This is a genomic window from Antarcticimicrobium luteum (assembly GCF_004358185.1).
Lineage (GTDB): Bacteria > Pseudomonadota > Alphaproteobacteria > Rhodobacterales > Rhodobacteraceae > Antarcticimicrobium > Antarcticimicrobium luteum.
In genome coordinates this window covers 54,403-109,161 of sequence record NZ_SMUV01000073.1, presented here as the reverse complement: position 1 = coordinate 109,161, position 54,759 = coordinate 54,403, and the positions used below count along the sequence as shown (strand labels likewise).

Genomic DNA, 54,759 nt, shown 5'->3' with positions numbered 1-54,759 from the left:
TATCCACGACCATGTTGCCGGTGGGATCGGTGATCGGCATGCCGGCGCCGATCGCCGCGGCGATCGGTTCGGCGATCAGGCCCGCGCGGCGGGCGCCGGCCGACAATACCGACTGGCGGATCGCGCGCTTTTCAACCGGGGTGGCGCCATGGGGCACGCAGACGATGATCTTGGGTTTCGAGAAGGTCGAGCGTTTGTGCACCTTGCGGATGAAATGCTTGATCATCTCCTCGGCGGTGTCGAAATCGGCGATCACGCCTTCGCGCATCGGCCGGATCGCCTGGATCGAGCCGGGCGTGCGGCCCAGCATCAGCTTGGCGTCCTCGCCGACCGCCAGCACCTTCTTGACGCCATCCTTGATGTGATAGGCGACCACAGACGGCTCTGACAGGATGATGCCGCGTCCCTTGACGTAGACAAGGGTGTTCGCCGTACCGAGGTCGATCGCCATGTCCGAGGTGAACAAGCCGCCGAAATTTCCAAACACCGACATTTATGTGCGATCCTGTAGAGTACTGCGCGTTGGTCCACGACTCCCGGAGGAGCCGGACCCTTGCCTTATAGGCGGCTGCGGACATGCGCGAAAGGGCGGATTCAGGCGTCGGGGATGGATTCGGCGACAGCAGCGCGTTTCCGCCTGCGCCGCAGGCTGGACAAAGGGGAAACTCCGGTTCCCCGTCACCCCCGTCATCCCCGCGCAGAGGGGAACGGGGGCCGTGAATCGAACCGGCGCGATCCTCGGTTTGATTCGCGCCGGCACGGGGCGGTTAACTCACGTCCTTGTAGGACACTTCGCGCGCATCGGTGCCCGGGCCGGTCTTTTCCCGGCGCACCAGAAGCCGGTTCAGCGCATTCACATAGGCGCGGGCCGAGGCCACCACGGTGTCGGTATCGGCCGACTGTCCGGTGGCGATCACGCCGTCCTCTTCCAGCCGCACGCTGACGGTGGCCTGGGCATCGGTGCCCTCGGTCACGGCGTGCACCTGATAGAGTTGCAGCCGCGCCTCGTTGGGATAGAGCGCGCGCACCGCCTTGAAGGTGGCGTCGACAGGGCCGTCGCCATGCTCGGTGGCGATCGCCTCCTTGCCGTCGATCTCCATCTCCAGCGTCGCCTCGGCCGGCCCGCCGGTGCCGCAGAGCACCTTGAGCGACACGATCTGCAGCCGGTCGTCGGTCTGGTCCGCCGTGGTGCCGACCAGCGCGATGATGTCCTCGTCATAGACCTCCTTCTTGCGGTCGGCCAATTCCTTGAACCGCACGAAGATGTCCTTGAGTTGGTTGTCACCGACCTCATGGCCGAGTTGCTTGAGCTTGTCGCGCAGCGCGGCGCGCCCGGAATGCTTGCCCATCACCAGGTTGGACGCGGTCAGGCCGACATCCTCGGGGCGCATGATCTCGAAGGTTTCGGCGTTCTTCAGCATGCCGTCCTGGTGGATGCCGCTCTCATGGGCAAAGGCGTTCTTGCCGACGATCGCCTTGTTGTACTGCACCGGAAAGCCGGAAACGGTCGAGACCCGGCGCGAGATGTGCATGATCTTGGTGGTGTCGACGCCGGTGGTCCAGGGCAGGATGTCGTGGCGCACCTTCAGCGCCATCACCACCTCTTCCAGCGCGGTGTTGCCGGCGCGTTCGCCCAGCCCGTTGACGGTGCATTCGATCTGCCGCGCGCCGCCTGCGACGGCGGCCAGCGCGTTGGCGGTCGCCATGCCCAGATCGTTGTGGCAATGGGTGGCAAAGATCACGTCATCGGCGCCGGGCACCGTCTCGATCAGACGCCGGATCAGCGAGGCGCTTTCCTCCGGGGCGGTGTAACCCACGGTATCGGGGATGTTGATGGTGGTCGCACCGGCCTTGATGGCGATCTCGACCACGCGGCAGAGATACTCCCATTCGGTCCGGGTGGCGTCCATCGGCGACCATTGCACGTTGTCGCAGAGGTTGCGGGCGTGGCTGACCGTTTCGTGGATCTTCCCGGCCATCTCGTCCATGGTCAGGTTCGGGATGGCGCGGTGCAGCGGCGAAGTGCCGATAAAGGTGTGGATACGCGGCTGGGCGGCGTGTTTCACCGCCTCCCAGCAGCGGTCGATATCGGTCAGGTTGGCGCGGGCCAGCCCGCAGATCACCGAATTGCGCGAATTGGCCGCGATCTCGCTGACCGCCTTGAAATCGCCCTCAGAGGCGATCGGAAAGCCGGCCTCGATGATGTCCACGCCCATCTCGTCGAGCAGGCCGGCGATCTCCAGCTTCTCGTCATGGGTCATGGTGGCGCCGGGGCTCTGTTCGCCATCACGCAAAGTGGTATCGAAGATCAAGACGCGGTCTTGTTCGGGTACGTTCGTCATTCTGGTATCTTTCGTATCTGTCCTAAAGCCTATGGCGCGCAGGCATCCTCCTCTGAGCGGGCGCGCCGAATGGCACGCTCAGAGGCGGATTAGGATCAGTAGGCCACGCAGCGACGCGCCGCAAAACGCGGGAGCGGTCGGGATATGTGCCTGGCTGGTCATGCGGCGCAATCTATACCCGGATGCCGGCGATTGAAAACCCAAAATGACCGTCCGCGCGGATTTCCTGCACGCGCCCATGCGGCAGGGGCAGGCACCGGTGCCGTTCGAAAATAGTTAGCCATTGATGTAACTATTGAGGAGTGTTTATACTTAGTCGTATGGATAACAATATTGCCGCCCTCGATTCCGTCTTTCATGCACTTGCCGATCCGACCCGCCGGGCCGTCGTCCAGCAGCTCGCGCGCGGACCCGCATCGGTGAGCGAGCTGGCCAGGCCGTTCGACATGGCCCTGCCGTCCTTCCTGAAGCACATCGGCGTGCTCGAGGCGTCGGGCCTGATCGGGTCGGAGAAATCGGGCCGGGTGCGCACCTGCAGGCTCAAGCGCCGGAGGCTGGCGGCGGCGGAGCGATGGTTCGAAGAGCAGCGGGCGCTCTGGGCGGGCCGCTACGACAATCTGGACAACCTGCTCGAGACTTTGAACGGAGGAGAAAATGAAAGCTGATCTGCAATTTGATTTCCTTGTGGACGAGGAAAACCACACCATGACCATTACCCGGGAATTTGCCGCGAAACGGCAATTGGTCTGGGACTGCTATACGAAAAGCGAACTGCTCGACCGGTGGTTCGCGCCCAAACCCTTCACCACGAAAACCAAATACATGGAGTTCCGCGAGGGCGGACACTGGCACTATGCCATGGTCGATCCGGAAGGGCTGGAATACTGGGCGCGGCTGGACTATCGGACGATCGTTCCAATCGACAGCTATTCCGCGCTCGACGGGTTCAGCGACGAAACCGGCGCGCTGAACCCGGATCTGCCGAGGTCGCGGTGGGATGTATGCTTCACCGATGCGTCAGGGCATTCCATCGTGCGGACAGTGGTCACCTATGCCTCGGCCGAAGATCTCGAAACGGTCGTCGCCATGGGCATGGAGGCGGGGCTGACCTCCACGCTGGAGCGGCTTGATGAGCTGCTTGCCGTCCTGAACGGGTAGGCATTGGTCACCCGGATTGTCCGTTGGGGGGCGGGTTTTGGTCCCGATTGGCCGAATTGCCCTTTTTGATCCAAGTCAGATTGCACGTCATTCGATTATGTTAATCCCTAAGGCATCTTTCCCGTGTGCGGTCGTTCCGGTCCTGACCGGGCGGCCCGCATGGGGAGAGGCGCGCTCCGATCCGCAGGGCGTGACATGCAGGCTGCGGTGGGGGAGCCGGGGCCACCACTCAGGAGGAAAGACAGATATGGCGCATGTGGTTGTTCTGGGTGCCGGTTTGGGCGGCACGATCCAGGCCTATGAACTCAAGGAGACTCTGGGCCGGGATGACAAGGTCACGGTGATCTCGAACAAGCCCTACTTCCAGTTCACGCCATCCAACCCCTGGGCCGGGGTCGGCTGGCGCAAGAAGGACGATATCACCATCGACCTCGCCCCGGTGATGGAGCGGCGGGGGATCGAGTTCATCTGCGATGGGGCGGTCAGGCTGGACCCCAAGGCCAATACCATCCAGCTCGAAAGCGGCCGCGCGGTCAGTTACGACTATCTGGTCATCGCCACCGGCCCCGATCTGGCCTTTGACGAGATCGAGGGGTTCGGCCCCGACCACCACACCCATTCGGTCTGCCATATCGAACATGCGGCGGCGTCGGGCGACAAGTGGGAGGCGTTCTGCGCCAATCCCGGCCCCATTGTGGTGGGCGCGGTGCAGGGCGCGTCCTGTTTCGGGCCGGCCTATGAATACGCCATGACCATCGACACCGACCTGCGCCGGCGCAAGATCCGCGACAAGGTGCCGATGACCTTCGTTACCCCGGAACCCTACATCGGCCATCTCGGCCTCGGCGGGGTGGGCGACACCAAGGGGATGCTGGAAAGCATCATGCGCGAGCGGTCGATCCGCTGGATCACCAACGCCAAGACCGACAGGTTCGAGGCCGACAAGGTGCATGTCACGGAATGTGACGAGGACGGAAACCCGAAGAAGCAACACGAGATCCCCTTCACCTATTCGATGCTGCTGCCCGCCTTCCGCGGCATCCCGGCGCTGATGGGGATCGAGGGGCTGGTCAATCCGCGCGGCTTCGTCATCGTCGACGAGCATCAGCGCAACCCGGCCTATCCCAATATCTTCGGTATCGGCGTCTGCATCGCCATCGCGCCGAAGGAGCCGACCCCGGTGCCCACCGGCGTGCCGAAGACCGGCTTCATGATCGAATCCATGGTCACCGCCACGGCGCACAACATTCCGCTGATCCTCAAGGGCGAGGAGCCGCGCGAGGTGGCCACCTGGAACGCGCTGTGCCTGGCCGATTTCGGCGACGGCGGCGCCGCCTTCCTGGCAATGCCGCAGAACCCGCCGCGCAACGTCAACTGGGCCGCCAAGGGGCGCTGGGTCCACTGGGCCAAGCTGGCCTTTGAGTGGTATTTCATGCGCAAGGTGCGCCGCGGCGTGAGCGAGCCGTTCTACGAGAAGTTCATCATGCGGTTCATGAAGATCACCAAGCTGAAGGAAGGCAAGGGCTGAGGCCCGGCCCGCTCGCGGCGGTGTAAGGCGGCGGAAAAGCGAATTCCGGCATGCCGCGTTGCGCGTGTGCCGGGAGCTGGTCCGCTTTGCAATCACTCCCTTTTGGTCATGGTCAGCTTCGAGCCCAAAGTTCCTGATGCCGCATGGCGTGCGGATGTCGGCGTTAAGAAAGGCGGAAAATCCTTGGTGGGCGGAGTTGGGAGGCGCTCACCTGCTCACCCGGAAGCCAACCACCGAATGTCGGGTCATGCCATGTTTCGTGTATCGGCATCTCGCAAGGGCAAAACTTCGTGAAACTTTCCGCTCGAAGTGAATTCCAGCGCCTCCTGGCTTTCTCGCACCACGACGTGTTCCAAACCGTTATCGCGAAACACCCGTTTCACCGACGCGATGACCTCCTCAAAGACAAGCCCTGCCGCAGCCTCGTTGGCAACTTGCGCGCGCACTTCGAAATCTCTCTCGCTGGTCTGGACCAGCTGGACACGCTGGGCATGGTCGTGCTCCAGATCGAAGACGAGCGGCGACAGCGTCACCTCACCCACACGAATGAGAGTCGCCTGGCGTCCCTCCACCTCAAAACTGCGAAACGGCGAGCCACAGGCGCAGGGGTCTTCGTAGTATCGCACACAGTCGCCGAGAACATATCGGATGAAGGGTTGAACCTCGTTGGCAAGCACCGTCAGGAGCGCGTTCGCTGACAACGTGCCATCTGGAACGGGCTGCATCGCCTCGTCGACCGCTTCGAGGATGACCCAGTCTTCGTTTACGTGCTTCCGCCCGTGGCTGCACTCAAACGACAGCGCCAGGCACTCGGTGCACCCATAGGGATCGGCAATGCCGTATTTCAGCGAGGGGAAGGCCCGCACGACCCGCTCGCGGAGATCATCCGTGAGCGTCTCGCCTCCCGTCGTGAAGAGCGCAGGCGCGATCCGCAGCCGTCCGGCCTCCTTTTCCCGGACAAGGATGGTCAGCATGCTGGGGTAGGTCACGATCCAGGCGACGTTCGGGATCGCATTGAGCCTGTCGACGAGCCGGTCGATCGGCTGCTCGGCCTCGATGAAGGTCAACCCCAGTCCCCTTGCCAAGGCCGGGTTGAGCCGTTGCACCAGCTTGTTGAACCCGTTACCGGCGAAGTGACCGTTCCCGCCGGTGATCGTCACCCGCACGCCGAGCTTGCGGACGTCTCGGATGAGCTTCCAATGGTACCATTCGAAGCGTGCCATCATAATTCCATAGGCATATTCGACGAACGATGAGGGCAAGACGATGACCGCGGGCTCGCCGGATGTCCCGGAGGTCTGGAATACGGCGACATCGTCGATCGGCACACCCGCATTCCCGATGTCCCGGAGATGCTCGCGGACCCTTTCGAGGGGAAGAGAACGGATCGTCAGCCATTCATCGAATTCCCTCATGAGATCGGGTTTGCGCGTCACCGGCAAGTCGCGGAGCTCGATCTCGCTTGATGGTCGCAGATCTGCGTAGAGCCTGCGGAACAAGGGAGAGTCGCGCCGCGCCTTTTCCACAAGGCGCCTTAGTTTGCGAAGTTGCCTCGCTTCAATACGCTTCCGTCCGTCCCAGCCTGTCCAAAGCCCGCCGGCGAAGTATCCCATTGCTCTAAGAAGGCTGAAACGCATATCTGCTGCCGATGCTCTTCGCTGTCCGTCGTGGCAATACCCGTTGATTGGAGGCTATGCGATGGAGATCAACGCAAACTGGCCTTTGTCAAACCGCGCAGGCACGCTGGTTCATAGTCACGCATCATACCGCGAAACCAGACATTTGGGCAGTGACGCCGTGCGACCTCTTCGTCCGCATTGCGGGCGTTGGTTCAGAAAGCCGCATTGGAAGCCCCCCAGCGTCCCTGCTTGTGCCTCGGGGTGCGCGCCGGGCCTCACCCGCCGTCCTTCAGCGCGCCATTGTCCCAGGTGCCGCTGGCCTCCTGCCCGGTGGCATAGCGCATGGTGCCCTGACCCTGCCGCTTGCCGTTCTTGAAGGTGCCCTCGTAGACATCGCCGTTGGCATAGGTGGCCACGCCCTGGCCGCTGATCTCGCCGCCGGACCAGGCGCCCTTGTAGCGGAAGCCGTCGGCCATCACGATTTCGCCCTCGCCGTGGCGCTGGCCATCGACGAATTGCCCGGTATAAACCGAGCCGTCGGCATAGGTGGCGGTGCCCTGCCCATGGCGCTGGCCGTCCCGCCATTCGCCCTCGTAGCGGTAGCCGTCGGCATAGGTCATCACGCCGAACCCATGGTTCCTGGCGTTCCTGAACCCGCCCTTGTAGACGATGCCGTTGGCATAGGTGGCGGTGCCCTCGCCGTCGATCACGCCGGCCTTCCAGTCGCCCTCGTAGGTGGATCCGTCGGGATAGGTGATCTTGCCGGTGCCGTCGGCCAGATCGGCGCGGAACTGCCCCTCATAGACCGAGCCGTCGGGATAGGTGACGCGGCCCTCGCCCTCGATCTGTCCGGCCACCCAGGAGCCGGTGTAGACATAGCCGTCGGCGCCGGTGAAACTGCCCTGGCCATGGCGGCGGTCATCGGCAAACTCGCCCTGATAGACATCGCCATTGGCATAGGTCACCTTGCCGCTGCCCTCGCGCCGCCCGGCCACCAGCGTGCCCTCGTAGACGTCGCCGTTGGGCTGGGTCAGCGTGCCGGTGCCGCTGATCTGCCCATCGGCCCAGGTGCCGACATAGGTCAGCCCGTCGGGCATCGTCAGCGTACCCTCGCCGTGGCGCTGGCCGTCGACGATCTCGCCGTCGTAGACGGCGCCGTCGGGATAGGTGATCACGCCCTTGCCCTGTTTCTCGCCGTTCACCCAGTCGCCGCGATACTCATATCCGCCCGGGCTGGTCATCACGCCAAAGCCGTGGTGCTGGGCGTTCTGAAATCCGCCCTCGTAGCGCACGCCGTTGGCATAGGTCGCCACGCCCTGGCCGTCGATCACCCCGTCGACCCAGTCGCCCTCATAGGTGCCGCCGTCGGAAAAGGTGATCTTGCCCAGCCCGTTCGGCTTGCCCTTGGCGAACTCGCCCTCGTAGACCGAGCCATTGGGAAACCGCGCCACGCCCTGACCCTTGATCTCGCCATCGACCCAGTCGCCGGTATACTCATAGCCGTTGGGCAGCCGGTAGGTTCCGGTGCCGTGCTGAAGCCCGCCGCGAAAGGTGCCCTCGTAGACGCCGCCGATGTCGTCCTCGGTGGTCAGAACCTGACCGTCCTGCGCCTGTACCGGGGCCGGTCCGACCAGCGCCAGAGCGGTTGCGATCGCCAATACGGTTCCAAGATGTCTCATCGGATGTCCTGCCTGCCCCATGTGCCTGCCCCATGTGCCTTGCCCCATGTGCCTCATGCGCTCGCCTCATGTGCCTCATGTGCCGCGGCGCCCCCGCGAAGCCATTAGAAACTAGGCGAGGGGGCGGGTTCAAGCAACGTCTTTTGCGCCTGATGGCTTTCCCTCGGCACCCGATCTGATAAATGGCTGGAAAGAGGATTTGCACCGAGGGCAGGATGACCGACCGTTTCCGCGTGACGCTGGCGCAGCTGAACCCCGTCATGGGCGACCTGGAGGGCAATGCGGCCAAGGCGCGCGCGGCCTGGGAGCAGGGCCGCGCGGCCGGCGCCGATCTGGTGGCGCTGCCCGAGATGTTCATCGTCGGCTACAATCCGCAGGATCTGCTGTTGAAGCCCGCCTTTCAGACCGCCGCGGTCGAGGCGGTGCGCCAGCTGGCGGCGGACTGCGCCGACGGCCCGGCGCTGGCCATTGGCGGACCCTGGATCGAGGGGGCACAGCTGTTCAACGCCTATTTCATCCTCAGGGACGGCCGGATCGCCAACACCGTTCTCAAGCACAACCTGCCCAACGAACTGGTCTTTGACGAGGTGCGGATCTTTGACGCCGGACCGTTGGGCGGACCCTATTCGGTGGGCAATACCCGCATCGGCAGCCCGATCTGCGAGGATGCCTGGCACGAGGAGGTCGCCGAGACCCTGGCCGAGACCGGGGCCGAGTTCCTGATCGTGCCCAACGGCTCGCCCTATTACCGCGGCAAGCACGACACGCGGCTCAACCACATGGTCGCGCGGGTGGTCGATACCGGCCTGCCTGTTATCTATCTCAACATGGTGGGCGGGCAGGACGATCAGGTCTTCGACGGCGCCAGCTTCGGCCTCAATCCGGGGGGGCAACTGGCCTTTCAGATGCCGCAGTTCGACGAGGCGATCGCCCATGTGGACCTTGAACGCACCCCCGAGGGCTGGCGCATCCTGCCCGGCGAGGAGCATGTCCATGCCTCCGAATGGGAGCAGGACTATCAGGTGATGGTGATCGCCCTGCGCGATTACCTGGCCAAGAGCGGTTTCAAAAAGGTGCTGCTGGGCCTGTCGGGCGGCATCGACTCGGCCATCGTCGCCGCCATTGCCGCCGATGCGCTGGGACCGGAAAACGTCCGCTGCGTCATGCTGCCCTCGGAATACACCAGCCGCGAGAGCCTTGAGGATGCCGAGGCGGTGGCCAAGGCGCTGGGCTGCCATTACGACTATGTCCCGATCTCCGAGGGGCGGGCGGCGATCACCAACACGCTGGCGCCGCTGTTCGAAGGGCGCGCGGCGGATACCACCGAGGAAAACATCCAGTCGCGCCTGCGCGGCCTGCTGCTGATGGCGATGTCCAACAAGTTCGGCGAGATGCTGCTGACCACCGGCAACAAATCCGAGGTCGCGGTCGGCTATGCCACCATCTACGGCGACATGGCCGGGGGGTACAATCCGATCAAGGATCTGTACAAGACCCGGGTGTTCGAGACCTGCCGCTGGCGCAACGAGAACCACCGCGACTGGATGAAGGGCCCGGCGGGCGAGGTGATCCCGCAGCGGATCATCACCAAACCGCCCAGCGCCGAGCTGCGCCCGGACCAGAAGGACAGCAATAGCCTGCCCGAGTATGACGAGCTGGACGCGATCCTCGATATCCTTGTCGACCGTGACGGCTCCATCGCCGATTGCGTCGCTGCCGGGTTCGACCGGGCCACGGCGAAGAAGGTCGAGCATCTGCTTTATATCAGCGAATACAAACGCTTCCAGTCGGCGCCGGGCGCGCGGCTGACCAGGCGGGCATTCTGGCTCGACCGCCGCTATCCCATCGTCAACCGCTGGCGCGATCCGTCCTGAGCCACCACGGAACCGGCCGCCGCGCTTGACAGGGCGGCCGCCGGAGGGGCATCCAGAGGCGACCGCCGTGACGGGTCGAGCGGCACCGGTCAAGGGGCGCCCATCGACGGCAGAGGAGTGTTCGTGCGTGGCGCATCCCCCCGCATTGCAGATCGCGCCGCCCACCGTGCTGCGGCTCTGGCTTGTCGTGCTTGGCGTCGGGTTGAGCTGGGGGGCGACCGGGCCGCTGTCGAAACTGGCGGTCTCCACCGGGCACAGCGCGATCGGCATCGCCTTCTGGAACACCCTGCTGGCGGCGCTGGCCGCCACCCTGATCCAGACCCTGCGCGGGCGGCGGCTGCCGCTCGGCGCGCGGCATGTCCGCTTCTACCTGATCTGCGGCCTGCTCGGCACCGCGCTGCCCAGCGGCCTGTCCTATACCGCCTATGCGCATTTGCCGATCGGCATCACCGTGATGCTGCTGTCGCTGATCCCGATGGTCACCCTGCTGGTCGCCTGGCCGCTGGGGCTGGAGAGCCCGTCGGGCCGCCGCATTCTGGGCCTTCTGCTGGGGGCGATGGGGGTGGCGCTGATCGTGCTGCCGGGCAGCAGCCTGCCCGACCCTGCTCAGGCGATCTGGATCCTCGCGCCGCTGGCGGTGGCGTTCTCCTATTCCGGCGAGAATATCGTCATCGCCAGATCGCAGATGCGCGATCTGGGCCCCTTCACCACGCTGTGCGGGCTGAGCTGGGGCGCGCTGGTGCTGCTGACCCCGGTGATGCTGGTGACGGACAGCTGGGTCGACATCGCCCGGTTCGGCCCGCCGGAGCAGGCGGTGCTCGCCATCACCGTGCTGAACATGGTGGCCTATGCGGGCTATATCTGGCTGATCGGCCATGCCGGGCCGGTGTTCGCGGCGCAGGTGGGCTATGTGGTCACCGGCACCGGGGTGCTGCTGGGCGTGGCGCTGTTCGGCGAACGCCATTCGATCTGGGTCTGGGCGGCGCTGGGGGTGCTGGTCCTGGGTCTGGCGCTGGTCCAGCCCAAGCGACCGAAAGGCGCTGCCGTCGCGGCACCGGCGCCGGTGCCGCAGGGACCGGCAAAAATGTGATGCGGGCGGCACCGGCCTGAGTATAGTCGCGCCATGCCCGGCCCTCAGCTCACCCCCGTCGTCTCCGACAGCCAGCTTCCCGATCGCGCCGATGTGGTGGTGATCGGCGGCGGCATCGTCGGCGCCTCCACCGCGCTGGAGCTGGCCGAGCGCGGCCTCTCCGTCCTGCTGTGCGAAAAGGGCGTGATTGGCGGCGAGCAGTCCAGCCGCAACTGGGGCTGGGTGCGCCTGTCGATGCGAGATCCGCGCGAGATCCCGCTGATGATCGAGGCGCTGAAGATCTGGGAGGGGCTGGACGCGCGCACCGGGCGCGCCACCGGTTATCGCCGCGCCGGCATCCTGTTTACCGCCGACAGCGCGAAATCCTATGACGAACACGCCCGCTGGGCCGAGAACCTGACCCCCTATCAGATCGAGGCGCGGATGATCTCCGGTGCCGACCTCGGCGCGCTGCTGCCGGGCCATCGGATGGACCTGAAGGGCGCGCTCCACACGCCTTTGGACGGACGGGCGGAGCCGCAGTGGGCCGCCCCCGCCGTCGCCGCCGCCGCCCGCGATGCCGGCGCCACGGTGATGACCGGCTGCGCGGTGCGCACGCTGGACGTGGCGGCGGGTCGTGTGGCGGGCGTGGTGACCGAACTGGGCCGGGTGGCCTGCGATGCGGTGGTGCTGGCGGGCGGCGCCTGGTCGCGGCTCTTCGCCGGCAACGCGGGCATTTCGCTGCCGCAGCTCAAGGTGCTGAACACGGTGATGCGCACCTCGCCGGTCGAGGGCGGGCCGGAGGCCTCGGTCTGGGCCGACCGCTTCGCGCTGCGCAAGCGGGCCGATGGCGGCTATACCGTCGCGTCCGGCACCGAGAACACCGTCGATCTGGTCCCCGATTCCTTCCGCCTCGCGCGGGCCTTCCTGCCCGCGCTGGTCCACGAATGGTCGAGCCTGAAATTCCGCCTCTCATCCCGCTGGGGCGAGGAGGCGCGCCAGCCGCGTCGCTGGGGCCCCGGCGATGTCACCCCGTTCGAGACCTGCCGCATCCTCGATCCGGCGCCCTCGGCGCGGGCGCTGCGGCAATGCTGGGCGGATGCGCAGCGGGCCTTTCCGATCCTGCAAGGGGCCGAGATGCTGCAAAGCTGGGGCGGGATGATCGATGTGACGCCGGATGCGATTCCGGTGATCTCCGGCGTCGACGACCTGCCCGGGCTGCATGTCGCCACCGGCTTCTCCGGCCACGGTTTCGGCATCGGGCCGGGGGCGGGGCGGCTGATGGCCGACATCGTGACGGGGGCGGCGCCGGTGGTGGACCCGAAGGAGTTCCGGCTGTCGCGGTTCAGCGACGGCAGCAAGATCCATCTCGACAAGGGCTTCTGAGAGCGGCGCTGAAAAAAGGTCCCGCCCGGCGTTTCAAACCCGCCGATTTTGCCACATCTGACCATCAGAACACCCCGCGCAAGCGCCGGACCGTGGGGACGGTCCGGCGCTTGCCCTGCGGCCTGCGGCCTTGGTCCGCGCAGGGGGCGTTGCTCAAAGGATCGGCGCGGGGGTGTTCGGAAAACGCCTGAGCCGGGCAGGCTCCGCCTCACATCATCTGATAGCTCACCGGCACGAAGCGGAACCCATCGCCCCGCGTCTCCACGAACCCGGCGGCGGGGAAGGGCATGTGATAGCCGATCATCGGCACCCGGTCAGCCGCCAGCATCCCCAGCACCTGCCGGCGCGCCGCGGTGGCCGCCGCTTTGTCCATATCGAAGCGCACCTCCCATTCGGGATGGGCGAAGGACCAGACATAGTGGTTGGCCAGATCGCCGGCCAGCACCAGCCGCTCGCCGGCGCTGTCCAGATGATACGACATGTGCCCCGGCGTATGGCCGAAGCTGGCCAGCGCGGTGATGCCCGGCGCCACCTCGGCCCCGTCCTCGACGAACGTCAGCTTCTCTGCCAGCGGCGTCACGTTGGCGGCCACCAGATCGCCGACCCGGTTGCCCGGCTCCATCTTGGACCAGAAATCGTATTCCACCCGGCCGGTGACATAGCGCGCGTTGGGAAAGGTCGGCGCGCCATCCGTCATCAGGCCGCCGATGTGGTCGGGGTGCATATGGGTCAGAACCACCAGGTCGATCTGATCGGGGGAAACCCCGGCCTCGGCCAGCGCCCGCGCGATCCCGCCCTGTCCCAGCCCGGTGTCGAACAGGATCCTCTGCCCGCCGCTGTTCACCAGGGTCGGGGTGAAATAGAACTGCGCGGTGTCGGCGGGGATGAAGTTCTCCGCCGAGACGCGGGCGAACTCCGCGTCACTGGCGCCGCCGCCAAAGATCGCCTGAGCGCCCTCGCGCGGCAGGCTGCCGTCCAGCAGGGTGGTCACCGACATCTCGCCCAGCGAAAAGGCGTGGGCGTGGGGCAGCGCGGGCTTGCCGCCGTGGGAGGCGGCCGCGGCCGGGATTGCGGTGGCGGCGGCCAGGGGCAGGGCTGCGGCCCCGGTCAGGGCGGCGCGGCGGGTCAGGGAAATCGTCATGATTATGCTCCTCGTTGAACGACTGACCGGAAACCTAGTGCAGCGGCGGTTTGCGAACAGTGCTTTTCGCGCAGGTTCGGATGAGGTCTTGCGGCCGCCGCGCGCCCGGGCTCAGACGATGCGCGGACCCAGCTCCGCGGGGGCGGCATCGACCGACCAGAAATCCGCCGCCTGCGGCGGGCATTGCCCCAGCGCGCGCTCGAAATCGGCCGGCAGCACCGCCCGTCGCACCGCCCAGGCGGTGGCCTCGATGGCGTTTTGCGGTGTCAGGTTGTGATGCGGGCGCAGCGCCTGCGCCTCCCGCGTCATCTCTTCGCGGGTGCCAAAGGCGCGGATCGGCTCGGAAATGTCCCAGTCGGCCACGAAGATCGCCCGCGGCACGCAGGGCAGCATCGAGGCAAAGATCAGCCCCTGCTGCACACTCACCCGGCGGCGGAACACCAGAAAGACGCCCTGAATGGCGGTATAGGTGTTGTTGTCGGACATCAGCTCCATCCGCTCGCGCGCATCCGTTAGAAAGGCGCGCCACTCGCGGGTGGCGTGGCGATAGCTGTGCGGCATCGGCATGGGCGGTCTCCGTTTAGGCCGAGCTTGCCATGGTGCTGGCAACTGGACAATTCCCGGGCTGTGTGACAAACGGCGCGGCAACAGGAGTGCCCCCATGACCACCACCCGTTTCGCCCCCTCGCCCACCGGTTACATCCATGTCGGAAACCTGCGCACGGCGCTGATGAACTACCTGATCGCCCGCAAGGCCGGCGGCACCTTCATCCTGCGCATCGACGACACCGATCAGGAACGCTCGAAACAGGAGTACATCGACGGAATCCAGGAGGATCTGGAATGGCTGGGGATCACCTGGGACCGGATCGAATACCAGTCCAAACGGCTTGACCGCTATGCCGAGGCCGCTGATCGCCTGCGCGAGATGGGCCGCTTCTACGAGGCGTTCGAGACGCCGACCGAGCTGGATCTCAAGCGCAAGAAACAGCTCAACATGGGCAAGCCGCCGGTCTATGACCGCGCCGCCCTCACGCTTTCCGAGGCGGAGAAGGACGCACTGCGCGCCGAGCGCGGCAGCGGCGTGTGGCGATTCAAGCTGGACCAGCAGCGGATCGAATGGGCCGACGGCATCCTGGGCAATATCTCGATCGACGCCGCCAGCGTCAGCGACCCGGTGCTGATCCGCGGCGACGGCCAGGTTCTGTACACTCTGGCCTCCGTTGTGGACGATACCGAGATGGGGGTGACCGACGTCGTGCGCGGCGCCGACCACGTGACCAACACCGCCACCCAGATCCAGATCATCGAGGCGCTGGGCGGCACCGCGCCGCGCTTTGCGCACCATTCGCTGCTGACCGGCCCGCAGGGCGAGGCGCTGTCGAAACGGCTCGGCACGCTGTCGCTGCGCGACCTGCGTGCACAGGGGGTGCAGCCGATGGCGCTGCTGTCGCTGATGGCGCGGCTGGGGTCCTCCGATCCGGTGGAACTGCGCGCCGGGATCGACGAGCTGATCGAGGGCTTCGACATTTCCCGCTTCGGCGCGGCGCCAACCAAGTTCGACGTGAACGACCTCTTTCCGCTGACCGCGCGGTATCTGCAATCGCTGCCGCTCTCGGCGGTGAAGGAGCGGATTGATGCGCTGGGCGTACCGGCGGATCTGGCCGAGCCGTTCTGGCTGATGGCGCGGGAGAATATCACCACGCTGGACGATCTGGGCGGCTGGTGGACCCTGTGCCGCGACGGCGCCGAACCGCTGATCGCGGAGGAAGACAAGGAATTCATCGCCGAGGCGATGACGCTGCTGCCCGAGGGGCCGTTCGACAGCACGACCTGGGGCGCATGGACCGCCGCCGTCAAAGAGGCGACCGGGCGCAAGGGCAAGGGCCTTTTCATGCCGCTGCGCAAGGCGCTGACGGGCATGGAGCGCGGGCCGGAAATGGCGGCGCTGATGCCGCTGCTGCAACAGGTGCGGGCGCGGGGATAACCGCGCCCGGGTTTCGGGCGATGGCGACGCCGGCGGCAGCCTCCGGCGCGGATATTTGCAGTGAAAGGAAGCGGGCGGGGGCGGGTCAGTCCCCCTCGATCACCCGCGCGCCGATCGCCCTGAGCCGGTTGTCGACAAAGGCGGTTTCCCCGGGTTTCAGGGGCTGGTGACGCGGATACCGCGGCGCGGCGCGGTCGTCGAGGATCGGCGCGTCCCAACCGTCGGTGGTGGCAAAGAAACGCTCGGCGCCCTCGGTGCCGAATTCGCGCAGATACCCCTGCACCACCACGTCAAGATAACTCATCAGGATCGGATAGGCGCGGGTCGGGCTGTGATGGCGATGCTCGGGCACGGCATAGACCGCGATCTCGATCTCGTGGCGCAGGAAATGGGTGACATCCGCCGTCGCGGGCACCCGGTCATAGGCCCATTCGCGCTGGTCCAGCTTGTCCCAGTCGCCGCCGGGCACATGGGCGATCATGCCGTCGATCTCGCTCGCCGGATCGGGGATCGCGGTCAGAAAGGCGACCTCGCGCAGATCGGTATGCCGCCAGGCCCGCCGCCAGCCCGACAGCCGCGCCGGGCGCGGGTCCGAGAAATCATGGGTGGCGGCGTTCACCAGGCTGCCGTAGCCAAAGAAATAGGGGTCTGCCATCTGGGTGCGGTCCGGGTTGCTGTGATTTGACAATTGATATATGTCAAACCGCTTTTTTCGCAGAAGTGCAATAAGCGAGCCAGGGAGCATGAGAGGGGAAAGCACGTGCGAATCACGAAACGGACCAATATCGCCATTCGCCTGCTGATGTATTGTGCCACGCACAAGGACAGGCTGGTCACGAAAGCCGAGATTGCCGAAACCTGCAACGTGTCCGAGAACCATCTGGCGCAGGTGATCAACCAGCTCAGCCAACTCAGCTATCTGCGCACCCAGCGTGGGCGCAATGGCGGCATGAGCCTGGCGATACCAGCCCGGAAGATCCGGATCGGTGAGGTGTTCCGCCTGATCGAGGGAGGTCTGCCGCTTGCTGAATGTTTCGCGGATGCCGACAACACCTGCCCGCTGGTCTCGGCCTGCCGGCTGCGGGTGGCGCTGTCGGACGCGGCGCAGGCCTTTTACGCCTCGCTGGACGAGGTCACGCTCGACGCGCTGATCTGCGACAATCTCGATCTCGAGAAACTGTTGCAGCCGGTCACCTGCGGGCGCTGAGCGCTTACTCCCGGCCGCGCAGCACCTGCGCGGGGCGCGCCGCCAGCGGGCGCCAGGCAAACAGCAGACCGGCGAGAAGCGTGGCCAGAACGCCGCCCAGAACGATGGCGATGGCCGCGGGCCAGATCACCACGAAATCGGTGTCCAGAACGCCGCGGCTGACCGCCCAGGCCCCGGCGATGCCGGCCCCGAGCGCGACCGATCCGGCCGCCGCGCCCATCAGCGCGCTGCGCAGGGCAAAGCTCAGCAGGATGCGCCGCCGCGCGGCGCCCAGCGTCTTCAGCACCGCGGCCTCATAGGTGCGCGCGCCGACCCCGGCCGCCGCCGCACCGATCAGCACCAGGAACCCGGTCACAAGCGAGATCCCCGCGCCCCAGGAGGTGGCGGCGGCGATCCCCGCCAGAACCTCGGACACCCGGTCGATGGCGTCGCGCACGCGGATCGCGGTGATATTTGGAAACAGCTCCGCCAGATCGCGCAGGATCGCCGCCTCGGCCTGCGGTGCGGCGTAGACGGTGGCGATGAAGGTATGCGGCGCCGCGGCGAGGGCGGCGGGGTTCAGGGTCAGGATGAAACCCATCCCGGCGGTCGAGAAATCCACCTCGCGGAAGCTGGTGATGGTGGCGGTGATGTCGCGGCCCAGCACGTTGACCGTCATCGTGTCGCCCAGCTTCAGCCCCATCTCAGCGGCCTCCTCGGCGGCAAAGCTGATCTGCGGCGGGCCGGAATATGCCTCGGGCCACCATGTGCCGGCGGTAATCCGGGTCCGGTCGCCGGGACTTTGGGCATAGGTCACGCCGCGGTCGCCGCGCAGCACCCAGTGTTCGCCCGCCACCTCGCGCGCGGGCTGCCCGTTGATCCGGGTGATCACGCCGCGCAGCATCGGCGCGCTTTCGATCCGCGAGACCGCCGGGTCGCCCTCCAGCCGGTCCAGGAAACCGGGCATCTGATCCTTCTGGATGTCGACAAAGAAATAGGACGGCGCCACATCGGGCAGATTGCCCGAGATGGCGTTGCGCAGGTTGCCGTCGATCTGCCCCACGGCGGAGAGCACCGAGAGCCCGAGACCCAGCGACAGCACAACCGAGGCCGCACCCTCCTGCCGCGCGCCGATGGCCGCCAGCGCCCAGCGCAGCGCCGGGCGGCCGCGCGCCGCCGGTCCGGCCCGCCGGGCCAGATACCGCATCAGCTGCGCCGCCAGCGCCAGCAGCGCCAGCGCCCCGGCGATCCCGCCCGCGGTCCACAGCGTCAGACGCAGCGTACCGCTGAACCAGGCGGCAAGCCCGATCAGCAGCGCCAGCGCGGCGGCGATCACCGCCAGATAGCGCGGCGCCGGCAGCAGCCGCGCCCCCGAGAGCGCCTCGCGGAACAGGGTGGCAGCGCGGACGTCTTCGGTGCGGGCCAGCGGCCAGAGGGTAAAGACCAGCGCGGTGAGCACCCCGTAGAGCGCCGCCTCGCCCAGCGGCCGCGGATAGAGGGTAAAGATCGCCGGCACCGGCAATTGCGCCCCGATCAGCGGCCCCATCAGCACCGGCAGCCCGCCGCCCAGCGCCAGCCCCAGCGCGATGCCAAGCAGCGCCAGCGCGCCGATCTGCAGGAAATAGGTCTGAAAGATGGTGGCGCGATCCGCCCCCAGCGTGCGCAGGGTGGCGATCACCTGCGTCTTGCCGGCCAGATAGGCGCGCACCGCCGCCGAGACGCCGACGCCCCCAACGGCCAGCCCCGAGAGACCCACCAGGACCAGAAAGGCGCCCAGCCGCTCGACGAAGCGCGCCACGCCCGGGGCGCCGTTGCGGGCATCACGCCAACGCAGGCCCGAAGTTTCCAGCTGCGCCCTGGCGGCGGCCTCCAGCGCCGGCAGATCGGCCCCTTCGGGCAGGTCCAGCCGGTATTTGCTGGTATAGATCGTTCCGGGCGCCAGCAGGCCGGACCCGGCCAGCGCCGGGGTGGCGACCAGGGTGCGCGGCCCCAGCGAAAACCCCGCCGCCGCGCTGTCCGGCTCGCGCTCCAGCGCGGCCATCAGCACGAAGGCCTGCGTGCCGAGGTTGAAGCGGTCGCCGGGGGCCAGCCCCAGCCGGTCGATCAGCACCCGCTCCATCACCGCGCCGGGCAGGCCGTCCTGGCCCGCAAGCGCCGCCTCCAGCGGTATTCCGGGCGACAGCGCCACGGCCCCGATCAGCGGATAGGCATCGTCCACCGCCTTCACCTGGGTCAGGGCGCGATCGGTCTGAGCGCCGCGCTCCACCACCGCCATCGAGCGGAAATCGACGATCTCCGAGACCCGCAGCGCGCTCTGCTCCATCCAGGCGCGTTCCGCCTCACTGGCGAAACGATAGGTGAAATCCAACTCGGCATCGCCGCCGAGCAGCGCCGCGCCCTCCCGCGTCAGCCCGGCCTCGATTGCGGCACGGACCGAGCCGACAGCGGCGATCGCCGCCACCCCCAGCGTCAGGCAGGCCAGAAAGATGCCGAACCCGCGCAGGCCGCCGCGCAGCTCGCGCCGGGCAAAGCGGGCGGCCAGACGCAGGCTCATTCCGCGGCGTCCCGGGCGGCATCCGTGGCAATGCGCCCGTCGCGCAGACCGATCACCCGGTCGCAGCGGGCGGCCAGATCCGGCGCGTGGGTGACCAGCACCAGCGTCGCGCCGTGGCGGTCGCGCAGATCGAACAGCATGTCCATGATCGCCCGCCCGTTGGTCTCGTCGAGATTGCCGGTCGGCTCGTCCGCCAGCAGGATCTGCGGCCGCGGCGCGGCGGCGCGGGCCAGCGCCACGCGCTGCTGTTCGCCGCCCGACAGCTCCGAGGGATAGTGCCCGGCGCGCGGCCCCAGCCCCACCGCCTGGAGCTCGGCCTCGGCGCGGGCAAAGGCGTCGCGGTGACCGGCCAGCTCCAGCGGGGTGGCCACGTTCTCCAGTGCGGTCATGGTCGGGATCAGGTGAAACGACTGGAACACCACCCCCATGTGGTCGCGCCGGAACCGGGCCAGCGCATCCTCGTCCATCGCGGTCAGGTCATGGCCCAGCGCCATGACGCTGCCGCCGGTGGCGCGCTCCAGCCCGCCCATCAGCATCAGCAGCGAGGATTTGCCCGACCCCGAGGGGCCAACCAGCCCCAGCGTCTCGCCCCTGCGCACCTCCAGCGTGATGCCATGCAGGATATCGACCCGCCCGGCATTGCCATTCAGCGACAAAGCAGCATCTTTGAGCGTGAGTACGGGGTCGGTCATGGGCCATCCTGTCGAAACTGTCCTAACGGATATGGAGCGCCGGACGACATGCGCAAGTTCTTCGTCGGATTGATGTTTTGTCTCTGTGCCCCCTGGGCCGCGGCGGCGCAGGTGACCATCGCCGCGCTGGGTGACAGCCTGACGCAGGGCTACGGGCTGCCGGCCGAACAGGGCTTCGTGCCGCAATTGCAGGACTGGCTGCGCGCGCAGGGCGCCGATGTGGCGCTGCTCAATGCCGGGGTTTCGGGCGACACCACCGCCGGCGGCGCCGCGCGGGTGGGCTGGACGCTGACGCCCGAGGTGGACGCGATGATCGTGACGCTGGGCGGCAATGACCTGTTGCGCGGAATTGCGCCGGAGGTGGCGCGCGGCAATCTGGAGAGCATCCTGCAGGCGGCGCGGGAGGCCGGGATCGCGGTGCTGCTGGTGGGGATGCAGGCGCCGGGCAACTACGGCCCCGACTACAAGACAGAGTTTGACGCGATCTATCCCGATCTGGCGGCGCAGTACGGCACACTCTACGCGCAAAGCTTCTTTGCCGGGCTGGACGGGTTGCGCGACGATCCGGCCGCGCTGACCCGCTACATGCAGCCCGACGGCATCCATCCCAGCGCCGAGGGCGTGGCCAGGATCGTCGCGGCGCTGGGACCGACCGTGCTGGAGCTGGTGGCGCGGGCGGAGCGGGAGTGAGGGGCCATCTGCTGCCCCTGATCTAGCCCGAACAGCGCCGAGGCCGCAGGGCCGCGCCGGGCCGCCCCTCCGGGCGGGCGCTTGTGCAACCCTGGCGCACAGAACTCATGCCCGATGTGGCCGCTGCCCTCTGCTGCGCTCTTGGCCAAAGCAATAGGCTCGCCACAAACGAAAACCCCCTCCCGGCCAGGGCCGGAAGGGGGCGGAAATTCCTGTCTCCGGCCCGAGGGCCGGACGTCAGGTTCAGGCCAGGGCCAGATTGATCGCCGATTCGCGGCCGTCACGGCCGGCTTCGATATCGAAGGTCACTTTCTGGTTGTCGGCCAGGCCGGTCAGGCCCGAACGCTCGACAGCCGAGATGTGCACGAACACATCTTTGCCGCCGGATTCCGGTGCGATGAAGCCGTAGCCTTTGGTGGTGTTGAACCATTTGACGGTGCCATTAGCCATCGTCGTTTCTCCTTTACATGTCTGCCCGCGGAATGCGGCAGGTCGGCTCGGTCGTAGCAAGATCGAAGACTGAGCCTTGGTAGAGGAGCAGTGGGGTCGATAGCGTAACGTTGCCCGCCATACATGGCGGTTTGCGAGATTCGGTGCAAGAGGCCATGCAGCGAATATTTCCCCCTGTCACTCCCAGGCATCCAGCGCCAGAAGCTGGCCATAGGACAGCACAGGCGCGATCGCCCCGTCGTCTCCGGGGTGGAATCCGGGGTCCTGCGGCAGGCAGCCCGGCCCGCATATCTGCACCGCCAGCATCGCCTGGCTGTCGATGTACCACAGCCGCCCGCCCGGCGTCGCGACATAGCCGTTCACCCCCTCGGCGTGGTCGCTGCGCATGTCCAGCGCGGTCGGAAACTCGGCCGGAACCGAGGGATCGTAGGCGCCGTGGGTGTGCAGCGAGGCGATCAGGTCGAACCCGGCCCCCGGCATCACCGGGGTGCAGCCGTTGTGGTGGCCGCGCACGATCTCGGTAAAGCCCGGCCTGTGGTCGGCGCTCCGGCCCAGGTATCCGCAATACTCGTAGCGCGCCACGAAACTGAGGTGCTGGATCGGCGCCAGCCGGGCCTTGAGCATCGCCACCTCGCCGGGATCGGGCGGGGTGTAGGCCGGCAGCGGCTCCAGACTCAGCGCCAGGAGGAGCAGAAGGGTTGGCACCATCACCGCGGCGGCCTGCTCACAGCCGGACCCCGAGCCGCGCGGCGGACAGCGTCACCGCCACATAAAGCACCACGGTCAGCAGGCAGCCGGCGGTCAGCGCCGCCCAGAACCCCCAGCCGCGCGTCAGCAGGGCCGGGATCAGCAGGAACATCGGCAGCGACGGGATCACATACCAGAAGGTCGCCTGGGCATGATCGGCCATGTTCTGCGCGTCCGGCTTGTCGCGCCAGAGCCAGATCATCCCCAGAACCGAGATCAGCGGCAGCGAGGCGATCAGCGCGCCGATCCCCGGCGCGCGCTTGGCGACCTCGGAGACGGCGACGACGAGGAGGCCGGAAATCAGGGCCTTGACGATGAGGTATCCCATGCCGTCATCCTGCCGCAGGACCGGCCGTCTGGGCAAGCGCCGAACGACGCGCACCCTTGCGGCCGGGGGCGGGTTTTCCCATATGATTTACCGAATGTGTTTTTTCGAAAGGACGCTCAGATGGCGGGCAAGAAACTGACCTGTTTGGACTGCGGGCAACTGAACCGGGTGCCGGAGGAAAAGCTGGCGGCAGGGCCGAAATGCGGCACCTGCGGCGCGCCGCTGATGTCGGGCAAGGCGGTCGAGGTCGATGCCGCGACGCTGGCCAAGGCGGCGCAGAACGACGATGTGCCGCTGGTGGCCGATTTCTGGGCCCCCTGGTGCGGCCCCTGCCGGATGATGGCGCCCGAGTTCTCCCGCGCGGCGCAGACGCTTCAGGGCCGCGCCCGGCTGGTCAAGCTCAATACCGAAGAGCATCAGGCGGCCGGCATGAAATACGGCATCCGCGGCATTCCCACGATGGTGGAATTCGCCGGCGGGCGCGAGGTCAAGCGGCAGTCGGGCGCGATGCGAGAGCCGCAGATCGTCAGCTGGATCGGCGTCTGAGCCGGACACTGTAGGCCGCCGCCTTATGCCGATGGCGCGGCGGCGGTGCTACAATGGCTACAATGCGCGCGCGCGCATGACGGCCTGTGAAAGGTTGGGATCGCGGAGCTTCTGCAGCTTGACCGTAACCATTCCCTTTTGCCCGTCCGCGCCAATGATCTGGGTGAACGACAGAATCTTTTGCGCCTCGATCAGCGGGGTCAGGTCAAGCATGAGGCCCTTCTGCGACAGGACCATCCTGTCGTCCCGCTTGTCCAGATTCCACTGGTGCAGACCTTCGTAGCCGCCGCCCTCTGCCTCGTTCGGGTGAAACCGCAGGATGATGCCCCCACCAACCTTGCACATCGCAATCAGGTTGTGCAGGCCAAGCAACGGATCAATCGAATGGTCCAGTGAATTCCGACACCAGACGATATCGAATTTGTTCTCACCCAACGCGCCGGGCGCGGTCTCAAAAAAGCCGGTACGCGGTCGCGGGACACCTTCGACACCGGCGTTGTCCAGAATTTGGTTATAGACGTCTGCCAACGGGTCGATGAGGGTCAGGCGGGCTTCACGCTCGGGGCTGACGTAGCCCAGAATGCTCAACGGTCCCGATCCGATGTCCAGGATTTCGACCGGCGCGTTCCGGTCGGTGCCCAGATCGTCGAGAAAGGTCGTTATCTCGTTGATCAGCGGCGCATTCGGATTGGTCCGGTTCTCGAAATCCTCGGGCCATTTTCCTCCGGAGGATCGAACCCAGTGGCGCCAGAACTGCGCTTCGTTCTTTGCGCGGTCTTTCCACGCGTCTTTGTCCATTTCCGGCAGGTCAGCTGTAGACATCTTTTCTTCCCAAATCGGATGTGTCGCAATGTGTTTGCCGCGAAGAGACATTCCCCCGGATCAATTCTCTGCCGGACCAGGCGCCCCGGGTATCGTATCGCCGCCGTGTGCCGATCCAAACGGCGGCGATTTCTTTGCAGCGTCTCCGCAGCCTACCGCGAAAACTTTTTGTACTTCAACCGCTTCGGTTCCAGCGCGTCCGGTCCCAGGCGGCGTTTCTTATCCTCTTCGTAAGAGGTGAAATCGCCCTCGAACCATTCCACATGGGCCTCGCCCTCGAAGGCGAGGATATGGGTGCAGATCCGGTCGAGGAAGAAACGGTCGTGGCTGATCACCACCGCGCAGCCGGCGAAATCGACCAGCGCATCCTCCAGCGCCCGCAGGGTTTCGACGTCAAGATCGTTGGTCGGTTCGTCCAGCAGGATGACGTTGCCGCCCTCTTTCAGCAGCCGCGCCATATGCACACGGTTGCGCTCGCCGCCTGACAGCAGGCCGACCTTCTTCTGCTGATCGCCGCCCTTGAAGTTGAAGGCCGAGCAATAGGCGCGGGAATTCATCTGCGCATCGCCCAGTTCGATCACCTCGGCACCGCCGGTGATCGCCTCCCACACATTGTCATCGGCGTTCAGATCGTCGCGCGACTGGTCGACATAGGACAGCTTGACCGTGTCGCCGTATTCCACCGTGCCCGTGTCGGGCGCCAACTGGCCTGTCAGCATCCTGAACAGCGTCGATTTGCCGGCGCCGTTGGGGCCGATCACGCCGACGATGCCGCCCGGCGGCAGGCTGAACGACAGATCCTCGATCAGCTGCTTGTCGCCCAGGTGCTTCGACAGATGATCGACCTCGATCACCTTGCTGCCCAGGCGCGGGCCGTTGGGGATGACGATCTGGGCGCGGGCGATCTTTTCCCGCTCCGACTGGCCGGCCATCTCGTTATAGGCCTGAATCCGGGCCTTGGATTTGGCCTGCCGCGCCTTGGCGCCCTGGCGCATCCAGTCCAGCTCGCGCTCCAGCGTCTTCTGCCGCGCCTTGTCCTCGCGCGCCTCATGCGCCAGCCGCTTGGTCTTCTGCTCCAGCCAGGCGGAATAGTTGCCCTCGTAGGGGATGCCGCGACCACGGTCGAGCTCAAGGATCCATGAGGTGATGTCGTCGAGGAAATAGCGGTCGTGGGTAACGATCAGGATGGTGCCCTTGTACTCCATCAGGTGCTGTTGCAGCCAGGCGATGGTCTCGGCGTCCAGGTGGTTGGTCGGTTCGTCCAGCAGCAGCATGTCGGGCGCTTCCAGCAGCAGCTTGCACAGCGCGACGCGGCGTTTCTCGCCGCCTGACAGGGTGGTGACATCGGCGTCGTCCGGCGGGCAGCGCAGCGCCTCCATCGAAACGTCGATCTGGCTGTCGAGATCCCACAGGTTCTGGCTGTCGATCTCGTCCTGAAGCTGGGCCATTTCATCGGCCGTCTCGTCCGAGTAGTTCATCGCCAGTTCATTGTAGCGGTCGAGGATGGCCTTTTTTTCGGCCACGCCCAGCATCACGTTCTCGCGCACCGTCAGGGTTTCGTCGAGCTGCGGCTCCTGCGGCAGATAGCCGACCTTGGCGCCCTCGGCGGCCCAGGCCTCGCCCGAGAAATCGGTGTCGATCCCGGCCATGATGCGCATCAGGGTGGATTTGCCCGAGCCGTTGACGCCGACCACGCCGATCTTCACCCCTGGCAGGAAGTTGAGATGGATGTTCTCGAAACACTTCTTGCCCCCGGGGTAGGTCTTGGACACTCCGCTCATGTGATAGACGTATTGATAGGAAGCCATTGTGAAGCCCTCTGCGTTCCGCTGTTGCCTCCATCTAGCTGCGCATTCGGCCGAGCGCAACGTGTCGGAATCCGCCCCGGACGCGGATCTATCTCTTTGGTTGTAAAATAATTTACAATTGATCCGGATCAAAGTGCGGATATTGTGAACTCTGTAAAATATGCCATCGGCAAATTTTAGGAACGGGGAGGAGATGTTATGCGCAGGTTCAAGAGAATGGCCGGATTGGCCATTGCAGTGGCTGTTGGAGGGGGGCTGTCCAGCGGCGCTTTCGCGCAGGAGGTCGATCAGGGATCGGTCGCGCGGGGCGGCAAGCTTTATGACAAATGGTACAAGGTGATTAATGCCGAGGTGCCCAAGGCATCGCACCCTTTGTATCCGGCGAGCAACGAGAAATACGCCGACGATCCCAAGAATAACTGGCGGTGCAAGGAATGCCATGGATGGGACGGCCGCGGTGCCGCGGGGGCCTATTCCAGTGGCAAGCACGCCACCGGCATTAAAGGGATCGATGGCTATGCCGGGGGTGATCCCGCCGCCGTCGTGGCGATCCTGAGCGGTGACGCGCATGGCTATGGCGACAAGATGTCGGGAGATGATCTGACGGACCTGGCGAATTTCGTCGTCTACGGGCAGATCGACTGGGCCGCTTATGTGGATGCGGGCACCAAGATGTCCAAGGGCGATGCCGCGCGGGGCGCGCAGGTCTACAATACGATTTGCGCCAATTGCCACGGGGCTGACGGAAAACTGCCGAAGGAAATGCCGCCGCTGGGATCGCTGATGGGCAACCCGTGGGAGGTGATGCATAAGGTCCTCAATGGTCAGCCGAAAGAGGCGATGCCTGCGCTTCGGGCCATTGACCATCAGGTCTCGGCCGACGTGCTGGCCTATCTGGTGACCCTGCCCAAGGAATAAGACCCCGAGCGAAGACCGGGAAAGAAATGTCGCGGGGCCCATTCGGGCCCCGGGATCGTTATGTCTTATGAAAAGGAAAGCGGGCCGATGCTTCGGTGGGTCAAAGGGGTTTGGGGCTGGTTCCTCAGGCCAAGCGTCATGGTCGGGCAGGGGGTTCTGCTCGTTATCGGAACGGTGGGCGGGATTGTTTTCTGGGGCGGTTTCAATACCGCGATGGAAGCGACGAACACGATGGAATTCTGCATTTCGTGCCACGAGATGCGCGATACGGTTTATGAGGAATACAAGACTTCGGTTCACTACAAAAACGCGTCCGGCGTTCGCGCGATCTGTTCGGATTGTCATGTGCCGCATGATTGGGGGCCCAAGATGCTGCGCAAGATCCAGGCCTCCAACGAGTTGTGGCATAAGGTGATGGGAACGGTCGACACGCCCGAAAAGTTCAAGGCCAAGCGGTTGGAATTGGCGACCCATGTTTGGGAAACGATGCAGGCCAACGATTCCCGTGAATGCCGCAATTGCCACAGTTTCGAGGCGATGGCGTTCGAACATCAGGCGCGCCGAGCCCGCGAGAAAATGGAGCCGGTGGCGCTGGGGACCGATTTCTCCCAGGGCAAGACCTGTATCGATTGCCACAAGGGCATTGCGCACAATCTACCACCGGTTGAGCGGGACGACTGATCAACCGGTCCGCCGTGGCGCAATCGGACCCGGGTGGTCAGCGGATGCGTTGACAGTCGCGTCTCCGGACGTGAGATATGCGCGATGAAATTCGGGATGCCATATGTGCGCGCGGGCCAGTCTGTGGGGCTTCTGGGCGGGTCGTTCGATCCGGCCCATTCGGGCCATGTGCATATCACCCACGAGGCGCTGCGGCGGTTCGGGCTCGACTGGCTGTGGTGGCTGGTCACCCCCGGCAATCCGCTGAAGGATCGCGGCCCGGCGCCGCTGGCGGAACGGATGGCGCGGGCGCAGGCGATCATGCGCCACCCCAGGGTGACGGTCACGGATATCGAGGCGCGGCTGGGCACGCGGGCCACGGCCGACACGCTGTCCGCCCTGCGCGCCGCCTATCCCGGCGTCCGCTTTGTCTGGCTGATGGGCGCCGACAATCTGGCCCAGTTCCACCGCTGGCAGAACTGGCGGTCGATCATGGAGACGGTGCCGCTGGGCGTGCTGGCGCGGCCGGGCGAGCGGATCTCGGCGCGGATGTCGCCGGCGGCGCGGATCTATCGCCACGCCCGGCTGCCGGCGCAGGCCAGCCACCTGCTGGCCCGCGCCGAGGCGCCGGCCTGGTGTTTCGTCAACGTGCCGATGGTGGACGTCAGCTCCACCGCGATCCGCGCCAGCGGCGGCTGGCGGGGGGGCGTGAGCGCGAATTGTGGCGTTGCCGCGCCGTATGGTCGCTGAATTTCCCGAATTCCCCCGCTTGTCTGCCGGATTGACCTGGGATCTTATGCTGCCATGAGCATCAGGGTTTCACGACGTTGGATTTTGGCGGGTCTCGGCGCGGCGGCGGCGGTTCCGGGGCTGGGCACGGGCGCGGCGCTGTCCGGGTCGCCGGCGGTCTCGCTGCGGCCGAGGATGCGCAGCGCCGATTTCGCCGCGCGCGCCCGCGGCGGCGCCGAGGCGGTGATCGCCCGGTTCGGCCTGCCGGGTCAGGTGGCCTGCGCGGTGGCCGATGTGGCCAGCGGCGAGCGGCTCGATTCGGTCGCGGGCGCCAGCGGCCTGCCCCCCGCCAGCGTGGCCAAGATCGTCACCTCGCTCTATGCGCTCGACCGGCTCGGGGCCAATCACCGGTTCATCACCCGGGTGATCGCCACGGGCCCGGTGCAGAATGGCGTGCTGCAGGGCGATCTGGTGCTGGCCGGGGGCGGCGATCCGACGCTCGACACCAATGCGCTCGCCGATCTGGCGGCGCGGATGAAACGCGCCGGCCTGCGCGAGGTGCGCGGGCGCTTTTTGGTCTATGACGGCGCGCTGCCCTATGTGCACTCCATCGACGAGAGCCAGCCCGAGCATCTGGGCTATTCGCCGGCGGTGTCGGGGATCGCGCTGAACTTCAACCGGGTGCATTTCCAGTGGACGCAGGGCGCCAAGGGCTATGCGGTGGCGATGGACGCGCGCAGCGACCGGTTCCGGCCCGAGGTGGCGATGGCCCGCATGCGCGTCGCCGACCGGCGGATGCCGGTCTATACCTACCGCGATCAGAACGGCATCGACGACTGGACCGTGGCCGGCACGGCGCTGGGCAAGGGCGGCTCGCGCTGGCTGCCGGTGCGCAAGCCGGGCCTTTATGCCGGCGATGTTTTCCACACCCTGGCCGGCGCCCATGGCATCACCCTGCGCAAGCCGGAGGTGACGCAGCGGCTGTCCGGTGGCACCGAGCTGGCCCGCCAGACCAGCGCGCCGCTGCATGAGATTCTGCGCATGATGCTGAAATATTCCAACAACCTCACCGCCGAGATGGTCGGGATGGGCGCCAGCGCCGCCGGCGGGGCGCCGCCCGCCTCGCTCAGCGACTCGGCCGGAGAGATGAGCCGCTGGGCCGCCCGCAGCCTCGGCATGACCGAGACCCGAATGAAGGATCATTCGGGGCTGTCCGATGCCTCGCGCATGACGCCGCAGGATCTGGTCACGGCGCTGGTGCAGGTGCGGCGGCAGGGCGTCCTGAAACCGCTGCTGAAACCGTTTCCGATGCGCGATGCGCGCGGCACGCCGATCAAGAACCACCCGATCCGGGTGGACGCCAAGACCGGCACGCTGAATTTCGTCTCGGGTCTGGGCGGCTTTCTGACCGCGCCGGACGGAACCGAGCTGGCCTTTGCGATCTTTGCCGCAGATCTGCCAAGCCGCGCGCGCAGCAAGCGCTCGCCGGAGGAGGTGCCGCAGGGCGCGCGCCCGTGGAACCGCAAGGCCAAACAACTGCAACAGAAGCTGATCGAGCATTGGGGCGCGGTGCACCGCGGCTGAGCCGCGCCGCGCCCCGGCCCGGGGTCAGCCCAGGGTCAGGAGGCGTCCGGCGCCAGCTTGTCCTGTGTCCTGGTGTCGAAGTCGGCGGCGTCGTGACGCTCGTGCAACTGCGTCTCCGGCTCGCCAAAGGCGCGGTTCACCATCCGCCCACGCTGCACCGCCGGGCGCGCGTCGATCTCCCTGGCCCAGCGCTGCACGTGCTCATAGGAGTCCACATCGAGGAACGTGCCCGCGCTATAGAGCCGCCCCAGCGCCAGCTGCCCGTACCAGGCCCAGATCGCCATGTCGGCGATGGTGTAATCCGCGCCGGTCATGAACTGCCGTTCGGACAGGTTGCGGTTCAGAACGTCAAGCTGGCGCTTGGTCTCCATAGCGAAACGGTCGATCGGGTATTGCCACTTTTCCGGCGCATAGGCGTAGAAATGGCCAAAGCCGCCGCCCAGATAGGGGGCGCTGCCCATCTGCCAGAACAGCCAGGACAGCATCTCGGGCCGGTCCCCGGGGGCGCCGAGAAAGGCGCCGAACTTCTCCGCCAGATGCAGCAGGATCGCCCCGGATTCAAAGACCCGAACCGGCGTCTCGCCGCTGCGGTCCATCAGCGCCGGGATCTTGGAATTCGGGTTGACCTCGACAAACCCCGAGCCGAACTGGTCGCCGTCGCCGATATGGATCAGCCAGGCGTCGTATTCGGCGTCCGCGTGGCCCGCCGCCAGCAGCTCCTCGAACAGCACCGTGACCTTGACGCCGTTGGGCGTGGCCAGCGAATACAGCTGGAACGGATGCTTGCCGACCGGCAACTCCTTGTCATGGGTGAGGCCGGCGATCGGGCGGTTGATGCTGGCGAAACGGCCGCCGCTCTCGCTGTCCCAGGTCCAGATCTCGGGCGGGGTATAGGGGGTGGTCATGGCGCGCGTTCCTTGCTGTGGTGTCTCTGGCCGTCGCAAAACGGGATACCGCAAAGAGGTACGCGCGCACGCGCCGGATGCCAAGACGCGCCAGCGCAGACCGGGCTGTGCCCGTCCGCACAGGCGCGGGAATGGCCCCAGCGGGCCTCAGCGGCGGCGGTCGCGCCGCGCGCTCATCGGCTGGAACGCAACGCCCACATGCGCCTCGCAATAGGGTTTCCCGGGCTGCACCGGCAGGCCGCAGAACCAGAAATCCTCGGTCGCCGGGTCGCCCACCGGCCATTTGCAGGTGCGCTCGGTCAGTTCCATCAGCGTCAGCTTCTTGGCCTTCTTCTCGATCTCGCTGACCTTGGCCAGCGCCTCGGGGCTGATCTCGTTGGCCGAGGGCTGCGGCGGCAGCGGCTGGCCGGCCGGGATGATCTGCTTGCGGGCGGGCAGGGACGGGCGCGCCTCGGCGGCCGGCTTGGCCTCGGGTGCCGGCTCCGGCTTGGGTTCGGGTTTGGGCTTGGCGGCGGGTTGCGGCCTGGCCGCCTCGACCGGTTTCGCCTTTGCCTCGGCCTTGGCCGGCGCGGCGCCGGTGCTGCGGTTGGACAGGCCCAGACGGTGCACCTTGCCGATCACCGCGTTGCGCGTCACCCCGCCCAGTTCCTTGGCGATCTGGCTGGCCGACTGGCCCTCGCCCCACATTTTCTTGAGCAGTTCAACGCGCTCGTCTGTCCAGGACATGGTCTGCCTTTCAAAGCTGAAAAGCGGCCCGCGCTGCCGCGGCCGCCTCTAGAATTCCCTACCAACAGTATTCTAGTCACTGGCGTCCGATATACAAGCCGTCGGCGATTCGCGAATCGGTTCTGCCGGGCGAGCAGTTGGTTCGCCGGTTGCCCGGGTGAGGGCGCCCGGCCGGGCGCCGGGACCACCGGCGTTGCGGGCGCGCGCGCCGGCAACGCCACGCCGCCGGGGCCGCGCCGTGCCGCGATTTCCGCTTCCCTTTCGCCGCGCGCCGCGCTAAGGGCATGATCCATGATCAAACGCCGCCATATCGCCGCACTGCGACGCCGACGCACCTTCGCGTAACGGCCCCGTTCGATCTTTGCGCCACAAATCCGGCGCCTTTCTCTCTCACATCGTTGACGAAACCGCCCAAGCTGGGGCACTCCCTTGGGCTTGTGATACCCTGAAAGGAGGATCCGATGATCCCGTCCGTCTTGCCGACCTATAACCGTGCGCCGCTGAGCTTTGTCAAAGGCGAAGGCTCCTGGCTGATCGAGGCGGATGGCCGACGCTTTCTCGATCTCGGGGCCGGCATCGCGGTCAACGCGCTGGGCCATGCGCATCCGGCGCTGGTCAAGGCGCTGACCGATCAGGCGCAAAACCTCTGGCATGTCTCCAACCTCTACCAGATCCCGCAGCAGCAGGCGCTGGCCGACAGGCTGGTCGAGGCCACCTTCGCCGATACCGTCTTCTTCACCAACTCGGGCACCGAGGCCTGCGAACTGGCGGTCAAGATGGCGCGCAAGTACTGGTACGATAAGGGTCAGCCCGACCGCACCGACATCATCGCCTTCTCCGGCTCGTTCCACGGCCGCTCCTCCGCCGGCATCGCCGCCGCCGGATCGGAAAAGATGACCAAGGGCTTCGGCCCGCTGCTGCCGGGGTTCAAGCATCTGGAATGGCGCGATTTCGATGCGCTGGAGGCGGCGATCGACGACAATACCGCCGCCGTGCTGCTGGAGCCGGTGCAGGGCGAGGGCGGCATCCGCCCGCTGCCGGATGACGAACTCAAGGCGATCCGCGCGCTGTGCGATGCCACCGGCTGCCTGCTGATCCTCGACGAGGTGCAGTGCGGCATGGGCCGCTCCGGGCGGCTCTTCGCCCATGAATGGGCGGGGATCACCCCGGACATCATGATGGTGGCCAAGGGCATCGGCGGCGGCTTCCCCCTCGGCGCGGTGCTGGCCAGCGAAGAGGCGGCCAGCGGCATGACCGCGGGCACCCACGGCTCCACCTACGGCGGCAACCCGCTGGGCTGCGCGGTGGGCTGCGCGGTGATGGACGAGATCGACACGCCCGAGTTTCTGGACGCGGTGAACCGCAAGTCCGGGATGCTGCGGCAAAAGCTCGAGGGGCTGGTCGCCGCCCACCCGGAGGTCTTCGAAGAGGTGCGCGGATCGGGCCTGATGCTGGGCCTCAGGTGCAAGGCGCCGAACATGGATGTGGTCGCGGCGGGCTATGACAACCTGGTCATCACCGTGCCGGCGGGCGACAACGTGATCCGTCTGTTGCCGCCGCTGACCCTCAGCGAGGAGGAGATCGCCGAGGCGCTGACCCGCCTCGAGGCCGCCGCAACTCAGGTCGAAACCGCCTGATCCGCCCTTTACAAATCCTGCGCCGGCCTTCGAGGTTATCCCCAGGGGCCGGCCCGAGAAAAGAAAAAACCATGAATCACTTCCTTGATATTCACACAACCGACCCCGCCGCGCTGCGGGGGATGATCGACAAGGCGGCCGAGATCAAGCACGCCCGCGATGGCCGGCCCAAGGGCGCCCCCGATGACGACCAGCCGCTGGCCGGGCGCATGGTCGCGCTGATCTTCGAGAAACCCTCGACCCGGACCAGGGTCTCCTTCGACGTCGGCGTGCGCCAGATGGGCGGGCAGAGCATGGTGCTGTCGGGCAGCGACATGCAGCTGGGCCATGGCGAGACCATCGCCGACACCGCCCGCGTCCTGTCGCGTTATGTCGACCTGATCATGATCCGCACCTTCGACGAAAGCGTGCTGCACGAGATGGCCGAATATGCCGATGTGCCGGTGATCAACGGGCTGACCGACCGCACCCACCCCTGTCAGATCATGGCCGATATCCTGACCTATGAAGAGCATCGCGGCCCGATCGCGGGCAAAAAGGTGGTCTGGGCCGGCGACGGCAACAACGTCTGCGCCTCGTTCCTTCATGCCGCCGGGCAATTCGGTTTCGATCTGACCTTCACCGGCCCGGCGCAGCTGGATCCGGAGGACGAGTTCGTGGGCCTGGCGCGCAAGGCCGGCAGCACCGTGGTGATCGAGCGCGACGCGGCCAAGGCCGTCGAGGGCGCCGATCTGGTGGTCGCCGACACCTGGGTCTCGATGCACGACAGCCAGAGCTCCAAGGAACGCCGCCACAACATGCTGCGCCCCTATCAGGTCAATGCCGAACTGATGAAACACGCCAAGCCCGACGCGCTGTTCATGCACTGCCTGCCCGCGCACCGCGAGGAGGAGGTCACCTCCGAGGTGATGGACGGGCCGCATTCGGTGATCTGGGACGAGGCCGAAAACCGGCTGCATGCGCAAAAGGCGGTGATGCGCTGGTGCCTCGGCGTGTGAGCGCCACCCTCCCCTCATGAGGGGAATATTTCAGACAGATGAGGCGCCCCGCCCGCAAGGCCGGGGCGCTTTTTCCTTTTCCCAATCCGGGCTGTTACCCCTCCCGAACCAGCCAAACGTTGTGGCAAAATCCAGCCCGGAATCAAGGCGCGAAGCGCCGCCGGGCAGCGCCCGACCGCCCTCATGGGCGGGCGCTCCTTACCCTCAGCGCTCAGAACTCACGCCCGATGTTCTGGCGACCATAAAGGGACACGCTTTCACAGCGTCGGAGCGCCCACCCGCGGTCGGGCGCTGCCCTCTGGTGCGTGCTGCAATTGACCGGCGCCACGCTCCGAACGGCAGCGCCCCCGGGGCAATCTGCCCGCAGGGGTTGGTCCCGCCCCCATCCCCGCGATATGTCTGTCACGAAACAGACGAAGGAGGCGGACAACATGACCCGAGGACGGATCGTGATCGCCGGGGCCGGGGCCGTTGGCTGTTTCGTCGGCGGGCTGCTGGCGGCCGCCGGCCACCCCGTCACCCTGCTGGGCCGCCCCCGCATGCTGGACCCGATCCGCGACGGCGGCCTGCGGCTGACCGATTTCGCCGGGCTCGACCTCCGCGTCGCGCCGGGGGCGCTGGAACTGAGCGAAACCGCCGACTGCCTCGCCGGAGCCGCGCTGGTACTGGTCACCGTCAAGGGCGGCGCCACGGCGGACATGGCGGCCCGGATCGCCGCCCATGCCCCCGCAAACGCCCCGGTGATCAGCCTGCAGAACGGCATCGGTAACGCCGGAACCCTGCGCGCCGCCTTGCCCGGGCGGGATCTGCGCGCCGGCATGGTGCCCTTCAACGTGGTGCCCGCCGGGCCGGGCCACTGGCACCGCGCCAGCAGCGGCGGGATCGTGATCGGGGCGGGGCCGGGCGATCTGGCGAATATGCTCTCCGTCCCCGGCCTCGCGGTAACCGAGGATGCGGATATTACCGCGATCCAATGGGGCAAGCTGCTGCTGAACCTCAACAACGCGCTCAACGCGCTCTCCGGTCTGGCTCTGCGCGATCAACTGATGTCGCGCGGCTGGCGGCGGCTGATGGCCGATCAGATGGCCGAGGCGCTGGGCGTGCTCAGGGCCAGCGGCATCGCGGTGAAATCCACCACCCCGCTGCCGGCCTGGATGGGGCCGCATATCCTGCGGCTGCCGACGCCGCTTTTCGCGCGCATCGCGGCGCAGATGCTGACCATCGACCCCAGCGCGCGCACCTCTATGGCCTATGACGTACGGGCAGGCCGGGCGACCGAGATCGACCAGTTGCAGGGGCTGATCGTGGCGATGGCGGCCGAGCGGGGGCTTTCCGCCCCGATCTGTGCAAAGGTCGCCGGACTGGTGCGTTCCGTCACCGAGACTGGCACCACTGATCCGCATCTGAGGCCGGATGCGCTGCGCCCCTGATCAAACGCGCGGCCCGGCGTTTACGCCGCGCCGCGCCTGCCGGCCCCCTCGGCGGGCGCTGCCCGCCACGCCTTGATCGGCAGGCCGCCTCATCCCCGCGGCTTCGCCCGCAGGGTCGGGTCGGCCTGGGTTGGATCTTCGGGCCAGGGGTGCCTGGGATATTGCGCGCGCATGTCCTTGCGCACGTCGGCATAGGAGCCCGCCCAGAACCCCGGCAGATCGCGGGTCACCTGCACCGGGCGGCGGGCGGGGGACAGCAGCGTGATCTTCAGCGGCACGCCGCCGCTTGTCGGATGCCGGGTGACCCCGAACAGCTCCTGCAACCGCACCGAAATCTCCGGCCCCTCGCCGCTATAGTCGATGGGCACCTTGCGCCCCAGCGGCGTGGTAAAGGCCGGCGGCGCGCGGCGGTCGAGCTCCTGTTGCTGCTCCCAGCTCAGCGCCGCCTTGAGCGCGGGCAGGGGATCAAAGCGTTTCCACTCCTCGCCGGTGCGCACCTTGCCCAGCATCGGCAACAGCCAGCCATCAAGGCGCGCCATCAGCCCGGCTTCGGAGAAATCCGGCAGATCGCCGCCGGCGGCGCGCACCAGCTCCACCCGGGCCGCCAGCCGCGCCGCCGCCCCCTCCAGCCGCAGCCCCAGATCGCGCACCCCGTCGAGCATGGCGCGCGCCACCGCCTCGGGCGGTGCGTCCTTCCAGACCCGGTCGTCCAGCGTGATGGCGCCGAACCGTTCCTGCCGGCGCGCCACCACCCGGCGCTCGCGCTTCGACCATTCGCAAAGGTCGATCCAGCCGATCTGATCGGCGAACAGCTCCCGTATCTCCCGCTCGGCGATCTGCGCCGCCATGCGAATCCGCGCCTCGCGCGGGTCGCCGTCCAGATCGGTCGCCACGATAAAGGGGGCGCCCGCCAGCCCGTCGCCGGGCGCCATCACCGCCCCCTTGCCGCCCGAGAGCACGTAGCGCGGCGCGTCGCCCTTGCGGCGCTGGCCGACCCGGTCGGGATAGGCGAGCGCGGCCATGGCCGCCGCCCCCAGCCCCGACATCCCGGCGCGCCTGATCTGCGGCCGCAGCCGCTTCGCTTCCGATTTGATCTGCTCCAGCGCCGGGCGCAGCACCTCATAGGGCCGCTCGCGGCTGAAGCGGCCCGGATCGCGCAGCGCCTCCAGCCGCAGCGTGAGGTCGCAGGGCGCGCCGCGCAGCGGATCGCGCGCCTCGATCAGCGCCGCCAGCGGCGCCGCCTCCGGCCCGGCCAGCACAAGCATATGCGCCACCCGCGGATGCAGCGGCAGCGCCGAGAGCGCCCGGCCGTGATCGGTGATCAACCCCTTGCCGTCGAGCGCGCCCAGCATCCTCAGCAGTCCCCGCGCTTCGGCCAAGGCTCCCACGGGCGGCGGGGTGAGAAAGGCCAGATCGCTCTCCGACGCACCCCAGAGCGCCAGTTCCAGCGCCAGCCCGGTCAGATCCGCCGCCTCGATCTCTGCCGGGGGGAAGGCGGCCAGTGCGCCGTCCTCGCCGCGCGTCCAGAGCCGATAGCATGTCCCCTCGGCCACGCGCCCGGCGCGACCCGCCCGCTGGGTGGCCTCGGCGCGGGTCACCTTTTCGGTCACCAGCCGCGACATGCCCGAGCCGGGATCGAACCGCGCCCGCCGGGCCAGCCCCATGTCGACCACCACCCGCACGTCCTGAATGGTCAGCGAGGTTTCGGCGATCGAGGTGGCCAGCACCAGTTTGCGCCCCTCGTTCGCCGGTGCGATGGCGGCGCGCTGGGCGGCAAAGGGCAGGGCACCGTACAGCGGCCGGATCTGACAATTGCCGGGCAGGCGCCGCGCCAGCGCTGCCTCCGCCTGCCGGATCTCCCGCTCGCCGGGCAGGAACACCAGGATACCGCCGCCCTCTTTCCGCGTCTCCGCCTCGGCCTGCACCACCAGATCGGCCAGCGCATCGCCGCGCCGCGCCTTCGGTCCCAGCGGCCTGTCCAGCCAACGCGTTTCCACCGGGTAACTGCGCCCCTGCGAGGTCACCACCGGCGCGCCCATCAGCGCGCCCACCGGTTCGGCATCCAGCGTTGCCGACATCGCCAGCAGGATCAGATCGTCGCGCAGGGCGCCCGCCACCTCCAGACACAGCGCCAGCCCCAGATCGGCATTCAGCGAACGTTCGTGAAACTCGTCGAAGATCACCGCGCCGACGCCGGGCAGGTCCGGCTCCCTTTGCAGCATCCGCGTCAGGATGCCCTCGGTCACCACCTCGATCCGCGTCGCCTTCGACACCTTCGCCTCGCCCCGGATGCGATAGCCCACGGTTTGCCCCGGGGTCTCGCCCAGGGTCTCGGCCATCCGTTCGGCGGCGGCCCGCGCCGCCAGCCGCCGCGGCTCCAGCATCACGATGCGGCCGCCCGATCTGCCGTCCATCAGCCCGGCCTCCAGCATCGCCAGCGGCACCCGCGTGGTCTTGCCCGCGCCCGGCGGCGCCTGCAGAACCGCGCGGCCATGCCTGCGCAGAGCCTCCAGAAGCTCGGGCAAGGCGGCGTCGATGGGCAGGGCAGGGGCGGGGGCGACACACATGGCCCGTCTTTTCGGCCAATCCACCGCCGCTGTCCACCGCCGCCGTCCCGCGCCGGCCTCGGCTCGGCACTGGACATTCCGCGCCCGCCCAAGGCAGAAAGGGCGCCGGGCAGCAGGAAGAGACGATGGACATGGAAAGTCTTGGTGACAAGATTCTGGCCGGCGACCGCCGCGCGCTCGCCCGCGCCATCACGCTGGTGGAAAGCGCGCGCGCCGATCACCGGGCGCAGGCGGCGCAATTGCTCGACCATCTGCGCCGGATCGGGCGGCAGGCCGTGCGCATCGGCCTCTCCGGCACCCCGGGGGTGGGAAAATCCACCTTCATCGAGGCCTTCGGCATGATGCTGATCGACCAGGGGCTGCGGGTGGCGGTGCTGGCGGTCGATCCCTCTTCGGCGCGCTCGGGCGGCTCGATCCTGGGCGACAAGACCCGGATGGAGCGGCTCAGCCGCGAGCGCAATGCCTTTATCCGTCCCTCGCCCAGCCAGACCCACCTGGGCGGCGTCGCCCGCCGCACCCGCGAGGCGGTCAGCCTGTGCGAGGCGGCCGGCTTCGACGTGGTGCTGATCGAGACGGTGGGCGTGGGCCAGTCCGAAACCGTGGTGGCCGAGATGTCGGATCTCTTCGTGCTGCTGCTGGCGCCGGCCGGCGGCGACGAGTTGCAGGGGGTCAAGCGCGGCATCATGGAGATGGCCGACCTGATTCTGGTCAACAAGGCCGACGGCGATCTGAAACCGGCCGCGATGCGCACCTGTTCGGACTATACCGGCGCGCTGCGGCTGCTGCGCAAACGCCCGCAGGATCCCGACGGCTTTCCCAGGGCGATGATGGTCTCGGCCCATGAGGGCAGCGGCCTGGCCGAGGCCTGGACGCAGATGCAGGCGCTGGTCGATTGGCGGCGCGAGAACGGCCACTGGGACCGGCGCCGCGCCGAACAGGCGCTCTACTGGTTCGATCAGGAGGTGCGCCAGGCGCTGCTGGCGCGGCTGGAAACGCCGCGGGCGCGGGCCGCGATGGCGGCGCTTTCGGATCGCGTGGCGGCGGGCGAGATTGCTCCGGCGGGCGCCGCGGCAGAGATGCTGGAAAAGCATCTGGGCGGCTGATCGCGGCCCGGCCACGAAACCGCGGCGAAACCCCTGTGCCGGGGCTTGACGACTCTCCCCGCCACGCGTAATAGCCACCGAACGAGATTCCGGGCGCTGCCAAAGCGGCGCCTCTGTTATTTGCAGGGCACGCGGGGGCATCACGCCTTCGGCTTCTGAGCCCGAGAAAAGACGAGGATGTACCCATGTCGCGCCGTTGCGAACTGACCGGAAAAGGCCCGATGACTGGCAACAATGTCAGCCACGCCAAGAACAGAACCCGTCGCCGGTTCCTGCCGAACCTGAACGATGTGACGCTTCAGTCCGAAACCCTGGGTCGCGGCGTCAAGCTGCGCATCTCGGCCTCGGCGCTGCGCAGCGTCGATCACCGTGGCGGGCTGGACGCCTTCCTGGCCAAGGCCAAGGACGATGAGCTTTCGGCCAACGCGCTGAAGGTCAAGAAAGAGATCGCCAAGGCGGCAGCCGCCTCCTGATCCCGCGATCCCGTCGGCAATTCCGCGACCCCGCGCCGCAGGCGCGGGGTTTTGCGTTTTGCTTGCGTCTTGGGCGGCCCCGCGCCTATATGCCCGGACAATGACCCGGTTCATGCGCATATATCTGGCCCTGACGCTGGCCGCCATTATGGCGCTCACCAGCCAGAGCATGGCCGTGGCCCGCGGCGCCACCGACCCGACCGGCCAGATCGTGCTTTGCACCGGAACCGGCCCGGTCGCCGTCTATGTCGACGAGGACGGCCAGCCCACCGGTCCGCCGCATATCTGCCCCGATTGCGCGCTGCATCTGCTTGCTGCGGTCGCCGCGCCTGACATCGCGCCTGCGCCGCTCGAGATTTCCGCGCGCCGGCAGGTGTTCGCCGCCGCCGCCCTGCGCGTCTCCTCGCGCGCCTGCGTCCGTTCGGCGCGCGGCCCTCCTGCCGCTGTCTGATCCACAGATTTTTCAGAATTTCAGACAGTCAACGCAAGAGGAGACACCAGATGTCCTTCAAATCCACCCTGTTCGCCGCCGCCGCCGCCGCCGCCCTGAGCTTTGCCATCCCCGCCTTTGCCGGCGACATTATGGTCCAGGATCCCTATGCCCGCACCTCGACGATGATGTCGAAATCGGGCGCCGCCTTCATGGTGCTGATGAACCACGGCGCCGAGGATGATCGCCTGGTCTCGGCCAGTTCCGACGTGGCCCAGCGGGTCGAGCTGCACACCCACAAGGAGGACGCCAACGGCGTCATGCAGATGCTCGAGGTCAAAGAGGGCTTTCCGGTCCCCGCCGGCGGCATGCACGCGCTGGCCCGTGGCGGCGATCACGTCATGTTCATGGGCCTGAACCGCACGCTGGCGCAGGGCGACATCGTCACCCTGACCCTGACCTTCGAAAAGGCGGGCGACATGACCATCGAGGTGCCGGTCGATCTGGAGCGCAAGCCGATGGGTGGTATGACCATGCAGCATGGTCAGATGAAAAAGAACTGAGCCACCCGCATCGATTCGGCCAAAGGCCGCGCCGGGCCTCCGGTGCGGCCTTTTTCATGGACCCGCCGCCGCAGCGGCCGCCCCGGACCGGGGCCCGGGATGTCAGGGCGCGGCCCTGTGCGAGCCGGCGCTTACCGATGGCACGGGGCGTTCCCTTATCCCGCCAGCAGCTCCGCCACCCACTCCGGCACCGTCCGTGTCGCCGGGCCGAACCGGGTTTCCGCGAACCGCGACACCGTGGCCGACGGCTCCAGGTTCAGCTCGACCGTATGCGCCCCGGCTGCGGTGGCCTCCTGCACGAAGCCCGCCGCCGGATAGACCTGGCCCGACGTGCCGATCGCGGCAAAGAGGCCGGCGGTTTCCAGATGTCCGAAAATCTCGTCCATGTAATAGGGCATCTCACCGAACCACACGATATCGGGCCGCGCGGCGGCGGCGCGGCAGGCGGGGCAGGGCTCGCCCGCGCGCATCTCCATCGGGGCCGTCCAGCGGTGGCCGCAGGCGGTGCAGAGCGCGCCCGCCAGCCGTCCGTGCATGTGCAGCACGCCCCGCGCGCCGCCCCGCTCGTGCAGGTTGTCGACATTCTGGGTCACGATCACCACCTCGCCGGGCCAATCCGCCTGCAGCCGCGCCAGCGCCTCATGCGCGGCATTGGGCCGGGCGCCGGCGGCCTGAACGCGGCGCGCGTTGTAGAACCGCTGCACCAGCCCGGGGTCGCGCGCGAACCCCTCGGGCGTGGCCACGTCCTCGATCCGGTGTTGCGCCCACAGCCCGCCCGCGTCGCGAAAGGTGCCCAGCCCGCTCTCGGCCGAGATCCCGGCGCCGGTCAGGATGACGATCTTCTCCATCTTCTTTTCCATGCCCCCTCATTGCCCTATCAGAGTGCCGAAAGGAGCCGTCCATGACCACCCGAATCCTGTTCGTCTGCCTCGGCAACATCTGCCGCTCTCCCGCCGCCGAGGGGATCGCCCGCGCGCTGATGCCAGAGCTGGTGATCGACAGCGCCGGCACCTCCGACTGGCACCTGAGCGAGCCGCCATATGGCCCGATGCAGGCCGCCGCCCGGTCCCGCGGCATCGACCTTGCCGGCTTGCGCGCGCGGCAATTCGAGCCGTGCGATTTCCACCGCTTCGACCTGATCCTGGCGATGGACGGCGACAATCTGCACAGGATCGAGGCGCTGCGCCCGGAGGGCAGCGAAACGTCGGTGCGGCTGTTCACCGACTACGCGCCGGAAACCGGCGCCGATCACGTGCCCGATCCCTATTACAGCCGCGATTTCGACGGCGCGCTCGATCTGGTCGAGGCCGCGGCGGCCGGGCTGAAACGGGCGCTGTATCCCGGCGCCTGATCCCCGTTCTTAAGTGAAATCGAAACTGCGGGATCGTGATGCGAAATCTCGCGCGGGCTCACTTGCACCGGCGGTGCCGGCTGCGGAGGAATGGGGCCACCCTTCACCGCGACGCAGGTTCCGATGCCGCCGATCCGCGCCCTCCCTTGCCGGGCCGCCGCCCGTTCAGTGGCCCGCTCAGCCGTCGATCACCCGCAGCTGCCCCGCCAGCCAGGGCAGCCGGGCCGTCGCCGGGCCGATCATCTGGCTGTCCACCAGCCGGCGGATGGTCTGGGCGACGTCACGCGGCACCCGGTCGGCCCAGTCGGCCGCTGCGAACAGCGAAATGGTGCGCGAAAAGGCGGCAAAGGGCAGCGGAAAGGCCTCCAGATCGTCGTGAAAGCGACCGGCGCGCATATAGCCCAGCGGCGTCGTCACCGTCCAGCCGATCCGCCGCGCCACCATCGCCATCAGCGCCAGATGGCTGCCGATCTCGAACCGCTCCTCGAACTGCAGCTTATGGCGGGCCAGCTGCGCCTCGATCTGGCGGCTGATCAATTGTTCGCGGGCATAGCGCAGCAGCGGAAGATCACTCAGATCGGCCATGATATTCTGGCGATCCGAGACCGTGCCGCGTGGCGCCACCAGGATGAACGGGTCGCGCACCAGCGGGTATTCGACGATCCCCTCGCGCAGCTCTCCGGTGCTGGCCGCCACCGCGATATGCAGCCGCCGCGCCTCCATCGCCTCGCTGATCTCCAAGCTGGGCGCGGTGATCATCTTGAACCGGCAGCGGGTCAGGCTCTCGGCCAGAATGGTCACCAGCCGCGGCGTCAGGTCGTTGTCGAAGTCGTCGATCAGCCCGAACGACAGCGTGGTCAGCTCGCTCAGGTCCATCACCGTCAGCTCGCTCTGCGCCAGCCGCAGCTCGGACAGCACCGCCTCGGTTCGGGCCAGAAAGCTGCGCCCGGCGGGCGTCAGCACCATCGGTCGCCGACCGTGATCGACCAGCGCGGCCCCCAGCGCCTTTTCCAGGTTGCGCAGCTGCTGGCTGACCGCCGGCAGGCTCAGCCCGGTGATCTCGGCCGCCTGCGCCACCGATCCGGTCGTCGCCAGTGCCGCGAAGACCTCGAGCCCGCGCAGGGTCACGCCTTTCATGAGCATGTATCGCTCCCCGTTAGTTTCGCCTTTTGTGAATATACCCTTCCGCTGGGTCAAGCCTTCATTCTGGTCCCGAAGTTGCGAGGTGCCCGCCGTGACCGTTGAATTTCTCAAATCCGCCCGCCCGGCCGCGGCCCGGGGCGGCGCCGACATTTCCGATACCGTGCGCCTGATGCTGGCCCGCCTGGCCGGGGGCGGCGAGGCGGCCGCGCGCGATTATGCCTGCCGGCTCGACGGCTGGTCGGGGCCGGTCGCCGTGCCCGCCGCCGCCCTCCGCGCCACTGGCGCACAGGTGCCGCCGGACCTGAAACAGGCGATCGGCTACGCGCATGAGAACATCCGCCGCTTTGCCGAGGCACAGCGCGCCACCGCGCTGGATTTCGAGATCGAGCTGCGCCCCGGCCTCACCCTGGGTCAGCGGCAGATCCCGGTGAACGCGGTGGGCTGCTACGTGCCCGGCGGGCGTTATGCGCATATCGCCTCGGCGCTGATGTCGATCGCCACCGCGCGGGCCGCCGGTGTGCCCCATATCACCGCCTGCTCGCCGCCGCGCGGGGCAGCGGGGATTCCCCCCGCGCTGCTCTACGCCATGGCGCTGGCCGGGGCCGACCGCATCCTGGTGCTGGGCGGGGTGCAGGGCGTCGCGGCGATGGCGCAGGGATTGTTCGGCACGCCCCCCGCCGACATCCTCGTCGGCCCCGGCAACGCCTATGTGGCCGAGGCCAAGCGGCAGCTGTTCGGCCCGGTCGGCATCGACATGGTCGCCGGTCCCACCGATCTGATGCTGCTGGCCGACAATTCCGCCGATCCGCTGACGCTCGCCTGGGATCTGACGGCGCAGGCCGAGCATGGGGCAACCTCGCCGGTGTGGTTCGCCACCGACGACCGCGCGCTGGCGCGCGAGGTGCTGCGACTGGTCCCCGCCTGCCTGGCCGAGCTGCCCGAGCCCAACGCCGCCGCCGCCCGCACCGCCTGGGAGGATCTGGGCGAGGTGATCCTCTGCGACAGCCGCGAGGCGATGGCGGCGCTGGCCGACAGCTACGCCCCCGAACATCTGCATGTGCAGGCCCGCGATCCGGGCTGGTGGCGCGCGCGCCTCACCGCCTATGGCTCACTGTTTCTGGGGGCCGAGACCACGGTGGCCTTCGGCGACAAGGCCGCCGGCCCCAACCACGTGCTGCCCACCGGCCGCGCCGCCCGCTACACCGGGGGCCTCAGCGTGCACAAGTTTCTTAAGACGGTCACCTGGCAACGCGCCGCCGACCCGGCCCTGGCCGCGCTGGCCCAGGCCACCGCCACCATCAGCCGCGCCGAGGGGATGGAGGGCCATGCCCGCAGCGCCGAACGCCGGCTTGCCAATTCGCTCGCGCCGGTCAAACTTGCCGCACATCAGGAAGGATGACAGATGAACCTCGCCAAGTTTCCCCGCACCCGCCTTGCCCATCTGCCCACCCCGCTGGAGCCGTTGCCGCGGCTCAGCGCGGCGCTGGGCGGGCCCGAGATCTGGATCAAGCGCGACGACTGCACCGGCCTCAGCACCGGCGGCAACAAGACCCGCAAACTTGAATTCCTGATGGCCGAGGCGCAGCAGCAGGGCGCCGACATCGTGCTGACCCAGGGCGCGACCCAGTCCAACCACGCCCGCCAGACCGCCGCCGCCGCGGCCAAGCTGGGGATCGACTGTCACCTCCTCTTGGAGGACCGCACCGGCTATAACCACGAGAACTACAAGTATAACGGCAACGTGCTGCTCGACGTGCTCCACGGGGCGAGCATCGAGCATCGCGGCCCCGGCCTCGACATGAACGCCGAGATGGAGGCGGTGGCCGAGAAATTCCGCGCCGAGGGGCGCATCGCCTATACCATCCCCGGCGGCGGCTCCAACCCCACCGGCGCGCTCGGTTACGTCAATTGCGCGCTGGAGATGTTGGGCCAGTTCGTCGACCTCGGTCTGAACGTGGATCATATCGTCCACGCCACCGGCAGCGCCGGCACCCAGGCCGGGCTGATCACCGGTCTCAGCGCGATGAACGCGGACATTCCGCTGCTGGGCATCGGCGTGCGCGCGCCGAAGGACAAGCAGGAGGAAAACGTCTACAACCTCGCCGTCAAGACGGCCGAGAAGCTCGGCTGCCCCGGCGTTGTCGCCCGTGACGACGTTGTCGCCAACTGCGATTACGTCGGCGAGGGCTATGGCCTGCCCGCCGAAAGCACGCTGGAGGCGATCGACATCTTCGCCCGGACCGAGGCGGTCCTGCTCGACCCGGTCTATTCCGCCAAGGGCGCGGCGGGGCTGATCGATCTGATCCGCAAGGGACATTTCGCAAAGGGTGAAAAGGTGGTCTTTCTGCACACCGGCGGCGCCATCGGTCTGACCGGCTATTCCCATGTCTTCGACGTGGCGGCGAAGGCATGAGCTTGGCGGGCGCATTCTGCGCCCCCCTCGGGCAGGCGCAGCCCTTTGTCAGACTGGGGGATACAAAATGATCCCCATCGGCATCCTCGGCGGCATGGGGCCGGAGGCGACGATCCTGCTGATGCAAAAGGTGCTCGATGCCGTCCCGGCCCGCGACGATGCCGACCACATCCCGCTGATCGTGCACCAGAACCCGCAGGTGCCCAGCCGCATCGCGGCGCTGATCGAGGGGCAGGGGGGCGACCCTGCCCCGGCGCTGCAAGCGATGGCGCGCGATCTGCAGGCCGCCGGCGCCCGGGCGCTGGCGATGCCCTGCAACACCGCCCACCACTACGTCGCGGCGATCCGGGCCGCCTGCCGCCTGCCGTTCCTGAACATGCCCGAACTTGCCGCCGGGCGGCTCGCCGCGACCGGCGCGCGGCGGGTCGGCCTGCTGGCCTCGCCCGCGGTGCGGCTCACGGGGGTGTTCGACGCCGCCTTTGCCGCCCGCGGCCTCAGCGCGCATTACCCGGCGGACGAGGCCCCGATCCTTGCCCTGATCCGCGCGGTGAAAACCGGGGAGCGCGGCGGCGCCCCGGCGCTGGCGGACGTGGCCCGCGCGCTGATGCGGACGGGCTGCGACCGCGTGCTCATCGCCTGTACCGAATTGTCTCTGCTTACCCCCGGCCTGCCCTCGGACCTGCCCTGGATCGACAGCCTCGATTGTCTGGTGTCAGAGATCGTGCGCCGGGCTCGGTCGGGCGCAGGGACAGACGGAGGGACAGACGCACGGACAGACGCAGGGGCGGGCGAGGGGACCGCCGACCCGGGGGCCTAGCGGCAGGTCTTTGCGGCTTGCTCGCCGAATGCCTGATAGCGTTCCCACAGCTTCACATCGGCGGCGCTCTCCGACTGGCGCACCTCCTGCGCCTGATGCGGATCGCCGAACCAGCGCGCCACCTTGCGCCGTTCCAGCGCGTTCAGGCTGTGATTGGCCACCTTCTGGATGCAGCGGCACAGCGACGGCGCGGCCTTGCGGTTCGCCTGCATGCAGGCCCGTTCGATCACCCCCGCCTGTGCAGGAGCGGCCCAGCCCAGTGCCCCGGCTGCCAGCGCGATGATGAGAATATGTTTCATCCTGTTCCCCGTCCCAAACATCCCGCGTCCTGAATACCCCCGCCGCCAGAGCCGGTCCGGTGCGAATTGCGCCATACTATGTCCTATTGCGCAGCCTGGGGGCAAGGGCGCGGAGGCCGGCGACGCGGATTTGCGGCGCCAGGCCGCGGCAAAGCCGAGCGGGATTTTCAAAGGCGGCACTGCGGGACAGCGCGGCGGTCGGATTGAAGCGCACCTTGCCCGGAACAAAGGCGCGGCGCGCCGCCGGGCCGCGCCCCTGTGGTGAGCAATTGGCTCAAAGACCAGTAAAAGCTGGGATCGGCCCTTTCGCTGCCCGCGCCGGGTGCCGGAGCACAGGGCCAGAGCACAGGGCAGGACACACCAAACCCGAAAAAGGGCGGGGTCAGTCCCCGCCCCCTCTCGGGTGGTTTGTTTCTGCACCGGCCTGCCGGGTCAGTCACTGCTCTTGCCTCATCCCGCCTCTGACGTGCGGTTGTTTCGACACTGGAAACAATATCCATAGATTGTGGCGGAAATAAGGAATGCGTCCGGCGCCGCCCGCCGAGCGGTCCACTCCCCCTCCGGCACCCCGGACCACGCCCCTCTCTGCCCGCTTGACGGGGTTAGTTTTCCCATACATATCGCTCCTCATGACCGATCTTGCACATATCCGAAATTTCTCCATCGTCGCCCATATCGACCACGGGAAATCCACGCTCGCCGACCGCCTGATCCAGGAGACCGGAACAGTGCAGGACCGCGACATGAAAGAGCAGATGCTCGACGCCATGGATATCGAGCGCGAGCGCGGTATCACCATCAAGGCCAACACCGTGCGCCTTGAATACAAGGCCGACGATGGCGAGACCTACATCCTCAACCTGATCGACACCCCCGGTCATGTCGACTTCGCCTATGAGGTCTCCCGCTCCATGCGCGCGGTCGAGGGCTCGCTTCTGGTGGTCGACAGCACGCAAGGGGTCGAGGCGCAGACACTGGCCAATGTCTATCAGGCGATCGACGCGGATCACGAGATCGTCCCGGTCTTCAACAAGATCGACCTGCCCGCCTCCGACGTCAGCCGCGTCGCCGAACAGGTCGAGGATGTGATCGGCATCGACGCCTCCGGCGCCATCGCGGTTTCGGCCAAGACCGGGCAGGGCATCCATGAGGTGCTGGAATCCATCGTCCATCACCTGCCCGCGCCCAAGGGCACCCGCGACGCGCCGCTCAAGGCGATGCTGGTGGACAGCTGGTACGACGCCTATCTCGGCGTGATCGTGCTGGTGCGGATCATGGACGGCGTGCTGAAAAAGGGCGAGCGCATCAAGATGATGCAGAACGGCTCGATCCACCATGTCGACCGCATCGGCGTGTTCCGCCCGCAGATGGAGGCGGTGGACGAGCTTGGCCCGGGCGAGATCGGCTTTCTCACCGCATCGATCAAACAGGTGCGCGACACCCGCGTCGGCGACACCATCACGCACGAGAAGAAGGGCTGCGAGAGGCCGCTGCCGGGCTTCAAACCCTCGGTCCCGGTGGTGTTCTGCGGCCTCTTCCCGGTGGATTCGTCGGAATTCGAGGATCTGCGCGACGCGATCGAGAAACTGGCGCTGAACGACGCCTCCTTCAGCTACGAGATGGAAACCTCCGCCGCGCTCGGCTTCGGCTTTCGCTGCGGCTTTCTCGGGCTTCTGCACCTCGAGGTGATCCGCGACCGGATCGAACGCGAATACGATATCGACCTGATCACCACCGCCCCCTCGGTGGTCTATCACATCTACATGCGCGACGGCACGATGCGAGAGCTGCACAACCCCGCCGACATGCCCGACCTGACCCATGTGGACCATATCGAGGAGCCGCGCATCAAGGCCACCATCCTGGTGCCCGATGAATTCCTCGGCGACGTGCTGAAACTCTGCCAGGACCGGCGGGGGATCCAGGAGGAGCTGACCTATGCCGGCTCCCGCGCCATGGTGGTCTATGACCTGCCGCTGAACGAGGTGGTGTTCGATTTCTACGACCGGCTGAAATCGGTGACCAAGGGCTATGCCAGCTTCGACTACCAGATGACCGGCTACCGCGAGGATGTGCTGGTCAAGATGCAGATCCTGGTGAATGACGAGCCGGTCGATGCGCTCTCGACCATGGTGCACCGCGACCGCGCCGAGATGCGCGGCCGGGCGATGGTGGAAAAGCTCAAGGACCTGATCCCGCGCCACATGTTCAAGATCCCGATCCAGGCCGCCATCGGCGGCAAGGTGATCGCGCGCGAAACCCTGTCTGCGCTGCGCAAGGACGTGACCGCCAAATGCTACGGCGGCGACGCCACCCGCAAGCGCAAGCTGCTGGACAAGCAGAAGGCGGGCAAGAAGAAGATGCGCCAGTTCGGCAAGGTCGACATCCCGCAAGAGGCGTTTATTTCGGCCCTGAAAATGGACAGCTAAGGCTGGCCATTTTCAGGGCCAGTGGGCGAAAGCGGTTGGCAAAGCCAACTGCGTGCCCACACCCTGGCCAGTTAAGCGCTGAATATCCCAAAGCCCCCCGCCCCCGTAGGGCGGGCGTCAGCCCGTCTCCAACCCCGGGCCACCCTCCCGCCAAACACCCGCCTCCCGGGACCCTCCCCCAACACCCGCTCTGCCCGGCGTTCACGCCGGGCAGAGCCCGACCCGCCCCGTTGCACCGAAGGTGCGCCGCCTAAGATCGGCACGCCTCCGGCGTGACGGCGGGCGCTGCCCTCCGTCCTTGGTGGAAACCGGTAGGGCCACTCCGCCGCAGCCTCCGGGTCTTCCCCTCCGCCCCCCAACCCCCTATAGCGCTCCCATACCCAACCCACCCGGAGCCTTACCCATGCCCTGCGCCCTCTGTTCCGCCGATGCGCCCCTCACCGCCTATGCCGTCACCGGCGGGCCTGCGGATGCCAGCGTCGATCTTTGCGAGACCTGCATCGCCCAGATCGAAGGGGAGCCCGATCCCAACCACTGGCGCTGCCTGTCGTCCTCGATGTGGTCCGAGGAGCCGGCGGTCCAGGTGCTGGCCGCGCGGATGCTCAAGCGTCTGTCGGATGAGGATTGGGCGCGCGATCTGGCCGATCAGCTCTGGCTCGATGACGACACCCGCGCCTGGGCCGAGAACGTGCCGCAGGAGACCGGGCACAAGGACAGCAACGGCGTCCCGCTGGCGCAGGGCGACACCGTGGTTCTGATCAAGGATCTTCCCGTGAAAGGCGGCGGCTTCACCGCCAAGCGCGGCACGGCGGTGCGCGGCATCTCGCTGGTTCAGGACAACCCCGCCCATATCGAGGGCCGGGTCGAGGGCCAGCGCATCGTCATCCTGACCGAGTTCGTCAAGAAACGCTAAGGCCCGGGGCAGGGGCCCGCGAGGGCGTTCAGAGCTTTTTCTGGACGTCCCCGGCCACGTTCTCGATCGCATCGCCCGCCTTGCGCAGGTCGCGCCCGGCGCCCTTGGTGGTCTCGCAGGCCGCCAGCGCCAGCAGCGCCAGGCCAAAAACAAACATCCGCGTCATCGCATCTCTCCATCTGCTCGCTTGCCGTGGGATATAGGCCCCGCGCCCCGGGTCCGGCAAGGGGTGTCAGCCGGCGCGTCGGCGCCGCGCCGCCCATCGCCGGCACCGCCCGGTTGCCGACCCGATTGCCGCGACGCGGCCGCCTGCGATGCCGCCGCCCGCCCTCCATATTCAAATATTCGTAACAGACTATACGATTGCGGCATTATGTCCTATCCTCGCCAGTACCGATAAGGGAGGAAACCGCATGAAACACCTGATGACCGCCGCCGCACTCGCGGTCGGCGTGACCACTGCCGCCGGCGCCGCCTGGGCCGAGGGGCAAACCCATCACATCGCGTTCCACGTCGATCAGAACGACCCGCAGGTGATGAACATGACACTGAACAACGTCGCCAACGTCACCCAGTTCTACAAGGAACAGGGCGACGATGTGGTGATCGAGGTGGTGGCCTATGGTCCCGGCCTCAACATGTATGTGGTCGGAAAAAGCCCGGTCGCCGACCGCATCTCGGCCATGAGCCTCGAGATCGACAACCTGTCCTTTTCCGCCTGCGGCAATACCCACCGCAAGATGAGCGAGAAGGTGGGCCATGAGGTTCCCCTGCTCGAGGAGGCGGGGATGGTGCCCTCGGGCGTGGTCCGCCTGGTCGAACTGCAAGAGCAGGGGTTTGCCTACGTCCGGCCCTGAGGCCTGCCGCTGATCCCGTCCGGGCCGGGGCGTCCCCACGCGCTCCGGCTCTCTTTTTCGCGGCGCGGTCCGTTTTGCTCCGGATCTTTCGACGGACGTCGCGCGCGCGGGCGTGTAATCTGGGTTCGACAACCGGAATTGGTCCGAGGATTCCATGCAAACCCATTACACCCGCGCCCAGATCGCCCTGCACTGGGGCATCTTTCTGCTGATCGCGCTGCAATACCTGTTTCACGAACCCATCGTCGCCGCCTGGGACCGGCTGCGCGAGGGGGCCGAGATCGCCTTTTCGCCGCTGGTCGCGGGCCATGTCTTTGGCGGGCTGCTGATCCTGGCGCTGGTGGTCTGGCGCATCGCGCTGCGCCTGACCCGCGGCACCCCGCCGCTGCCCGAGGAGGAGCCGGCGGCGCTGAAACGCGTCGCCCACGGCACCCACCTCGGCCTCTACGGTCTGATGCTGCTGATGCCGGTGACCGGCGCGCTGGCCTGGTTCGGCGGCATCGGCCCGGCGGCCGGCGCGCACGGGCTGCTGCGCCTGCTGCTGCTGGCGCTGGTGGCGCTGCATGTGGCCGGCGCGCTCTATCAGCAATTCGTGCTCAAGACCGGGATCATGGCGCGGATGAAACGACCCGGCTAGGCGGATCGGGGCGCGCGCCGTTTCCCGGTGCCCCCTCGTCACCCCTGCGGCACCCTCGCCGGTGTCTTTGCCCCGCCTATCGGCTGTTCGTCCCTCTTTGTACGATACCGCCCGAAATCTCCCCAATCGGCCTGTTTCAGGATGTCGCGGCGGCGGGCGGGCTGTACGAAACAGCGGGAAAACTCCCCGATCCGGGCTGACGCAGATCAAGGTGCGCCCGGCCCCCGCCGCCTAGAAGCCGGGGCATGAGCCACCTCGTCCTGATCCTGCACCTGTTCATCGGCGCCACCCTCGCCGGCGTCGGTATCGTCGTTCTGCTGGTCGCCGGACTCGGCGGGGCTTGGGCGCTTGCCGCCGCCGTGGCGGTCGGGTTCGTCGCCGCCTTCCCCATCGCCCGCGCCGTCGCCCGTGCCATAGGCGGCGAGTAGGCGAATGGAATTGCCGGAAGCTTTCTGACGGCTCAACCCCGTTTCAGCAGCCCGCCCGCAAGGCTCGTCAGCGCGAAAAGCAACGCGGCGGTGCAGACGATGCTGGGTCCGGTCGGGGTGTCAAAGACTAGGGCCGCCCAAAGCCCCCCCAGCGCCGAGATCGCCCCCAGCCCGGCCGCGCCCGCCGCCATTCCCTCCGGCGTCGCCGCCAGGGGCCGCGCCGCCGCCGGCGGGATCACCAGCAGCGCCGCGATCAGTAAAACGCCGACAACCTTGATCGCAACCGCCACCACAACCGCCAGCGCGAGGGTCAGGACCAGCTCCTCCCGGCGCGGATCGATGCCGCCGGCACGGGCCAGATCCGGGTTCAGCGTCGACAGCAGCAGCGCCGGCCAGCGCCAGGCGGTAAGCGCCACGACCAGCACCGCGCCACCCCAGATCGTGGCCAGATCCCAGCGGGTTACCGCCAGGATGTCACCAAAGAGAAAGGCCATGAGATCCAGCCGCACATCGGCCAGAAGCGTCACCGCCACCAGCCCGGCGGCCAGCGCGGTATGCGACATCACCCCCAGCGCGGTGTCCATGGCGAACCCCCGGCCGGTCATCGCCGAGACCGCCAGCGCCATGATCAGCGCCGCAGCCAGAACCGCCGGCAGCACCGCCAGCCCCAGCCCCAGCGCGAAGGCGACGCCGAGGATGGCCGCATGCGCCGTCGCCTCGCCGAAATAGGCCATCCGCCGCCAGACCACGAAACAGCCCAAGGGCGCGGCCGCCAGCGCCACACCCAGCCCGGCCAGCGCCGCGCGCATCAGGAAATCGTCCAGCAGGGTCATTCGTGGGCATCCTCATGGTCATGGGCATGGTCGTGATCATGGGTGTGCTCGTGCCGGTAGAGCGCCAGCGCCCCCTTGGTGCCGCTGCCGAACAGCGCCCGGTACTCCGGCGCGTCGGCGACGATCTCCGGCGTACCCTGACAGCAGATATGGCCGTTGAGGCAGATCACCCGGTCCGAGGCCGCCATCACCACATGCAGATCGTGGCTGACCATCACCACGGCGCAGCCCAGTTCCTGCCGGACCTCCTCGATCCGGCGATAGAAGGCCGCCGCGCCGGGCTGGTCCAGCCCCTGGGTGGCTTCGTCCAGCAACAGCAATTGCGGCTGTTCCAGCAGGGCGCGGGCCAGCAGGACGCGCTGCAACTGGCCGCCGGAGAGGTCGGTCATCTGCCGCTCGCCCAGCCCAGCCGCGCCGGCATGCTCCAGCACGCGATCGGCCGCCGTGCGTCCGATCCGGCGCGGCAGGCCGAGAAAGCGGCGCACCGTCATCGGCATCGAGCGGTCGATGGCGAGCTTTTGCGGCACATAGCCGATGCGCAGTCCCGGCGCCCGTTCGATCCGGCCGGAGGCGGCGGACACCGCGCCGATCAGAGCACGCAGAAAGGTGGATTTTCCCGACCCGTTGGGCCCGACGATGGTGACGATCTCGCCCGGCGTGATCTCGACATTCACCTTTTCGAGGATCACCCGCCCGCCTAGCCGAACGGACAGGTCACGTGTGGCGATCAGCGGCGCGCTCATGCGGCGTGGTCCGCGCAGCCGGGGCAAAGCCCCTCGGCCTCGACCACCACCTTTTCGATGGTAAAGCCGGTGGCCCGCGCCGCGTCGCCCAACCGGCCGTTGTCCAGCCCGGTCTCGGCCTCGGCCACCGATTTGCAGGCGCGGCAGATCAGAAAGGCGGGAACGTGGTCGGCGCCCGGATGGGTGCAGGCGGCATAGGCGTTCATTCGCTCGATCCGATGCGCCAGCCCGTGGCCGGTGAGGAAATCCAGCGCTCGGTAGACAACCGGCGGCTGTGAGCCCATGCCCTCGGCGGCGAGGATCTCGAGGATCTCATAGGCGCCCATGGCCCGGTGCCGCTCCAGCAGAATCTCGAGCACCCGGCGACGGACCGGGGTGAACTGCAGCTTTTGCGCCGCGCAGAGATCCTCGGCGGCCTGCATGGCGTCGGCGATGCAATGGCTGTGATCATGCGCGTCAAAGCCGATGGCGGGCGCAGAGTTGGGCACAGAGTCGGGCGCAGAGGTGGGCGAGGGGTTGGGCATGGTTTGGGTCATCGTCTGATCATGGGGCGGGTTCAGGATGGATCGCAATCCTGTCGGTCAGGGGTTGATATAGTATAACATTGCCTATATCAACCGGCCTCGATTGTTATAACATAACGAACATACCAAACAAAAAGGACCGAGGACGTCAATGTCGAAACTCCCCCTTTTCGCAGCCTGCCTGTCCCTGTTGGCCGGACCGCTTCGAGCCGAAGTGCCGCAGGTGGTCACCGATATCGCACCAGTCCATGCGCTGACCGCGCAGGTGATGGACGGCGTCGGCACACCGGAGCTGCTGGTGCGCCCGGGCCAGTCGCCCCACAGTTATGCGCTTCGCCCGTCGCAGGCCCGCGCCCTGCAGCAGGCCGATCTGGTGATCTGGGTCGGCGAGGGGCTTACGCCCTGGCTGGAAAAACCGCTGACCTCGCTTGCCGCACAGGGGGAAATTCTGGAGCTGATGGCGGCCGAAGGCACGGTAAAGCTGCCCTATCGCGGCGCCGAGGATATTCTGGCGGCGGCCGAGGCGGCGCAGCGCCACGATGGGCAGGACGACCACGGCGGCCACGGCGAGCACGCCGCCGATGACGGCGAGGCCCGGGACGGCACCCATGGAGGGGAAGCCGATCATGAGGAGGCCGGGCATCATCACGGCCACGGCGGCGATGATCCGCATGCCTGGCTCGACCCGCGGAACGGTTCGGTCTGGCTGGACCTGATCGCCGGCAGGCTGGCCGCGCTCGACCCCGAGCACGCCGGGATCTATCGCGCCAACGCGGCCAGGGGACAGGCCGGGATCGCCGCCGCCATGAACGAGGTGGCCGGGATGCTCCGCCCGATGCAGGGGGTGGCCTTTGTTTCCTATCACGACGCGTTCCAGTATTTCGAGGCCCGGTTCGGCCTGACGCTGGCCGGAACGGTCACGCCGGGCGATGCCACCAATCCCAGCCCGGCGCAGCTGGCCCGGCTGCGTGACCGGCTGGAGGATCTGGAGGTGCGCTGCGCCTTTGCCGAGCCGCAGTTCGACACCCGGCTGTTGCAGGCGG

General features: G+C 67.3%; 55 protein-coding genes (2 of these 55 cut by a window edge). 31 read left to right on the top strand and 24 right to left on the bottom strand.

Going from position 1 to position 54,759, the window contains the following annotated elements:
• Window positions 1-493: the 5' end (the start) of a rod shape-determining protein gene (locus tag E1832_RS19015; protein ID WP_133361360.1), read on the bottom strand. It extends 554 nt beyond the left edge of the window; only the first 493 of its 1,047 coding nucleotides appear in the window; the start codon lies at window positions 491-493; the stop codon falls past the left edge of the window.
• A 274-nt stretch (window positions 494-767) separates the two neighbouring features.
• On the bottom strand, window positions 768-2,342 hold the full coding sequence (locus tag E1832_RS19010; RefSeq protein ID WP_133361359.1) for a 2-isopropylmalate synthase: 1,575 nt from the start codon (window positions 2,340-2,342) through the stop codon (window positions 768-770).
• A gap of 320 nt (window positions 2,343-2,662) precedes the next feature.
• Between E1832_RS19010 and E1832_RS19005 the strand changes: the two genes are divergently transcribed.
• From E1832_RS19005 to E1832_RS18995, 3 genes are all read left to right on the top strand, one after another.
• Complete coding sequence (locus E1832_RS19005) at window positions 2,663-3,007, top strand: ArsR/SmtB family transcription factor (protein ID WP_133361358.1); 345 nt, start codon at window positions 2,663-2,665, stop codon at window positions 3,005-3,007.
• Entirely contained in the window at window positions 2,997-3,500 is a 504-nt protein-coding gene (locus E1832_RS19000; RefSeq protein WP_133361357.1) for an SRPBCC family protein, read from the top strand. The genes E1832_RS19005 and E1832_RS19000 overlap by 11 nt, the downstream gene beginning before the upstream one ends.
• A gap of 247 nt (window positions 3,501-3,747) precedes the next feature.
• Window positions 3,748-5,028 carry an NAD(P)/FAD-dependent oxidoreductase gene (locus tag E1832_RS18995; protein ID WP_133361356.1) on the top strand — a complete coding sequence of 427 codons (1,281 nt, stop codon included), beginning with the start codon at window positions 3,748-3,750 and terminating at the stop codon, window positions 5,026-5,028.
• 245 nt (window positions 5,029-5,273) lie between these two features.
• On the opposite strand, the gene E1832_RS18990 is transcribed toward E1832_RS18995, so the two are convergent.
• Both E1832_RS18990 and E1832_RS18985 read right to left on the bottom strand, forming a co-directional pair.
• Window positions 5,274-6,665, bottom strand: a complete 1,392-nt coding sequence (locus E1832_RS18990; RefSeq protein WP_245514050.1) for a phenylacetate--CoA ligase family protein — start codon at window positions 6,663-6,665, stop codon at window positions 5,274-5,276.
• 257 nt (window positions 6,666-6,922) lie between these two features.
• The gene (locus tag E1832_RS18985; protein ID WP_133361355.1) at window positions 6,923-8,326 is read right to left on the bottom strand and encodes an MORN repeat-containing protein; all 1,404 of its coding nucleotides are present in this window, start codon (window positions 8,324-8,326) and stop codon (window positions 6,923-6,925) included.
• 215 nt (window positions 8,327-8,541) lie between these two features.
• On the opposite strand from E1832_RS18985, the gene E1832_RS18980 reads away from it, so the two are divergent.
• The 3 genes from E1832_RS18980 to E1832_RS18970 all read left to right on the top strand — a co-directional run bounded on the left by E1832_RS18980 (window position 8,542) and on the right by E1832_RS18970 (window position 12,655).
• Window positions 8,542-10,200 carry an NAD+ synthase gene (locus E1832_RS18980; protein WP_133361354.1) on the top strand — a complete coding sequence of 553 codons (1,659 nt, stop codon included), beginning with the start codon at window positions 8,542-8,544 and terminating at the stop codon, window positions 10,198-10,200.
• A gap of 127 nt (window positions 10,201-10,327) precedes the next feature.
• Window positions 10,328-11,290, top strand: coding sequence for a DMT family transporter (locus E1832_RS18975; protein ID WP_165978931.1), 963 nt, complete (start codon window positions 10,328-10,330; stop codon window positions 11,288-11,290).
• A 33-nt stretch (window positions 11,291-11,323) separates the two neighbouring features.
• Complete coding sequence (locus tag E1832_RS18970) at window positions 11,324-12,655, top strand: NAD(P)/FAD-dependent oxidoreductase (RefSeq protein WP_133361352.1); 1,332 nt, start codon at window positions 11,324-11,326, stop codon at window positions 12,653-12,655.
• A gap of 208 nt (window positions 12,656-12,863) precedes the next feature.
• On the opposite strand, the gene E1832_RS18965 is transcribed toward E1832_RS18970, so the two are convergent.
• Window positions 12,864-13,796, bottom strand: a complete 933-nt coding sequence (locus E1832_RS18965) for an MBL fold metallo-hydrolase (protein ID WP_133361351.1) — start codon at window positions 13,794-13,796, stop codon at window positions 12,864-12,866.
• Between the two features lie 111 nt (window positions 13,797-13,907).
• Window positions 13,908-14,363 (bottom strand): DUF2267 domain-containing protein, encoded by a 456-nt coding sequence (locus E1832_RS18960; RefSeq protein WP_133361350.1) that lies wholly within the window; start codon window positions 14,361-14,363, stop codon window positions 13,908-13,910.
• 94 nt (window positions 14,364-14,457) lie between these two features.
• Between E1832_RS18960 and gltX the strand changes: the two genes are divergently transcribed.
• Window positions 14,458-15,783, top strand: coding sequence for a glutamate--tRNA ligase (gene gltX, locus E1832_RS18955; protein ID WP_133361349.1), 1,326 nt, complete (start codon window positions 14,458-14,460; stop codon window positions 15,781-15,783).
• A gap of 85 nt (window positions 15,784-15,868) precedes the next feature.
• On the opposite strand, the gene E1832_RS18950 is transcribed toward gltX, so the two are convergent.
• Entirely contained in the window at window positions 15,869-16,438 is a 570-nt protein-coding gene (locus tag E1832_RS18950; RefSeq protein ID WP_133361348.1) for a gamma-glutamylcyclotransferase family protein, read from the bottom strand.
• Window positions 16,439-16,543: 105 nt separating this feature from the next.
• On the opposite strand from E1832_RS18950, the gene E1832_RS18945 reads away from it, so the two are divergent.
• Window positions 16,544-16,990 carry an RrF2 family transcriptional regulator gene (locus E1832_RS18945; RefSeq protein WP_133361347.1) on the top strand — a complete coding sequence of 149 codons (447 nt, stop codon included), beginning with the start codon at window positions 16,544-16,546 and terminating at the stop codon, window positions 16,988-16,990.
• A gap of 4 nt (window positions 16,991-16,994) precedes the next feature.
• On the opposite strand, the gene E1832_RS18940 is transcribed toward E1832_RS18945, so the two are convergent.
• Together E1832_RS18940 and E1832_RS18935 are read right to left on the bottom strand one after the other, a co-directional pair.
• The gene (locus E1832_RS18940; RefSeq protein ID WP_133361346.1) at window positions 16,995-19,523 is read right to left on the bottom strand and encodes an ABC transporter permease; all 2,529 of its coding nucleotides are present in this window, start codon (window positions 19,521-19,523) and stop codon (window positions 16,995-16,997) included.
• Complete coding sequence (locus E1832_RS18935; RefSeq protein WP_133361345.1) at window positions 19,520-20,215, bottom strand: ABC transporter ATP-binding protein; 696 nt, start codon at window positions 20,213-20,215, stop codon at window positions 19,520-19,522. Before E1832_RS18935 ends, E1832_RS18940 begins: the two co-directional genes overlap by 4 nt.
• A 48-nt stretch (window positions 20,216-20,263) precedes the next feature.
• Between E1832_RS18935 and E1832_RS18930 the strand changes: the two genes are divergently transcribed.
• On the top strand, window positions 20,264-20,905 hold the full coding sequence (locus E1832_RS18930) for an arylesterase (protein WP_133361344.1): 642 nt from the start codon (window positions 20,264-20,266) through the stop codon (window positions 20,903-20,905).
• 243 nt (window positions 20,906-21,148) lie between these two features.
• Here the strand turns inward: E1832_RS18930 and E1832_RS18925 are convergent, their stop codons facing one another.
• The 3 genes from E1832_RS18925 to E1832_RS18915 all read right to left on the bottom strand — a co-directional run bounded on the left by E1832_RS18925 (window position 21,149) and on the right by E1832_RS18915 (window position 22,430).
• Window positions 21,149-21,355, bottom strand: coding sequence for a cold-shock protein (locus E1832_RS18925; protein ID WP_132827816.1), 207 nt, complete (start codon window positions 21,353-21,355; stop codon window positions 21,149-21,151).
• Window positions 21,356-21,532: 177 nt separating this feature from the next.
• Window positions 21,533-22,063, bottom strand: coding sequence for a DUF4329 domain-containing protein (locus E1832_RS18920; protein ID WP_133361343.1), 531 nt, complete (start codon window positions 22,061-22,063; stop codon window positions 21,533-21,535).
• Between the two features lie 16 nt (window positions 22,064-22,079).
• Window positions 22,080-22,430: a DUF3147 family protein gene (locus E1832_RS18915; protein WP_133361342.1), complete on the bottom strand. Its 351-nt coding sequence runs from the start codon at window positions 22,428-22,430 to the stop codon at window positions 22,080-22,082.
• Window positions 22,431-22,550: 120 nt separating this feature from the next.
• Here E1832_RS18915 and trxC point away from each other — a divergent pair, with 120 nt between their 5' ends.
• Entirely contained in the window at window positions 22,551-22,976 is a 426-nt protein-coding gene (gene trxC / locus E1832_RS18910) for a thioredoxin TrxC (protein ID WP_133361341.1), read from the top strand.
• A gap of 57 nt (window positions 22,977-23,033) precedes the next feature.
• On the opposite strand, the gene E1832_RS18905 is transcribed toward trxC, so the two are convergent.
• Window positions 23,034-23,798 (bottom strand): class I SAM-dependent methyltransferase, encoded by a 765-nt coding sequence (locus E1832_RS18905; protein ID WP_133361340.1) that lies wholly within the window; start codon window positions 23,796-23,798, stop codon window positions 23,034-23,036.
• 152 nt (window positions 23,799-23,950) lie between these two features.
• Window positions 23,951-25,606, bottom strand: coding sequence for an energy-dependent translational throttle protein EttA (gene ettA, locus E1832_RS18900; RefSeq protein WP_133361339.1), 1,656 nt, complete (start codon window positions 25,604-25,606; stop codon window positions 23,951-23,953).
• Between the two features lie 237 nt (window positions 25,607-25,843).
• Here ettA and E1832_RS18895 point away from each other — a divergent pair, with 237 nt between their 5' ends.
• The 4 genes from E1832_RS18895 to dacB all read left to right on the top strand — a co-directional run bounded on the left by E1832_RS18895 (window position 25,844) and on the right by dacB (window position 29,497).
• Window positions 25,844-26,524 carry a c-type cytochrome gene (locus tag E1832_RS18895; RefSeq protein WP_165978930.1) on the top strand — a complete coding sequence of 227 codons (681 nt, stop codon included), beginning with the start codon at window positions 25,844-25,846 and terminating at the stop codon, window positions 26,522-26,524.
• A 60-nt stretch (window positions 26,525-26,584) separates the two neighbouring features.
• The gene (locus tag E1832_RS18890) at window positions 26,585-27,205 is read left to right on the top strand and encodes a NapC/NirT family cytochrome c (protein WP_133361337.1); all 621 of its coding nucleotides are present in this window, start codon (window positions 26,585-26,587) and stop codon (window positions 27,203-27,205) included.
• A gap of 84 nt (window positions 27,206-27,289) precedes the next feature.
• Window positions 27,290-27,934, top strand: coding sequence for a nicotinate-nucleotide adenylyltransferase (locus tag E1832_RS18885; protein WP_133361336.1), 645 nt, complete (start codon window positions 27,290-27,292; stop codon window positions 27,932-27,934).
• Window positions 27,935-27,988: 54 nt separating this feature from the next.
• Entirely contained in the window at window positions 27,989-29,497 is a 1,509-nt protein-coding gene (dacB, locus tag E1832_RS18880) for a D-alanyl-D-alanine carboxypeptidase/D-alanyl-D-alanine endopeptidase (RefSeq protein WP_133361335.1), read from the top strand.
• 35 nt (window positions 29,498-29,532) lie between these two features.
• On the opposite strand, the gene yghU is transcribed toward dacB, so the two are convergent.
• Window positions 29,533-30,402, bottom strand: coding sequence for a glutathione-dependent disulfide-bond oxidoreductase (yghU, locus tag E1832_RS18875; protein ID WP_133361334.1), 870 nt, complete (start codon window positions 30,400-30,402; stop codon window positions 29,533-29,535).
• A 147-nt stretch (window positions 30,403-30,549) separates the two neighbouring features.
• Entirely contained in the window at window positions 30,550-31,128 is a 579-nt protein-coding gene (locus E1832_RS18870) for a GcrA family cell cycle regulator (protein WP_133361333.1), read from the bottom strand.
• 461 nt (window positions 31,129-31,589) lie between these two features.
• Between E1832_RS18870 and E1832_RS18865 the strand changes: the two genes are divergently transcribed.
• From E1832_RS18865 to E1832_RS18855, 3 genes are all read left to right on the top strand, one after another.
• Window positions 31,590-32,765 carry an aspartate aminotransferase family protein gene (locus E1832_RS18865; protein WP_133361332.1) on the top strand — a complete coding sequence of 392 codons (1,176 nt, stop codon included), beginning with the start codon at window positions 31,590-31,592 and terminating at the stop codon, window positions 32,763-32,765.
• A 71-nt stretch (window positions 32,766-32,836) separates the two neighbouring features.
• Window positions 32,837-33,763 (top strand): ornithine carbamoyltransferase, encoded by a 927-nt coding sequence (argF, locus tag E1832_RS18860; RefSeq protein WP_133361331.1) that lies wholly within the window; start codon window positions 32,837-32,839, stop codon window positions 33,761-33,763.
• 431 nt (window positions 33,764-34,194) lie between these two features.
• Entirely contained in the window at window positions 34,195-35,193 is a 999-nt protein-coding gene (locus E1832_RS18855) for a 2-dehydropantoate 2-reductase (RefSeq protein ID WP_133361330.1), read from the top strand.
• A gap of 89 nt (window positions 35,194-35,282) precedes the next feature.
• On the opposite strand, the gene hrpB is transcribed toward E1832_RS18855, so the two are convergent.
• Window positions 35,283-37,760 (bottom strand): ATP-dependent helicase HrpB, encoded by a 2,478-nt coding sequence (gene hrpB, locus E1832_RS18850; RefSeq protein WP_133361329.1) that lies wholly within the window; start codon window positions 37,758-37,760, stop codon window positions 35,283-35,285.
• Between the two features lie 125 nt (window positions 37,761-37,885).
• Here hrpB and meaB point away from each other — a divergent pair, with 125 nt between their 5' ends.
• The 4 genes from meaB to E1832_RS18830 all read left to right on the top strand — a co-directional run bounded on the left by meaB (window position 37,886) and on the right by E1832_RS18830 (window position 40,329).
• Window positions 37,886-38,863 (top strand): methylmalonyl Co-A mutase-associated GTPase MeaB, encoded by a 978-nt coding sequence (gene meaB / locus E1832_RS18845; RefSeq protein ID WP_133361328.1) that lies wholly within the window; start codon window positions 37,886-37,888, stop codon window positions 38,861-38,863.
• 185 nt (window positions 38,864-39,048) lie between these two features.
• Window positions 39,049-39,336 carry a 50S ribosomal protein L28 gene (rpmB, locus tag E1832_RS18840; protein WP_133361327.1) on the top strand — a complete coding sequence of 96 codons (288 nt, stop codon included), beginning with the start codon at window positions 39,049-39,051 and terminating at the stop codon, window positions 39,334-39,336.
• A 112-nt stretch (window positions 39,337-39,448) separates the two neighbouring features.
• On the top strand, window positions 39,449-39,787 hold the full coding sequence (locus tag E1832_RS18835; protein ID WP_133361326.1) for a DUF2946 family protein: 339 nt from the start codon (window positions 39,449-39,451) through the stop codon (window positions 39,785-39,787).
• 50 nt (window positions 39,788-39,837) lie between these two features.
• Window positions 39,838-40,329: a copper chaperone PCu(A)C gene (locus tag E1832_RS18830; protein WP_133361325.1), complete on the top strand. Its 492-nt coding sequence runs from the start codon at window positions 39,838-39,840 to the stop codon at window positions 40,327-40,329.
• Window positions 40,330-40,484: 155 nt separating this feature from the next.
• Here E1832_RS18830 and E1832_RS18825 read toward each other — a convergent pair whose 3' ends face one another.
• On the bottom strand, window positions 40,485-41,177 hold the full coding sequence (locus E1832_RS18825) for an NAD-dependent deacylase (RefSeq protein ID WP_133361555.1): 693 nt from the start codon (window positions 41,175-41,177) through the stop codon (window positions 40,485-40,487).
• A 53-nt stretch (window positions 41,178-41,230) separates the two neighbouring features.
• On the opposite strand from E1832_RS18825, the gene E1832_RS18820 reads away from it, so the two are divergent.
• Window positions 41,231-41,680: a low molecular weight protein-tyrosine-phosphatase gene (locus E1832_RS18820; protein ID WP_133361324.1), complete on the top strand. Its 450-nt coding sequence runs from the start codon at window positions 41,231-41,233 to the stop codon at window positions 41,678-41,680.
• Window positions 41,681-41,857: 177 nt separating this feature from the next.
• On the opposite strand, the gene E1832_RS18815 is transcribed toward E1832_RS18820, so the two are convergent.
• On the bottom strand, window positions 41,858-42,823 hold the full coding sequence (locus E1832_RS18815) for a LysR family transcriptional regulator (RefSeq protein ID WP_133361323.1): 966 nt from the start codon (window positions 42,821-42,823) through the stop codon (window positions 41,858-41,860).
• Between the two features lie 91 nt (window positions 42,824-42,914).
• Here E1832_RS18815 and hisD point away from each other — a divergent pair, with 91 nt between their 5' ends.
• The 3 genes from hisD to cuyB all read left to right on the top strand — a co-directional run bounded on the left by hisD (window position 42,915) and on the right by cuyB (window position 46,053).
• A complete protein-coding gene (gene hisD / locus E1832_RS18810) occupies window positions 42,915-44,222 on the top strand; it encodes a histidinol dehydrogenase (RefSeq protein WP_245514049.1) in 1,308 nt (435 codons plus the stop codon).
• A 3-nt stretch (window positions 44,223-44,225) separates the two neighbouring features.
• Window positions 44,226-45,236 carry a D-cysteate sulfo-lyase gene (gene cuyA, locus E1832_RS18805; protein WP_133361322.1) on the top strand — a complete coding sequence of 337 codons (1,011 nt, stop codon included), beginning with the start codon at window positions 44,226-44,228 and terminating at the stop codon, window positions 45,234-45,236.
• 67 nt (window positions 45,237-45,303) lie between these two features.
• Complete coding sequence (gene cuyB / locus E1832_RS18800) at window positions 45,304-46,053, top strand: cysteate racemase (protein ID WP_206021078.1); 750 nt, start codon at window positions 45,304-45,306, stop codon at window positions 46,051-46,053.
• On the opposite strand, the gene E1832_RS18795 is transcribed toward cuyB, so the two are convergent.
• The gene (locus E1832_RS18795) at window positions 46,050-46,352 is read right to left on the bottom strand and encodes a hypothetical protein (RefSeq protein ID WP_133361321.1); all 303 of its coding nucleotides are present in this window, start codon (window positions 46,350-46,352) and stop codon (window positions 46,050-46,052) included. The two genes, cuyB and E1832_RS18795, sit on opposite strands and share 4 nt — an antisense overlap.
• A 629-nt stretch (window positions 46,353-46,981) precedes the next feature.
• Here E1832_RS18795 and lepA point away from each other — a divergent pair.
• Window positions 46,982-48,781: a translation elongation factor 4 gene (gene lepA, locus E1832_RS18790; RefSeq protein WP_133361320.1), complete on the top strand. Its 1,800-nt coding sequence runs from the start codon at window positions 46,982-46,984 to the stop codon at window positions 48,779-48,781.
• A gap of 403 nt (window positions 48,782-49,184) precedes the next feature.
• Window positions 49,185-49,694 (top strand): PhnA domain-containing protein, encoded by a 510-nt coding sequence (locus E1832_RS18785; RefSeq protein ID WP_133361319.1) that lies wholly within the window; start codon window positions 49,185-49,187, stop codon window positions 49,692-49,694.
• 28 nt (window positions 49,695-49,722) lie between these two features.
• On the opposite strand, the gene E1832_RS18780 is transcribed toward E1832_RS18785, so the two are convergent.
• Window positions 49,723-49,860: an entericidin A/B family lipoprotein gene (locus E1832_RS18780; RefSeq protein ID WP_133361318.1), complete on the bottom strand. Its 138-nt coding sequence runs from the start codon at window positions 49,858-49,860 to the stop codon at window positions 49,723-49,725.
• A 247-nt stretch (window positions 49,861-50,107) separates the two neighbouring features.
• On the opposite strand from E1832_RS18780, the gene E1832_RS18775 reads away from it, so the two are divergent.
• From E1832_RS18775 to E1832_RS18765, 3 genes are all read left to right on the top strand, one after another.
• On the top strand, window positions 50,108-50,551 hold the full coding sequence (locus E1832_RS18775) for a DsrE family protein (protein ID WP_133361317.1): 444 nt from the start codon (window positions 50,108-50,110) through the stop codon (window positions 50,549-50,551).
• Window positions 50,552-50,705: 154 nt separating this feature from the next.
• Window positions 50,706-51,188 carry a cytochrome b gene (locus tag E1832_RS18770; protein WP_133361316.1) on the top strand — a complete coding sequence of 161 codons (483 nt, stop codon included), beginning with the start codon at window positions 50,706-50,708 and terminating at the stop codon, window positions 51,186-51,188.
• A gap of 245 nt (window positions 51,189-51,433) precedes the next feature.
• Window positions 51,434-51,616 carry a CTP synthetase gene (locus tag E1832_RS18765; RefSeq protein ID WP_133361315.1) on the top strand — a complete coding sequence of 61 codons (183 nt, stop codon included), beginning with the start codon at window positions 51,434-51,436 and terminating at the stop codon, window positions 51,614-51,616.
• Between the two features lie 32 nt (window positions 51,617-51,648).
• On the opposite strand, the gene E1832_RS18760 is transcribed toward E1832_RS18765, so the two are convergent.
• The 3 genes from E1832_RS18760 to E1832_RS18750 are packed head-to-tail and all read right to left on the bottom strand — an operon-like array spanning window position 51,649 to window position 53,716.
• Window positions 51,649-52,449 carry a metal ABC transporter permease gene (locus tag E1832_RS18760; RefSeq protein WP_133361314.1) on the bottom strand — a complete coding sequence of 267 codons (801 nt, stop codon included), beginning with the start codon at window positions 52,447-52,449 and terminating at the stop codon, window positions 51,649-51,651.
• Window positions 52,446-53,192 carry an ATP-binding cassette domain-containing protein gene (locus tag E1832_RS18755; RefSeq protein WP_133361313.1) on the bottom strand — a complete coding sequence of 249 codons (747 nt, stop codon included), beginning with the start codon at window positions 53,190-53,192 and terminating at the stop codon, window positions 52,446-52,448. The genes E1832_RS18760 and E1832_RS18755 overlap by 4 nt, the downstream gene beginning before the upstream one ends.
• Window positions 53,189-53,716, bottom strand: coding sequence for a Fur family transcriptional regulator (locus E1832_RS18750; RefSeq protein ID WP_133361552.1), 528 nt, complete (start codon window positions 53,714-53,716; stop codon window positions 53,189-53,191). The genes E1832_RS18755 and E1832_RS18750 overlap by 4 nt, the downstream gene beginning before the upstream one ends.
• Before the next feature lie 151 nt (window positions 53,717-53,867).
• Here E1832_RS18750 and E1832_RS18745 point away from each other — a divergent pair, with 151 nt between their 5' ends.
• Window positions 53,868-54,759, top strand: partial view of a zinc ABC transporter substrate-binding protein gene (locus E1832_RS18745; protein ID WP_133361312.1) — the 5' portion only. Its footprint extends 131 nt past the window's final position; the window shows 892 of its 1,023 coding nt (coding positions 1-892); the start codon lies at window positions 53,868-53,870; the stop codon falls past the right edge of the window.

Excerpts from the sequence above, each read along its gene's own strand:
- E1832_RS19010 (WP_133361359.1), bottom strand. The coding sequence starts at position 2,342 with ATGACGAACGTACCCGAACAAGACCGCGTCTTGATCTTCGATACCACT.
- E1832_RS19005 (WP_133361358.1), top strand. The coding sequence starts at position 2,663 with ATGGATAACAATATTGCCGCCCTCGATTCCGTCTTTCATGCACTTGCC.
- E1832_RS19000 (WP_133361357.1), top strand. The coding sequence starts at position 2,997 with ATGAAAGCTGATCTGCAATTTGATTTCCTTGTGGACGAGGAAAACCAC.
- E1832_RS18995 (WP_133361356.1), top strand. The coding sequence starts at position 3,748 with ATGGCGCATGTGGTTGTTCTGGGTGCCGGTTTGGGCGGCACGATCCAG.
- E1832_RS18990 (WP_245514050.1), bottom strand. The coding sequence starts at position 6,665 with ATGCGTTTCAGCCTTCTTAGAGCAATGGGATACTTCGCCGGCGGGCTT.
- E1832_RS18985 (WP_133361355.1), bottom strand. The coding sequence starts at position 8,326 with ATGAGACATCTTGGAACCGTATTGGCGATCGCAACCGCTCTGGCGCTG.
- E1832_RS18980 (WP_133361354.1), top strand. The coding sequence starts at position 8,542 with ATGACCGACCGTTTCCGCGTGACGCTGGCGCAGCTGAACCCCGTCATG.
- E1832_RS18970 (WP_133361352.1), top strand. The coding sequence starts at position 11,324 with ATGCCCGGCCCTCAGCTCACCCCCGTCGTCTCCGACAGCCAGCTTCCC.
- E1832_RS18965 (WP_133361351.1), bottom strand. The coding sequence starts at position 13,796 with ATGACGATTTCCCTGACCCGCCGCGCCGCCCTGACCGGGGCCGCAGCC.
- E1832_RS18960 (WP_133361350.1), bottom strand. The coding sequence starts at position 14,363 with ATGCCGATGCCGCACAGCTATCGCCACGCCACCCGCGAGTGGCGCGCC.
- gltX (WP_133361349.1), top strand. The coding sequence starts at position 14,458 with ATGACCACCACCCGTTTCGCCCCCTCGCCCACCGGTTACATCCATGTC.
- E1832_RS18950 (WP_133361348.1), bottom strand. The coding sequence starts at position 16,438 with ATGGCAGACCCCTATTTCTTTGGCTACGGCAGCCTGGTGAACGCCGCC.
- E1832_RS18940 (WP_133361346.1), bottom strand. The coding sequence starts at position 19,523 with ATGAGCCTGCGTCTGGCCGCCCGCTTTGCCCGGCGCGAGCTGCGCGGC.
- E1832_RS18935 (WP_133361345.1), bottom strand. The coding sequence starts at position 20,215 with ATGACCGACCCCGTACTCACGCTCAAAGATGCTGCTTTGTCGCTGAAT.
- E1832_RS18930 (WP_133361344.1), top strand. The coding sequence starts at position 20,264 with ATGCGCAAGTTCTTCGTCGGATTGATGTTTTGTCTCTGTGCCCCCTGG.
- E1832_RS18925 (WP_132827816.1), bottom strand. The coding sequence starts at position 21,355 with ATGGCTAATGGCACCGTCAAATGGTTCAACACCACCAAAGGCTACGGC.
- E1832_RS18920 (WP_133361343.1), bottom strand. The coding sequence starts at position 22,063 with ATGGTGCCAACCCTTCTGCTCCTCCTGGCGCTGAGTCTGGAGCCGCTG.
- E1832_RS18915 (WP_133361342.1), bottom strand. The coding sequence starts at position 22,430 with ATGGGATACCTCATCGTCAAGGCCCTGATTTCCGGCCTCCTCGTCGTC.
- trxC (WP_133361341.1), top strand. The coding sequence starts at position 22,551 with ATGGCGGGCAAGAAACTGACCTGTTTGGACTGCGGGCAACTGAACCGG.
- E1832_RS18905 (WP_133361340.1), bottom strand. The coding sequence starts at position 23,798 with ATGTCTACAGCTGACCTGCCGGAAATGGACAAAGACGCGTGGAAAGAC.
- ettA (WP_133361339.1), bottom strand. The coding sequence starts at position 25,606 with ATGGCTTCCTATCAATACGTCTATCACATGAGCGGAGTGTCCAAGACC.
- E1832_RS18890 (WP_133361337.1), top strand. The coding sequence starts at position 26,585 with ATGTCTTATGAAAAGGAAAGCGGGCCGATGCTTCGGTGGGTCAAAGGG.
- E1832_RS18885 (WP_133361336.1), top strand. The coding sequence starts at position 27,290 with ATGAAATTCGGGATGCCATATGTGCGCGCGGGCCAGTCTGTGGGGCTT.
- dacB (WP_133361335.1), top strand. The coding sequence starts at position 27,989 with ATGAGCATCAGGGTTTCACGACGTTGGATTTTGGCGGGTCTCGGCGCG.
- yghU (WP_133361334.1), bottom strand. The coding sequence starts at position 30,402 with ATGACCACCCCCTATACCCCGCCCGAGATCTGGACCTGGGACAGCGAG.
- E1832_RS18870 (WP_133361333.1), bottom strand. The coding sequence starts at position 31,128 with ATGTCCTGGACAGACGAGCGCGTTGAACTGCTCAAGAAAATGTGGGGC.
- E1832_RS18865 (WP_133361332.1), top strand. The coding sequence starts at position 31,590 with ATGATCCCGTCCGTCTTGCCGACCTATAACCGTGCGCCGCTGAGCTTT.
- argF (WP_133361331.1), top strand. The coding sequence starts at position 32,837 with ATGAATCACTTCCTTGATATTCACACAACCGACCCCGCCGCGCTGCGG.
- E1832_RS18855 (WP_133361330.1), top strand. The coding sequence starts at position 34,195 with ATGACCCGAGGACGGATCGTGATCGCCGGGGCCGGGGCCGTTGGCTGT.
- hrpB (WP_133361329.1), bottom strand. The coding sequence starts at position 37,760 with ATGTGTGTCGCCCCCGCCCCTGCCCTGCCCATCGACGCCGCCTTGCCC.
- meaB (WP_133361328.1), top strand. The coding sequence starts at position 37,886 with ATGGACATGGAAAGTCTTGGTGACAAGATTCTGGCCGGCGACCGCCGC.
- rpmB (WP_133361327.1), top strand. The coding sequence starts at position 39,049 with ATGTCGCGCCGTTGCGAACTGACCGGAAAAGGCCCGATGACTGGCAAC.
- E1832_RS18835 (WP_133361326.1), top strand. The coding sequence starts at position 39,449 with ATGCGCATATATCTGGCCCTGACGCTGGCCGCCATTATGGCGCTCACC.
- E1832_RS18830 (WP_133361325.1), top strand. The coding sequence starts at position 39,838 with ATGTCCTTCAAATCCACCCTGTTCGCCGCCGCCGCCGCCGCCGCCCTG.
- E1832_RS18825 (WP_133361555.1), bottom strand. The coding sequence starts at position 41,177 with ATGGAGAAGATCGTCATCCTGACCGGCGCCGGGATCTCGGCCGAGAGC.
- E1832_RS18820 (WP_133361324.1), top strand. The coding sequence starts at position 41,231 with ATGACCACCCGAATCCTGTTCGTCTGCCTCGGCAACATCTGCCGCTCT.
- E1832_RS18815 (WP_133361323.1), bottom strand. The coding sequence starts at position 42,823 with ATGCTCATGAAAGGCGTGACCCTGCGCGGGCTCGAGGTCTTCGCGGCA.
- cuyA (WP_133361322.1), top strand. The coding sequence starts at position 44,226 with ATGAACCTCGCCAAGTTTCCCCGCACCCGCCTTGCCCATCTGCCCACC.
- cuyB (WP_206021078.1), top strand. The coding sequence starts at position 45,304 with ATGATCCCCATCGGCATCCTCGGCGGCATGGGGCCGGAGGCGACGATC.
- E1832_RS18795 (WP_133361321.1), bottom strand. The coding sequence starts at position 46,352 with ATGAAACATATTCTCATCATCGCGCTGGCAGCCGGGGCACTGGGCTGG.
- lepA (WP_133361320.1), top strand. The coding sequence starts at position 46,982 with ATGACCGATCTTGCACATATCCGAAATTTCTCCATCGTCGCCCATATC.
- E1832_RS18785 (WP_133361319.1), top strand. The coding sequence starts at position 49,185 with ATGCCCTGCGCCCTCTGTTCCGCCGATGCGCCCCTCACCGCCTATGCC.
- E1832_RS18780 (WP_133361318.1), bottom strand. The coding sequence starts at position 49,860 with ATGACGCGGATGTTTGTTTTTGGCCTGGCGCTGCTGGCGCTGGCGGCC.
- E1832_RS18775 (WP_133361317.1), top strand. The coding sequence starts at position 50,108 with ATGAAACACCTGATGACCGCCGCCGCACTCGCGGTCGGCGTGACCACT.
- E1832_RS18770 (WP_133361316.1), top strand. The coding sequence starts at position 50,706 with ATGCAAACCCATTACACCCGCGCCCAGATCGCCCTGCACTGGGGCATC.
- E1832_RS18765 (WP_133361315.1), top strand. The coding sequence starts at position 51,434 with ATGAGCCACCTCGTCCTGATCCTGCACCTGTTCATCGGCGCCACCCTC.
- E1832_RS18760 (WP_133361314.1), bottom strand. The coding sequence starts at position 52,449 with ATGACCCTGCTGGACGATTTCCTGATGCGCGCGGCGCTGGCCGGGCTG.
- E1832_RS18755 (WP_133361313.1), bottom strand. The coding sequence starts at position 53,192 with ATGAGCGCGCCGCTGATCGCCACACGTGACCTGTCCGTTCGGCTAGGC.
- E1832_RS18750 (WP_133361552.1), bottom strand. The coding sequence starts at position 53,716 with ATGCCCAACCCCTCGCCCACCTCTGCGCCCGACTCTGTGCCCAACTCT.